The sequence below is a fragment of the Magnetospirillum sp. UT-4 genome (assembly GCF_902729435.1).
In the GTDB taxonomy this organism is placed as follows: domain Bacteria; phylum Pseudomonadota; class Alphaproteobacteria; order Rhodospirillales; family Magnetospirillaceae; genus Magnetospirillum.
Genome location: NZ_LR746523.1, coordinates 1 through 50,237, shown reverse-complemented (window position 1 = coordinate 50,237; position 50,237 = coordinate 1). Strand labels below are relative to the sequence as shown.

Here is a 50,237-nt window from a genome sequence, read left to right as displayed (position 1 = left end):
AGCAGGCTGCGGAAAAACCCCTGTTTTTCTTTCGTCATTCCCGCGAAGGCGGGAATCCATGCCTCAGCACACAATATATTGCGGCCAGAACGCCATATTGCCCCTGCATGGACCCCCGCCTTCGCGGGGGTGACGGATCAGAGGGTGGCAAGCAGAGTATTTCCGCACCCTGTTAAGCCTCAGGTGGACAGGTGGCATACCTGGCCGACATGAAGTTTATGTGACGACATTTTCAGCATCGGTGTATCCTGCCCGGATATCGCGCAGATTGGGACTGAGGGGTCATCATGCGGATATCGTCCTGGGCCGCCCTGCTGGGCAGCGTCGTCGTCGTCTGTATTCTCGCCGTCGGCGCCGTCGGAATGGCGGCCTTGTCGGACCTGAAGGTGGGGGGGCCTCTGTACCAGCGCATCGTGCTGGGCAAGGACCTGGTCGCCGACATCCTGCCGCCGCCGGAATACATCATCGAATCCTACCTGGAAGCGACGCTGGCGCTGAACGACCCGTCGATGGTGGCGGCGCGGCGCGGCCGCATCGCCCAGTTGCGCAAGGAATACGACGACCGCCACGCCTTCTGGCTGGACTCGCCATTGCCGCCGGCCCTGCGCGACAAACTGGTGAAGGATGCCCACGCCCCGGCCCTGGCGTTCTACGCCGAGGTCGAGGCGACGCTGCTGCCCGCTTTGGCCGCCGGCGACATCGAGGCGGCGCGGCGCTCCTACGGCGCGGTCAGTGCCGCCTATGCCGGCCACCGCGCGGTGATCGACGAGATCGTCGCCGATGCCAACGCCATGAACAGCGCCACCGAGGCCGAGGCGGCCGCCGACGATTCGCGCTACGTGCGGCTGGTGTGGATGGTCTCCGCCCTGGCCCTGGCGCTGGTCCTGGGCACCGTGGCCGCCGTGCTGCGCGGCATGATCCGGCCGCTGGCCACCATGACGGCGGTGATGAAGAGGCTGGCCGGCGGCGACCTCGCCGTCGACGTCCCGTCCGCCCACCGCCGCGACGAGATCGGCGAAATGGCCGCCGCCGTGGCGGTGTTCAAGGACAACGCCATCGCCAACGACACCCTGCACCGCCGCCAGGAGGAGACCCGCGCCCAGGCCGAAGCCGACAAGCGCGCCGCCCTCAAAGCCATGGCCGACACCGTCGAGATCGAGACCCGCGCCGCGGTCCAGGCGGTCGCCGAGCGCACCGGCCACATGGCCGCCAATGCCGCCGCCATGGCCAAGGCGGCGCAGTCGGTCAGCGACAACAGCCAGAACGTCGCCGCCGCCGCGTCGCAGGCGCTGGCCAACGCCCAGACGGTGGCCGCCGCGTCGGAGCAATTGTCCGCCTCCATCGGCGAAATCGCCGGGCAGATCGACATCGCCCGCTCGGCCACCGGCGAGGCGGTGGACGCCTCGGCCCGGGCGACCGAAACCATCCAGCGCCTGTCCGGCGCGGTCGGGCGCATCGGCGAGTTCACCGCCCTGATCCAGACCATCGCCGCCCAGACCAACCTGCTGGCCCTGAACGCCACCATCGAGGCGGCGCGGGCCGGCGACGCCGGCAAGGGCTTCGCCGTGGTGGCCGGCGAGGTCAAGGGACTGGCCACCCAGACATCGAAGGCCACCGAGGAGATCTCGGCCCAGATCGCGGAGATCCAGTCCACCACCACCCAGGTGGTGGATGCCGTGCGCGCCATTTCGGGCGCCATCCACGGGGTCGAGACCGTCTCGGCCGCCGTCGCCGCCGCCATCGAGGAGCAGGGCGCGGCCACCGGCGAGATCGCCCGCAACGTGGTGCAGACCTCGGATGCCGCCCGCGAGGTGGCCGAGCGCATCGAGACGGTCTCGAGCGAGGCGTCCAGCACCGGCCGCCAGGCCGAGGAAGTCAACGCCGATTCCACCCTGGTCGCCACCAGCGTGACCGAACTCGGCCAGGCCATCATCCGTGTGGTGCGCACCGCGACTACGGATGTGGATCGCCGCGATTCGCCGCGCGGCCCGAGGACATGAACATCGCCGGCTGGGATTTCCACGGACTGAAGACCAAGCCCAGGCGCTTCCCCTGCCACGTCAGCGGCGTTGACGCCGGAAATGGCGGTCCGCCTGGGTCGCTTCTGCGGCAACGGCCCCGGCCTTTGGCTGCGGATGCAGCAGGCGCACGATCTGTGGAAGGCCGAGGAGAACCTGAAGGACCAGCTCGGCTCCATCCCGTGCCACGCCGCCATGTGACCGCCATCGCGGCGGCGACCACCCCCTAACCACACTGGTTGATTCCTTTCCACCACTTCAGCGAAGATGGCGGTGCCCCCCGGGACGGAGTGCCCCTTGACCTCGTTGCCCATCATCCTGGTCATCGACGACGAGAAGCAGTCGCAGGAGGCGCTGCGGCGGGTGCTGGGCGACGAGTTCCGCGTGCTCACCGCCTCCAGCGCCGCCGAGGCCGAGGACCTGCTGGGCCAGGAGATGGTCCATGCCATCCTGTGCGACCAGCGCATGCCGGGCACCCAGGGGGTCGATTTCCTGAAGACGGTGCGCGAGCGCTGGCCCGATCCGGTGCGCATGATCATCTCGGCCTATACCGCGTCCGAGGACATCATCGCCGGCATCAACGAGGCCGGCATCTACCGCTACATCACCAAGCCGTGGGAACCCGACGGGCTGATCGCCATCGTGCGCGAGGCGCTGGACGTGTGGCGGCTGCAGCACGCCTCGGCGCAGGCCTCGCTGGACCTCAAGGTGGCCCCGGCCGCCCTCGAATCGGCGGTGGCGAGAAAGACCGGCCAGCTGCGCCAGGCCCACCATTTCGACCGCATCGTCCACGCCCCCGGCTCGCCCCTGGCCGACATCATCGAGCTGGCGCGCAGGGGCGCGGCCTATGACATCTCGGTGCTGCTGACCGGAGAATCGGGCACCGGCAAGGAGCTGCTGGCCCGCGCCATCCACTATTCGTCGCCGCGCGGGTCGCAGCCCTTCGTGGTCGAGAATTGCGGCGCCCTGCCCGACCAGCTGCTGGAATCCGAGCTGTTCGGCTGCAAGAAGGGCGCCTTCACCGGCGCCTACGAGGACCGCATCGGCCTGTTCGAGCAGGCCAATGGCGGCACCATCTTCCTCGACGAGATCGGCGAGACCTCGCCGGCCTTCCAGGTCAAGCTGCTGCGCGTGCTGCAGGAGGGCGAGATCCGGCCGCTGGGGGCGCGCCTCACCCGCAAGGTGGACGTGCGGGTCATCGCCGCCACCAACCGCGCCCTCGAGGACGAGGTGCGCGAGAAGCACTTCCGCCGCGACCTCTATTACCGCCTCGCCGCCTTCCCCATCCACATCCCGCCGCTGCGCGAGCGGCCCATGGACGTCGCCCCCCTGGCCGAGCGGCTGCTGGCCGACACGGCGAAAAGCTTCGGCAAGCGCATCCGCGGCTTCTCGCCCGGGGCGACGGCGCTGCTGGCCGGGCACGACTGGCCGGGCAACGTGCGCGAACTGGCCAACGAGATCCAGCGCATGGTCGCCCTGGCCGACGGCGCCACCATCGAACCCGCGCTGATCAGCCCGCGCCTGCGCGGGCGCGGCGATCTGCCGGCCGATGTGCCGGCCGGCGGGAGAGGCCAGCTCAGGGACCGGGTCGAGGCGCTGGAGGCCGAGGTGATCGCCGACGCGCTGTCGCGCCTGGGCGGCAACATCAGCCGCGTCGCCGCCGAACTGGGCCTGACCCGGGTCGGCCTGCGCTCGAAGATGCGCCGCTACGGGCTGGAGCGGGAGGGATGAGCCCCTCCTCCTCCGAGCATGAGTTCGGCCCCGCCCAGGAAGCCGCCTGGATCGAGGTGGTGCGCAAGATGGAGGAGGTCTATTCCGACCTCATCCAGTACGAGGTCGAGCTGGAGGAGAAGAATTCGGCGCTGGAGGAGGCGCAGCGCTTCATCACCTCGGTGCTGTCCTCGATCTCGGACATCCTGGTGGTGTGCGACCCCAGGGGCCGCATCCAGCAGGTCAACCTGGCCTTCCTCAAGCTCACCGACTTCCCCGAGATCGACCTGCTCGGCCATCCCCTGGGCGACGTCCTGGCCGAGGAGGTCGGGCGCCTGTGCCACTGGATCGAGGCGGGCAGCGCCAGCGACCGCGAAGTGCGCTTCCGCCATGCCGGCGGCGGCGCCACCGAACCGGTGGCCCTGACCTGCGCCACCTTGTTCGACCATCGCGGCCTGCCCGCCGGCATGGTGCTGACCGGGCGCCCGGTGGGCGAGCTCCGCCGCGCCTACGAGGCGCTGAAGCAGGCCCAGGCCCAGCTGGTGCAGCAGGAGAAGATGGCCTCGCTGGGCCGCCTGATCGCCGGCGTCGCCCACGAGCTCAACAACCCCATCAGCTTCATCGTCGGCAATGTCCATGTGCTGGAGCGCTACCGCGACCGCCTGGAGACCTACCTGGCGGCGGTTCATGCCGGCTCCCCCGATACCGGCGCCCTGCGCGCGTCGCTGCGCATCGACGCCCTGATGGCCGATCTGCCGGGGCTGGTCGACGGAACACGCGAGGGCGCCGGCCGGGTCGCCGACATCGTCAAATCCCTGAAGCGGCTGTCCTTCTCGGCCCCCGGCGAGGCCGCCACCGTCGAGCTGGCGGCGGTGGTCGCCAACGCCCTGCAATGGACCGCCAAGGGACGCGCCACCGCCGCCGCCATCGTCGCCGATATCCCGGCGGGGCTGGCCGTGCGCGGCCAGGCCGGACAGATCCATCAGGTCCTGGCCAACCTGATCGAGAACGCGCTGGACGCCGTCGAGGAGGTCTCCGACCCGCGCGTCGCGGTGACCGGGTGGAACGACGGGATGCAGACCATGCTGGCCGTCGCCGACAACGGCCCCGGCATCCCCGAGGCCAACCTGCTCAAGGTCTTCGACCCCTTCTTCACCACCAAACCGGTCAACCGCGGCACCGGCCTGGGCCTGTGGATCAGCTACGGCATCGCGCGCGACCACGGCGGCGACCTGGCCGCCGCCAACCGCCCCGAAGGCGGCGCCGTGTTCACCCTGGCACTGCCGGCGGGATAGGCGATACCGTCGCCCTCGGCCGCCACAGACAGATTGCCCTCGCCCGTCTGCGGGACATTTGCGAAATCCGGGCCAGGGACGCCTCATCCTGAGGAGACCGCGCCAGCGGTCGCCTCGAAGGACGAGGGCGTCCTCGGGCATAGTTTCGCAAAGGTCCCGCAGGCGGGCGAGGGGGACGCGACGAAAGTGGGACCGGCGCTCGCCTCGCCCGCCCCAGCGCACAAAACCCTATCCCGCAGTATGGGCTTTGTCCGCCAGGGCGCAGAAACCCTCATGCTTATGCACATTGGCGACCTTTGCCCGACATCGGCATGATGTAAGCATGGGGCGTTGGCCCAAAAGGAGGCTGACCATGAGCATGTTCTTCAAGCAGATTCTGGTGGCCATCGGCCCGGGCGCGGTCAATGCCATGCTGGGGTTCCTGGCCTTCGGCTGAGGCGGTCGGCTACATCCGCTCCAGGACGTCCTGCTTGCGCCGCTCGTAATCCTCGGCGGTGATCAGGCCTTCGTCCAGCGCCGATTTCAGCTGGCGCAGCCGTTCCAGGCCGGACACTTCGCCCGCCGCCCCGGCATCGGTGCGGCGTCGGCGCTCGGCGACGAAGCGCCCATAGGCCATGTCCTCGTGCAGGATATGGCGAACCAGCCATTCCGAGACGAATTCCGAGAGTTCACGGACCAGCACGCGGCGCTCGTCGTCGGCGAAGCGGTTGATGATGTTGTCCAGCGCCACGAAGATGTTGCCGTGGTTGCGCTGGTGGTCGCGCAGTCCGGGATAGCCGATGGAGCGCAGGTACCGCTCCTCGTTGGCGAAGTGCTCGTAGGTGTAGTCGATGATGGCGTCGATGGTGGCCTGGGAATCGATGGCCGGGTCCTCGGCGCTGCGCCACAGCAGAAGCGCAAGGTCGAACAGCCGCCGGTGCTGTCCGTCCATTTCGGAATTGCCGACACTGAGGTCGGCGGTCCATTGGCGAGGCACGTGTCCTTCCCGCGCTAAAACTTCGACCATCCCAGCCGACCCCATCCCTATGGATTATACCTCACCTTTGGGCGGATGCGGAGATGTTCCGACGGGTCGAGCAGGGCAATCGGGTGGCGGGAAATGGGGCCGCCAACGGGTCATCACCCCCGAGAGGGGCACTGACGTGCTTCCGCCGCCTGTCGATCATCGACAGCCGTTCGTGGCGCTGAACTCTATGAAATACGCACCGGGCGAGGTGCCCAAGACTCGGCGCCCTGCCACAACGGACCGGAAGGGCGGGCTTCAGATCAAGATATCCAGATAGGTCCCGCGCCGGGCGTTGCGGTCGAGCTGGTCGAGGGGAAAGTCGGCCGGCAGCACCCGCTGTCCCGGCGGCCCGCCGATGGCGCCGCGATGGGGGGCGTGCCTGGCGCTGCCCGCAGTGTCGGGCGTGCCCAGTCCGCCCAGCGCCTGGCGGATGATGTCGAGGCCGGCCGGTCTGGCGCCGGTGGCGGAGATGCGGGTGTCGTCAGCCATGGCCGGAATCCTAGCACGACCGCGATTCCCGGGCCAAGGGGGAGGGTGCTTCAAACCCTCAGGCAAATCACCGAAGTGGAAAAATTCTAATTCGTATTGACGCGGGCAACTGGTAGGACCATATTACCGGCAGCTAATACACCACGGAGCCAACCATGCCTGAGATCGTCGTCAACGGAGAAACCATCCCGGTCAGCGAGGCCGGCTGGCTCGAGGACACCAAGACCTGGAACGAGGACATCGCCAAGGCCATCGCCGAGCGCGAAAGCGTCCAGATGTCCCAGGCGCACTGGGATGTCGTCCGCGAGGCCCGCGCCTACTACGAGGAATACGGGATCTGCGCCGAGCCGCGCGTCTTCGCCAAGTTGATGAAGGAAAAGTACGGAGCGGAGCGCTCCAGCCAGCAATACATCTACGAGCTGTTTCCTTATGGCCTGATCAAGCAGGGCAACAAGATCGCCGGCCTTCCCCGGCCCAAGGGCTGTTCGTGATTGTGGTCGGGGGCATTTTTACTTGCCCCCGATTCCCGCTTCGGGCTTAATGGCCGGCATGGACAGCCCCATCGCCCAGCCGGCAGCCGCCCTGGCACGACCGCGCGACCTCGCCAGCCATTTCATGGAATGCGGGGCGCTGAACACCAATCTGTCGCTGGCCCCGGGTGAGCGCCTGGTGATCACCGACGACCTGCTGGACGGCACCGTCGGCGACATGGCCGCCATGTCCATGGCCGCCATCGTCGCCCGCGACGCCATGGTCGCCCGCGCCGCCATCCTGCCGCTGGGCATCGCCGCCAGCAAGGTCAAGAACAAGGACCGCGCCAAGTACGAGCGCCTGTTCGCGCTGATCGAGGAAACCGCCTTCGATTCCGGCGCCCGCGAATCGGCCGAGGCGCTGATCCATGCCAGCTTCCGCGAAAACCAGATCAAGGAACTGGCGGCCGAGCTGGGCGGCACCGTCGGCCCCGCCCGCCAGCGCTACCGTGCCTTTCTGGAAGTGGTCAAGCTGCTGGCCGAACGCAAGATTTCCGAGCCGCTGTTCCTCGAGGAGTTCCTCGACTTCACCCGCGCCGTGGCCGGCAAGCTGGATTTCGGCATCTACGCCCTGTGCATCGACCGCATGTTCGTCTCGGAACGCATCCCGGTGATGGTCAAGGTCTCGCTGCTGCGCGAGATCTGCAAGTATCCGCCGCTGGTGCGCAAGGAGCTGATCACCAACCTGCTGTCCTCGCCCAAGGTCGAGCCCGAGCTGATCCGCTTCGCCCGGCAGGAGGTGGCCGGCATGCTGACCCGCGACCAGTTGACCGAGATCTTCCTGTTCACCACCTTGAAGCTGGCCTGGGCGGCGCAGCGTCAGGGTCCGGCGACCCGACTCCACAGCTGATACCGCCATGAAAGCCGTTCTCTGCCCCGCCTTCGGCGCTCCGCTGGAGGTGGCCGACATCGATACCCCGCGTCCCGGACCCGGCCAGGTCCGCATCCAGGTCGCGGCGGCCGGCGTCAACTTCGCCGATTCCCTGCTGATCGCCGGCACGTACCAGGAAAAGCTGGCGCCGCCGCTGGTGCCGGGCCTCGAGCTGGCCGGTACGGTGGCCGAACTGGGCGATGGCGTCGCCGGACTGGCGGTCGGCGACCGGGTGATGGCCACGGTGTCGGGCGGCGCCTTCGCCGAGCAGGCGGTGGCCGACCTCACCGACGTGCACCGGCTGCCCGACGGGCTGGATTTCGTCACCGCCGCCGGCTTCCCGGTGGCCTACGGCACCTCGCACATGGCGCTGACCGCCAAGGCCGGCCTGAAGGCGGGCGAGACCCTGCTGGTGCATGGCGCCGCCGGCGGCGTCGGCCTGACCGCGGTCGAGGTCGGCGCCGCAATGGGCGCCACCGTCATCGCCACCGCCGGCGGGCCGGACAAGGTCAAGGTGGCGCTGGACCACGGCGCCCATCACGGCATCGACTACAAGTCCGAAGATATCCGCGAGCGGGTCAAGGCGCTGACCGGCGGGCGCGGCGCCGACGTGGTCTACGACCCGGTGGGCGGCTCGGTGTTCGATGCCTCCTTGCGCTGCATCGCCCCCGATGGCCGCATCCTGGTGATCGGCTTCGCCTCGGGCACGGTGCCGCAGATTCCGGCCAACATCCTGCTGGTCAAGAACGTCACGATCATCGGCTATTGGTGGGGCGCCTACCGCAAGCTCGACCCCGCCCGCGTCCGCGCCAGCATGGCCGAGGCGCTGGCCTGGTGGGCCGACGGCCGTCTGAGGCCCCACGTCTCCGCCACCCTGCCCCTGGCCGAGGCGGCCCGGGCGCTGGCGATGCTCAAGGACCGCAGCGCCACCGGAAAGGTGGTGCTGACGGTGGGGTGAGCTTTCCCACGCTCCCCTCCCCTTGATGGGGAGGGGTTGGGGGTGGGGTGAAGCCGCATAAACCAGCATCGACGCGGTTCCCCCCCACCCAACCCTCCCCCGCGTGCGAAGCACGCATTGTCGGAAGGCGGGCTTCGCCCGCAAGGGGGGAGGGAGTTTTTTCTCTACGCCGCCCGCACGTCCTTGATGAAGCCATCGACCTGGGTCGCCAGGTCGGTGGCGACGCCCTTCAGGTGGTCGGCGGCGCTGGTGACCTGGTCGGCCATCAGCTTGGTTTCCTCGGCGGCGCCGGCCACCGAGGCGACGTTCTCGGCGGCGGTGCCGGTGCCGGCGGCGGCCTGTTCGGCGGCGCGGGCGATCTCGCCGGTGGCGGCGCCCTGTTCCTCCACCGCCGCGGCGATGGCCGACGACACCTCGTTGATCTGCTCGATGGTGCCGGCGATGGCCTGGATGGCGTCCACCGCCGAGCGGGTCTCGGCCTGGATGGCGGCGACCTGGGTGGTGATCTCCTCGGTCGCCTTGCCGGTCTGGTTGGCCAGGCTCTTGACCTCGTTGGCGACCACGGCGAAGCCCTTGCCGGCGTCGCCGGCTCGCGCCGCCTCGATGGTGGCGTTCAGCGCCAGCAGGTTGGTCTGGCTGGCGATCTGGCTGATCAGGTTGACCACCTCGCCGATGCGGCCGGCCGCCTCGGCCAGGCTGCGCACCATGCGGTCGGTGTCGGCCGCCTGCCGCACCGCCGCGCTGGAGATGCCGGCGGCGTGCGACACCTGACGGCTGATCTCCTGCACCGAGGCCGAGAGTTCCTGGGCCGCCGCCGAGACCGCCTCGACGTTGCCGCTGACCTGGCCGGTCATGGCGGTGACGGTGCCGGCCTGGTTCATGGTCTGCTGGGCGTTGGCCGACAGGGTCTGGGAATTGCCGAGCAGGCTGTCGGCGGACAGGCCGATCAACTCGACGATGCCCTGCACCCGGTCCTGCAGGCTGCCCGCCACCCGCGCGAGGTCGGCGCGGCGGCGCTCCTCGGCCTGGGCGTCCAGCTCGCTCTTCTCCAGCGCGGCGTAGGCCAGCTTGGCCTTCATGGCGCGCAGCAGGGCGGTGGTGCGGCGGAACTCGCCCACCGGCTCGTCGGGGATGGCGGCGGCGAAGTCGCCGCGGGCGATGGTGTCGAAGCTGGCCTCGAGCCGGCCCAACGGCCCGCTCAGGCGCCGCGCCGCCTGTGCCGCCAGCACCACGCCGGCCAGCAATGCCGCCCCCATCAGCGCCCAGCCGGCGCCGTGAATGCCGAATTCCGCCAGGACGCCGCCGGCCGCCATCAGCGCCAGCGGCAGCGTCATCGCCATCACCATGGCGCCGGTCACGCTGCCGAACCAGTCGCCGAGGCGGGCGCCCAATCCGGTGCCGACCGCCCGGCCCTCGCGGATGGCCAGGCCGCCCGCCTTGCCCTCGCGGAACAGGGCATAGGCGCGCTCGGCCGCCGCCACCTGCTCGCGCGACGGCTTGCTGCGGATGGAGATGTAGCCGGCGACCTGGCCGTTCTCCACATAGGGGGTGACGTTGGCCCGCACCCAGTAATGGTCGCCGTTCTTCGCCCGGTTCTTGACGAAGCCTTCCCACGGCTTGCCCGCCTTGATGGTGGCCCACAGGTCGGCGAAGGCCTCCTTGGGCATGTGGGGGTGGCGCACCAGATTGTGGGCGGCGCCCATCAGCTCGTCCTCGGCGAAGCCGCTGATCTGCTGGAAAGCCTTGTTGACGAAACTGATCCGGCCCCCCGTATCGGTGCGCGAAACCAGTAATGTGTCGTCCTCGAGCACGATTTCGCGATTGGTGATCGGACCGTTGTCCCGCATGATGTTTTCGCCTTTGTCTAGGGTCCCCATACCTTATGGGTAATTGGATAGCCCGAAGGACAGGATCAATCCAGCGCCAAGAATAAAGTTTAGCGGCGCGCTGCGATATATCGCCATAGGTCCCGCGTCCCGGCCGGCACGATTGACAGAGGCGGTCTCCTGGGCCATGACCAAGTATATCGTGAGAGGGGAGGAGGAAGCCATGACCGCCGTCCGGACCGTCGCCACCACGCCGTTCGAGGGCCAGAAGCCCGGCACCTCGGGCCTGCGCAAGAAGGTCAGGGTGTTCCGCCAGCCCCACTACCTGGAGAACTTCGTCCAGGCCATCTTCGACTCCATCGGCGAGGTCGCGGGCAAGACCCTGGTGCTGGGCGGCGACGGCCGCTTCCACAATCGCGCCGCCTGCCAGACCATCCTCAAGATGGCCGCCGCCGCCGGCTTCGCCAAGGTGATGGTGGGGCAGGGCGGCATCCTGTCGACCCCGGCCGCCTCGTGCGTCATCCGCAAGTACCGGACCTTCGGCGGCATCATCCTGTCGGCCAGCCACAATCCCGGCGGCGAGGACGAGGATTTCGGCATCAAGTACAACATTCCGGCCGGCGGCCCGGCGCCGGAGGCGGTGACCGAGGCGATCTTCGCCCGCACCGCCGCGATCCGCGACTACCGTATCCTCGAGGCCGCCGACATCGACCTCGACGCGGTGGGCACCAGGCAGCTGGGACCGATGGCGGTGGAGGTGTTCGATCCGGTCGCCGACTATGCCGAGCTGATGGACCGCCTGTTCGACTTCGCCGCCATCCGCGCCCTGTTCGCCGGCGGTTTCCGCATGAAGTTCGACGCCATGCACGCGGTCACCGGACCCTATGCCACCGCCATCCTGGAGGGGATGCTGGGGGCGCCGGCCGGCACCGTGATGAACGGCATCCCGCGTGAGGATTTCGGCGGCGGCCATCCCGACCCCAACCTGGTCCATGCCCACGAGCTGGTGGAGATCCTGTTCGGCGAGGGCGCCCCCGATTTCGGCGCCGCCTCGGACGGCGACGGCGACCGCAACATGGTGCTGGGGCGGAATTTCTACGTCACCCCCTCGGACAGCCTGGCGGTGCTGGCCGCCAACGCCACCCTGTGCCCCGGCTACGCGGGCGGCCTGAAGGGCATCGCCCGCTCGATGCCGACCTCGGCCGCCGCCGATCGGGTGGCGGAGGCGCTGGGCATCCCGGCGTTCGAGACCCCGACGGGCTGGAAGTTCTTCGGCACCCTGCTCGACGCCGGCCTGGCCACCCTGTGCGGCGAGGAAAGCTTCGGCACCGGCTCGGACCACGTGCGCGAGAAGGACGGGCTGTGGGCGGTGCTGATGTGGCTGAACGTGCTGGCGGCGCGCCGCGAGCCGGTGGCCGACATCGTCCGCGCGCACTGGGCCAAATTCGGCCGCAACGTCTATTCCCGCCACGATTACGAAGGCATCGACTCGGCCGCCGCCAACGGCCTGATGGACCATCTGCGCGGCCTCGACCTGAAGGGCAAGCGGCTGGGCGCCTACACCGTCGCCTTCAGCGACGACTTCGCCTACACCGACCCGGTGGACGGCAGCGTCTCGACGAAGCAGGGCATCCGCATCGTCTTCGAGGACGGCTCGCGCGTGGTCTTCCGCCTGTCCGGCACCGGCACCGAGGGGGCGACGCTGCGCGTCTATATCGAACAGTACGAGCCCGATCCGGCCAGGCATCACCTTGACCCGCAGGACGCCCTGGCCGACCTGATCGCCATCGCCCGCGAGGTGGCGCAGATCGAGGCCCGCACCGGGCGGGCGGAGCCGACGGTGATTACCTGAGGTTTGCCTATCCGTAGCCTCATCCTGAGCCTGCGCGGCAGGCGTCTCGAAGGATGGGGCGGGCCAAGACCAGCGTGCCGCGGGCCTCGTCCTTCGAGACGGCCCTGAAGGGCCTCCTCAGGATGAGGCCCGAACCCGAACTGTTCGTACAAGGACCCGTCATGACCCACACCTTCCACCCCACCATCCTGCGCGAATACGACATCCGCGGCATCGTCGGCGAGACGCTGTCCGCCACCGATGCCTTCGCCATCGGCAAGGCCTTCGGCACCAGGGTGCGCCGGGCCGGCGGCTCGGTGGTGTGCGTCGGCTGGGACGGCCGGCTGTCCTCGCCCGAGCTGGCGGCGGCGCTGGTCGATGGCCTGACCGCCACCGGCTGCACCGTGCGCAAGGTCGGGCGCGGCCCCACCCCCATGCTCTATTTCGCCACCAAGGTGCGCGAGGCGGACGGCGGCATCATGGTGACCGGCAGCCACAACCCGCCCAGCCACAACGGCTTCAAGCTGGTGTTCCGCGGCAAGCCGTTCTTCGGCCCCGACATCGCCGATCTGGGCCGCATCGCCGCCGCCGGCGATTTCGAGCAGGGCGAGGGCCGCTTCCTCGACGACGACATCCGCGAGGAATACGCCGACCGCCTGGCCCTGGACTACGACGGCAAGCGGCCGCTGCGGGTGGTGTGGGATTGCGGCAACGGCGCCGCCGGCGAGATCGTGGCCCTGCTGACCGGGCGCCTGCCCGGCACCCACACGGTGCTGTTCGGCGACATCGACGGCACCTTTCCCAACCACCACCCCGACCCCACCGAGCCGCACAACCTCAGGCATCTGCAGGACGAGGTGCTGCTGGGCCACGCCGATGTGGGCGTGGCGTTCGACGGCGACGGCGACCGCATCGGCATCATCGACAACGAGGGCTCCATCCTGTGGGGCGACCAGATCCTGGTGATCCTGGCCGAGGATCTGCTGAAGTCGCACCCCGGCGCCTCGATCATCGCCGACGTCAAGGCGTCCAAGGTGTTCTTCGACGAGGTGGCGCGCATGGGCGGCCATCCCATCATGGGCCGTACCGGGCATTCGCTGATCAAGACCCAGATGGCCGAGACCGGCGCCCCGCTGGCCGGCGAGATGAGCGGCCACATCTTCTTCGCCGACCGCTATTTCGGCTTCGACGACGCGCTCTATGCCGCCATCCGGCTGCTCGGCATCGTCGGGCGCTGGGAGAAGATGACCCTGGCGCGGCGCAAGGAGAAGCTGCCGCACATGGTCAACACCCCCGAGATGCGCTTCGACTGCGCCGAGGAGCGCAAGTTCCAGGTGGTGGCCGAGGTCAAGGCCCGTCTGGTCGCCGCCGGGGCCAGGGTCAACACCATCGACGGCGTGCGGGTGGACACCGATGACGGCTGGTGGCTGCTGCGCGCCTCCAACACCCAGGCGGTGCTGGTGGCCCGCTGCGAGGCGGTCAGCTCGGAAGGCCTGAAGCGCCTGCGCAAGGCGCTGGAAGGGCACCTGTCCGCCTGCGGCGTGGCGCTGGGGTGACATTGCCCCGCCGTCCCCGCCTTGCGCGGGGACGACGCCTCAGGACATCATCCTCAATAGGTCTTGTCGTCGCCCCACATGTCCTTGGTGAAGCGGACCACGCGGTTGCGGCCGCCTTCCTTGGCCTGGTAGAGGGCGACGTCGGCGTACTTGACCGCCTGCCAGAAGGTGTCGCTGTCGTTGGGGAAGTCGGCGACGCCGATGGAGATGGTCTTCTTCAGGGTGACGGTGCCGGCGTGGATCTCGAGGGCTTCCACCGCCGAGCGGATCTTCTCGGACACCTGGTCGGCGGCGGCCGGGGCGGTGTCGAGCAGGATCACCAGGAACTCCTCACCGCCGTAGCGGATCACCAGATCCGAGGAGCGCACGCACTGGCGCAGCACCTTGGCCAGGGCCTTGATGACGGAATCGCCGGCATCGTGGCCGTAGGTGTCGTTGACCATCTTGAAGTAGTCGAGGTCGAGCATCAGGATCGCCAGGTCGGTCTTGCGCCGGGCCGAATTGGCGACCATGGTCTCGACGTATTCTTCCAGGAAGCGGCGGTTGTTCAGCCCGGTCATGGGATCGCGCAGGCTGGATTCGCGCAGGGTCTCCATCAGCTTCTTGGTCTCGAGCACCGGCGCGGCCTCGCGCAGGTAGACGCTGATGAAGGGGATGCGCGCCTCCAGCTGGGCTTCCTCGCCCGGCTTGGCCACCAGCTGCAGCACGTTGCCGACCGCCCCCGACTGGATGATCGGCAGGCAGATGTGCTTACGCTCGCCGGCTTCGTGCGGCGGCTGGAAGGCATAGCAGATGCCGGGATTGACGATGCCGTCGACCAGATGGCCGGTGCGCTTGGCGCGGCAGGCCTCGGAGCGCACCAGGATCTGCGGGTCGCACCAGCGGCACGAGGCCTCGACCTCGCCATCGACGAACAGCGGCACCATCTGGTTCTTGTTGGCCACCACCTCGTACAGCGAATACTCGGAAATCCCGAATTCGGCTTCCAGGGCGCGGCTCATGCGGTGGTGGATCTCCGCCTTGGTCTCGTCCTCCTCGATGGCCTGCTTGAAGTGGGCGGCCCGGGTCAGGCCATCGACCATGTCGATGGTGGCGTCCAGCTGGTTCTCGTCGGGCGAGGGGGTGCGGTTGGTCAGGCGCGCCACGTTGCCGCCGATGCGCGTCAGCCCCTCGTCGAGGAAGCGCAGCAGGCGGTTCATGTCCTTGGCGATCTGGCCCAGCTCGTCGTTGGTGATCTGCTCGACCTCGCCGCGGAAGTCGCCCTTCAGCGCCCGCTGCACCACGTGCTCGACGTTGTGGGCGGTCTGCGAGATGGGCAGGATCATGCGGCGGATGAAGACGAAGGCGAAGCCCGAGAACAGCACCACGATGGCGATCATCCCGGCCACCGTCAGGATCGCCTTGTGCTTCAGGCTGCCAATGGAGACCATCATGGTCACCGCGCCCAGCACGTTGCCATCGGCCACCTGGTGGCATTCCAGGCAGTTGGGCGAGCCGCGGTCGCTGGCGACGAAGGGGATGGTGCCGCGGATCAGGGTGTCGTCGGCGGTCTCGATGATGTCGTAGCGGGGCCGTCCCTCCTTCAGCACCTGCAGCTCGATGTCGTCCGAGGCGGTCTCGCGGTTCAGGCCCTCGCCGAACTGCTGCACCACCAGCGGCGAGCGCACCACCTTGGCCGAGGACAGGCCCTGCACCTCCATCAGGCGCTTGAGGAAGCTCTCGCGCTTGTCGATGACGCCGTTGATCATCGATTCGGTCAGGTGCACCCGCACGATCTCGGCGGCGGTGCGGATGTGCTCGGATGACGAGGCGATGGAGAAGCTGCGGAAGGCGTACAGGCTGAGCGCCACCAGGATGGCGATCAGACAGGCGGCGATGGCGACGAAGAACATCGTCACCTTGGAATGCAGGTTCATCTCAGGCCAGCTCCCCCTAAAGCCCGCCGGTTCCAGCCGGCGCGTCCCCATTTGCGTCCGCGCACAGCATAATCGCTGCCGAACGTCCAAACAACGACGTTGGCGGCCCGATGACATCCACGTGACCATGGGCGGCGGATACCGGGGATTTCCACACACGGCTTGCGGTGATTCGCGGCGCCGGCCTAGAATGCGCAAGTGAAACCCGTTCGCATTTTCGGTGCATGCCCTTCCATGACCTCCGCCCTCCAGCATCCGCATCCGACCACCGCCCTTCGCCTCGGCAGCCTGAGGAAGGGGGCGACGGCCGAAATCGTCGGCCTGGACGACAGCGCGGTGGCCAGCGCCTTGCAGCCGGGTGAACTGGAGCGCCGGCTGATCGAAATGGGGCTGGTGGAAGGCGCGCACGTCGAGGTGCTGCACGAAGGATTCCCCAAGCGCGACCCCATCGCCGTGCGGGTCAACGACCACACCGTGGCGCTGCGACGGGCCGAGGCCGACGCGGTGCTGGTGCTGGTCCTGACCACCGAACGGCGGCCGCGCTGATGGCCGCCGACGACGAGGCGCCCCGCGTCGCCCTGGTGGGCAATCCCAACAGCGGCAAGACGGCGGTATTCAACGCCATCACCGGCAGCCGCCAGAAGGTCGCCAACTACGCCGGCGTCACCGTCGAGAAGAAGGAAGGCGTGTTCGTCAGCCCGGCCGGGACGCGGGTGCGGGTGATCGACCTGCCCGGCACCTATTCCCTGCGCGCCCGCTCGCCGGACGAGGCGGTGACCCGCGACGTGGTGCTGGGCCGCATGGACGGCGAGGAGGTGCCCGACGCCATCGTCTTCGTCGCCGACGCCACCAACCTGCGCCTCAACCTGCGCCTGGCGCTGGAGCTGAAGAGTCTGGGCCGGCCCATCATCCTGGCGCTCAACATGATGGATGCCGCCGAGAAGCAGGGCCTGGACATCGACGCCGCCGAACTGTCGGCCGAGCTGGGCATGGCGGTGGTGACCACGGTGGCGGTGCGGAAGGGCGGCGTCGAATCGCTGCTGGACCAGATCGACCGCACCATCCAGGTGGCTGAGACCGAAGGCTGGAGCCACGTGCCCCACCAATGCGGCTGGAGCGAGCCGGGCTCGCGCGAGCTGCGCGACTACACCCGCGAGGTGGAGCGCATCCTGGCCCGCGCCGTCCGCTCGCCGGCCAAGCCCCATCTCGCCACCCGCCGGCTCGACACGGTGCTGCTGCACCCCGTCGCCGGGCTGGCCATCCTGTTCGCCATCCTGTTCCTGATGTTCCAGGCGGTGTTCACCTGGGCCGAGCTGCCCATGGAGCTGATCGATACCGGCCTGGCGGCGCTGTCGGCCTGGCTCACCGGAGCCATGCCCGACGGTCCGCTGCGCAGCCTGCTGGTGGACGGCGTCATCGCCGGCGTCGGCAGCGTGGTGATCTTCCTGCCGCAGATCCTGGTGCTGTTCTTCTTCATCCAGCTGCTCGAGGATTCGGGCTACATGGCCCGCGCCGCCTTCCTGCTGGACAAGCTGATGGGCGGGGTCGGCCTGCACGGCCGGGCCTTCATCCCGCTGCTGTCCAGCTTCGCCTGCGCGGTGCCCGGCATCATGGCGGCGCGCACCATCGAGAACCGCGCCGACCGCATCGCCACCATCATGATCGCGCCGCTGATGACCTGTTCGGCGCGGCTGCCGGTCTACACCCTGATCATCGCCGCCTTCGTCCCCGACCGGGCCGTGCTGGGCGGCTGGGTCGGGCTGCAGGGGCTGGTGATGTTCGCCCTCTACGCCGCCGGCATCCTGTCGGGGCTGCTGGTCGCCTTCGTCATCAAGCATTCGGTGCTGAAGGGAGTGCGCGAGCCGCTGCTGATGCAGCTGCCGGCCTACCGCCTGCCGCGGCCGCGCAACGTGGCGCTGGGGCTGTACGACCGCGGCAAGGCGTTCCTGCTGCGCGCCGGCACCACCATCTTCGCGCTGATGGTGCTGGTGTGGTTCCTCGGCAGCTTCCCGGCGCCGCCGCCCGAGGCCACCGAGCCGGCCATCCGCTATTCGGTGGCCGGCGCCATCGGCCACGCGCTGGAGCCCTTGCTGGCCCCCATCGGCTTCAACTGGCAGATCGCCCTGGCGCTGGTGCCGGGCATGGCGGCGCGCGAGGTGGCGGTCGGCGTGCTGGGCACCATCTACGCCCTGTCCGAGGCGGGCGACGCCCTGCAGGGCTCGCTGGCGGCGGTGCTGGCCCAGTCGTGGAGCCTGCCCACCGCGCTGTCGCTGCTGGCCTGGTACGTCTTCGCGCCGCAATGCCTGGCCACCCTGGGGGTGGTGCGGCGCGAGCTCAATTCGCGCTTCTGGCCATTGGTGATGTTCGTCTTCCTCACCGCCCTGGCCTACGGCGCCGCCTTCGCCACCTTCCGGGTGGCCTCGGCGCTGGTGGGGAGCTGACCGGTGCAGGAGGCGGTGGTCGCCATCGTCGTCCTCGCCGCCGCCGCCCTTCTGGCGGCCAAGGTGGTGGCGGCCCTTCGCCGGCGCCGCGGCGGCAAGTGCGGCGGCTGCGGCAAGTGCGGGTGATGCCTCGTCGCGCGCAATGACCGTCGTCCCCGCGCAGGCGGGGACCCAGGGGGTGCACCGACGCCCTGTCCGCGATTCCCGGGTTCCCGCCGGCCGGTGACGGCCCTGTACTACGGCAGCCGATAAGCGGTCAGCTTGCCGTCCATCATCATCGGCACCAGCAGCAGCTTGGCCTCGGGCACCGTCCCGAGATCGGCCGAGCCCTGGCCCAGGGTCAGCAGCTTGGTCGGCTTGCCCTGGCGGCTGACGGCGAAGACGCCGCCGTTCATCCAGTCGCTGACCAGCCAGCCGCCCTTGCCGTCCGGCTCCAGCCCGTCGAGATTGCCGAAGGCCGGGGAGAGGTCGCGGATCATGCCGTCGGCGAAGCTCACCGCCTTCAGCGCCCCCGGCTTCGAGGTGGCGAAGCCCTGGCCGGTCATCGGCCCCCAGGCGGCGACCAGCAGGCGCCCCGCCTCGACCTTCAGGCCGTTGGGGTTCTCCAGTTGGGGATCGGCCAGCCACTTGGCGAACTTGCCCGCCGACAGCCGCCAGATGGCGCTGTCCAGCATGTCGGAGACGTAGACCGTGCCCTTGTCGTCGACCGCCACGTCGTTGAGGAACTTGGCTCCCGGGGCGGCGTAGGTCTTGGTGACCTTGCCGGTGGCGGCGTCGATCACCACCAGCCGGTCGAGGTCCGAGACGTAGAGCCGGCCCTTGTACAGGGCCATGCCCTTGGGCGCGTCCAGGCCGGTCACCCATTTCTCGACCACCACCTTGCCCTCGGCGCTGAGGGTGGAGATGTAGCCGTTGCCGTCCCTGGCATCGGGCGAGCCGTTGATGTTGGAGACGTAGATGACCTTGCGCCCGGAATCCCACAGCGCCGATTCCGGCATCGCCAGGCCGTCGGTCTCCCACACCTTGGCCGGCTCGGCGGCGGCGGCGCCGGCGGCGAGGACGAGAGCGAGGGCGGCGAAAAGAGTCTGCCTCATGATTGTCTCCAAGGGTTGCATCCCGTTGATGACGCAGCATCCCAAGCCGGCGCCGCCAAGGCAACCCGGGAAAGACCCTATCCGACGCGGCCAAGGCCCCGTTTCGAGGCTTGCCTGCTCGCGCCGGCTTGTTCAGACTGCGCCCATGCAGCCCAAGGGTCCCATCCAGCGCCAGACCCCGCCCGGCGACGACCGCGAGCGGCTCGTCTGCGGCGATTGCGGCTTCGTGCTGTACGAGAACCCCAAGATCATCGTCGGAGCCGTCTGCACCTGGGGCGAGCGCTACCTGCTGTGCCGCCGCGCCATCGAGCCGCGCCTGGGCTTCTGGACCATGCCCGCCGGCTACATGGAACTGCACGAGACCACCGAGCAGGGCGCCCTGCGCGAGGTGTGGGAGGAGGCCCGCGCCCAGGCCGAAATCGACGGCTTGCTGGCCATCTATTCCATCCCCGAGATCAGCCAGGTCCACATCATCTACCGCGCCCGCATGACCACGCCCGATCACGGTCCCGGGCCGGAGAGCCAGGACGTGGCGCTGTTCGACTGGGCCGACATTCCCTGGGACGACCTGGCCTATCCCAACGTCCGCTGGTCGCTGGAATACGAGCGCGACACAAGGGGCCGTTCCGGCTTCGCCCCGCGCGGACGCCCCATCCCCTGACCGATCCGATGACTGTGAAGGAGAAACCGGTGCCCCTGCACCTGCGAGCCATCATCCCGGCCGTCCTTATCCTGGCCTGGGCCGGGCCGGCTTTGGCCGAGGACGCCACCCGCATCCTGGATGCCGGCCACTGGGAGGCCTACGCCTTCAGCGAAGGCGGCGGCAAGGTGTGCTATGCGGCGGCGCGGGCGACCCGCACCCAGGGCGGCACCAAGGACCGCAAGGGCACCGCCATGGCGGTCACCCACCGCCCCCGCAGCCCCGGCGAGGTCAGCATCATCGGCGCCTACGGCTTCAAGACGGGATCCGAGGCCGAAATCGCCATCGGCGGCATGAAGCATGCCTTCTTCACCAAGGGAACCGTCGCCTGGGCCAAGGAGCCCCGTGCCGATGCGGCCATCCTGGCGGCCATGGTCAAGGGCCGCGAGGTGGTGGTGCGCGCCACCCCGGGCAAGGGCCAGTCGGTCACCGATACCATCCCGCTCACCGGCTTCGCCGAGGCCCTGGCGGCCATCGACAAGGCCTGCGGCGTCAAGCGCTGACCGCCCCCAAGGCGATCCTGTTGGTCTATGCCATTCCACTGGCACAGTTACGCACAAGTGATGCATATTAATTCCAACATTGGCGCGGAGGGCGGCAATGGCGGAAGCGGTCGGAGGCGAGACGGAAACCGTCTCGGTCCAGGGAAAAAGCGAAACCGGAATCCATTGTCGCTCCATGGTCGGCATGGCCATGCGCGGCTTCCTGGAGCTGGTGGAGATGGCCGCCGGCGGCAAGCCGATCGGGGTCGAGCAGGTGCGGCGGCTGGCCGACAGCTACCTCAATGCCGGCGAATCCATGACCACCTTCTACGCCAAGGGCGAGGCCCGCTGCGAGCAGATCTTCGCCCTCGCCGCCATCGAACGCCAGCGCCGCGACCAGCTGGGCCGGCTGATCGCCGAAGGCTTCGCCCACCTGCTGGACCAGCCCGGCTCAGGTATCGAGCGCAAGCATCTGGGGCAGTTCTTCACCGCCATCCGGCTGATGCTGGGCGACGAGCTGCATGACCAGCTGAAGGCGCGCTGCAAACTGATCGCCGAGACCCACCGCGGCCCCGACAACCTGATCGACTGGCCTGCCTTCCATGCCGACCCGCGCGCCGAGACGGTGCTGGACCAGGTCCTGGTCGCCATCGCCCGCAGCTTCCGCCGCTTCGATCCGCGCATGGATTGGTTCTTGATCCTGATGCACTCGTCGCCGTCTTCGGTCTCGACCTCGTCCAACGCCTTCGTCCCCAAGCGCCCCGAGGACAAGGCCAGCCGCACCTTCAGCGAGTTGCAGGCAGTGCGCCTGTTCGAGGCGCTGTTCGCCCGCGTCCGCCCCGACACCTTCGACGAGGAACGCACCGCCCGCTTCGTCGAACGCTTCGGCTCCGACCCGCAATCGGTGTTCGGCCCGTTCTTCGTGGCCCTGACCGGCCTGGGCAACCGGGTCGGACGGTAAAACGCCCTCGCCCGCCCGCGGGAGAGGGAGGGAGAGGGCGCGCACCGGCAGGTGCGCTTCGCGACAGCGAAAGCCCTTGCGGTTCCAGGTCGTAGGCGCGTGGACACGCGCCGCCCTCACCCCGGCTCGCTGACGCTCGCCCCCTCTCCCGCAGGCGGGCGAGGGGATTTGTGTCCCGCCATCCACCGCGCGATCCGGGCCAGGCTGGCCGGCTTGTGGCGGCGGCGCCACTCCTCCAGCCGCCAGACGCCGGGCGCGGCCACCACCCCCGGCCGGCACAGGAAGGCGTGGGCGGTCGCCTTGGTTCCGTCCGCCAGGGTCAGGGCGATGGGCAGCAGGTCGTATTCCGGCCCCTCGTAATGGACCAGCCGCGCCACCACCCGGTCGTCCAGCCCGGGCGCCAGCAGGCCTTCGACCGCTCCGGGCGGGTACGGCACCAACATGGGATAGGTGCGCCCGGCGATGGGCAGCCGCCGCCAGCCGCGCGCCACCGCCGGCCTCGGATCGTCGAGCCGGCGCCCGCACACCAGCGTGCACAGGTCCTCGTCCAGCAGGGTGCCGAAGAAGAAGAGATCCATGGCCGCTACGCCACCGCGTCCACCAGCCGCGCCCCGCGCGAGGCCATGAAATAGAGCCCGGCATGGTGGGTGACGGCCTTGGGATGGGCGGCGGTCTCGGGCAGGCCCAGCGACACCGCCAGCGCGCGGGGCAGGTCGTAGGTGGCGCAGCCCGGCTCGAACACCGCCACCTCGGCCAGGCTCGGCATCAGGCCGTGGTTGCGCGCCGACAGCAGGGTGAGGACGAAATCCATCACGCAGATGTCGGTGCAGATGCCCACCACCAGCACCGATTCCAGGCCGAAGCCGTTGACCCAGTCGGCCACCGCGTTGCGCCCGGTGTTCACGTCCATGGCGCCGACGAAGCCGTTGATGCAGTCCTTGCGCACCAGGGTGGCGGTGGCCTCGGCTTCCAGCCAGGCCAACTCGGGGACCAGCTGCTCCTCGCCGCTGCCGATCTCGCAATGGGGCGGATAGGGCGGCTCGGGCTTGCCCGGGACGTGGCTGTCGAGGAAGGCCAGCACCGGCCGGCCGGCGGCGATGAAGGCCCGCGCCAGCGCGTCGGTCTCGCGCACCATGCGCGCCACCTGCTGGTCGGGGGCAGGCGGCGCCAGGGCGCCGGCGCCGACGGTGGCGAAACCGTTGACGATATCGACGATCACCAGCCCGGTGGGACGGGCGGCGGCATCGAAGGAGTCGAACCGCAACGGCAAGGCGTCGCGGAGCATGGCGGCGGCGTCGGACAAATTTGCCCCCTCTCTGTGGCGAAAGGCGGCGGAAGCGGCGTCAGCTTAACCCGTAACCGCCCCCGGAATCCAGCCGCAGGCGGCCAGCGCCGCGATCATGTGCGAAGGCGGCGGCGCCTCGGCCAGAATCGGGGGCTTGCCGGCCGACAGAGGCGGGATGCCCAGCCGGCGCGAATGCAGGTGCAGCGGCACCGTGGTCTCGGGGTCGGGACCGTAATAGCGGTCGCCGCGCACCGGGCAGCCCAGCGCCTTCATATGCACGCGGATCTGGTGGGTGCGCCCGGTGCGCGGCACGCATTCGATCCAGGCCAGGCCGTCGCCCCGGCCCAACACCCGCCACTCGGTCACCGCCGCCTGCCCGGCCGGATCGCAGACGATGCGCCAGCCGCCCTTGCCGGTCAGCTTGAGCAGCGGCAGATCGACCACCCCGGACTCGCCCTCGGGCCCGCCGGTCACCACCGCCCAATAGGCCTTGTCGATGCGCCCCTGCATGAACAGCTTGCCCAGCCGCCGAATGGCCTTGTCGTGGCGGCCCAGCGCCAGGCAGCCCGAGGTGTCGCGGTCGAGCCGGTGGGCCAGCCGGGGCGGCTGCGCCCAGCCGAAGCGCAGGGCATCCAGGTACAATTCCAGGTGGTCGGGCGAATTCGGCCCCGCATGGACCGGCAACCCGGCCGGCTTGTCCAAGACGATGACGTCCTGGTCCTTGTAGAGGATACGGTCGAGCATCTGTTCGGGCGTCATCGGCGGGCCCCCGCCCCGCCGCTCCCCCGGCCAAGCCAGGGGAGGGAGAATTTGGCTGTCCTCCCTCCCCCTTGACGGGGGAGGGTCGGGGTGGGGGTGATTCCGCGACGGTGCCCGGCGCCTGAGGGCATCTTCATAACAGGAAGATCGTCGCCAGCCCGAGGAAGGCGAAGAAGCCCAGGGTGTCGGTGAAGACGGTGAGGAAGATGGAGCTGGCCACCGCCGGGTCCACCCCCAGGCGTTCCAGGGTGAGCGGGATCACCGAGCCCATCAGGCCGGCGATCAGGAGGTTGAACACCAGCGCCGCCGCGATGACCATGCCCAGCGCCGGCTCGCCGAACCAGATCCACGCCACCGGGCCGATCAGGGCGGCGATGGCGATGCCGTTGAAGATGCCGACCAGCACCTCCTTGCCGATCACCCGGAAGGCGTTGTCGAAGGCCAGTTCCTTGGTGGCCAGGCTGCGCACCGCCACCGCCAGGGTCTGGGTGCCGGCATTGCCGCCGAGGCCGGCGACGATGGGCATCAGCACCGCCAGGGCGACGATCTTTTCCAGCGTCGCCTCGAACAGGCCGATCACCGCCGAGGCCGCCACCGCGGTGACGGTGTTGATCAGCAGCCACGGGATGCGGGCGCGCACGGTGTCCTTGACGGCGCGGTAGAGGTCGGTGTCGGACACGCCGGCGAGGCGGAGCATGTCGTCGGCCGCCTCCTCGTCGATGACGTCGACCACGTCGTCGATGGTGATGGTGCCGACCAGCCGGCCGGCGCCGTCGACCACCGGCGCCGACATCAGGTCGTGCTGGCGGAACAGGAAGGCCACCTCCTCCTGGTCGGCGGCGGCCGGGACGGTGGTGCCCTCGTCGTCCATCACCTCGTTGAGGCGCTGCTGGCGGCGGGCGCGGACCAGGCGGTCGAGGCCGATCTTGCCGATGGGACGGTGGCGCGGATCGACCACGTAGAGGTCGTGGAAGGCGTCGGGCACGGAGGTGGCGGTGCGCAGGAAGTCGAAGGCCTCGCCCACCGTCCAGTAGGCCGGCACCGCCACCAGCTCGCGCTGCATCATGCGGCCGGCGGTGTATTCGGGATAGGACAGGCCGTGCAGCACCACCGCCCCCAGCTCGGCCGGCAGCGCGTCCATGACGCGGGCCCGCTCCTCGTCGCTGAGCTGCGACACCAGCCACACGGCGTCGTCGGAATCCAGCTCGGCGACGGCCGCCGCCAGATCGGCGAAGCCCAGCGCCGCGATCACCTCGTCGCGCACGCTTTCGTCCAGCTCGGTCAGGATTTCGGGGTCGAAATCGGGGCGCAGGGCCTCGACCAGCCGCACCCGGTCCTCGGGCTCCAGGCGTTCCAGCAGATCGGCGGCGTCGGAATAGTGCAGCGGCTCGGCCAGGGCGCGGGCGTGCTCGGCCCGCCCCTCGCGCAGGGCGTCCTCGACCTTGCGGACGTGCTCGGGATCGATGCCGTAAAGGTCGTCCTCGATCTCGATCCGGGTCTGGGGCTGGGGCTGCGCCTCTTCCTCCACGCTATCCTCGCAAATTGGCGCTCGACTGGGCGTCCACCGCCGCCAGGGCGGTCATGTTGACGATGTTGCGCACGGTGGCCGAGGGCGTGAGGATGTGCGCCGGCATCGCCGCCCCCATCAGGATCGGCCCGATGGACAGCCCCTCGCCCAGCACCTTCAACAGATTGAACGAGATGTTGGCGGCGTCCAGGCTGGGCATCACCATCAGGTTGGCGGCCCCCTTCAGGCGGGAATTGGGGAAGACGCGCTCGCGGATGTCCTGGGACAGCGCCGCGTCGCCGTGCATCTCGCCCTCGACCTCGAGATAGGGGGCGCGCTGATGCAGGATGGCGAGGGCTTCGCGCATCCTCTGTGCCGAGGCGGTCTGGCGCGACCCGAAACTGGAATGGGACAGCAGCGCCACCTTGGGCTCGATGCCGAAGCGGCGGACCTCCTCGGCGGCCAGCAGGGTGGCCTCGACGATCTGCTCCGGGGTCGGCTCGGGGGTGACGTAGGTGTCGCACAGGAAATAGGTGCCCGAGGGCATCACCAGCAGGTTCATGGCCGCCGGCTGCCGGACCCCGTCCTTCAGCCCCAGGATGGCGGTGATGTGCGACAGGTGCTTGTCGTAGCGGCCGATGGTGCCGCAGATCATGGCGTCGGCCTCGCCGCGGCGGACCATGAGGGAGCCGATTACGGTGTTGCGGGTGCGCACCACGGTGCGGGCATATTCCGGGCTGACGCCCGAGCGCTCCATCAGCCCGTGGTAGAGCTTCCAGTAATCGTTGAAGCGAGGGTCGTCCTCGGGGTCGCACAGCTCGAAATCCTCGCCCACGCGGATGCGCAGGTCGAGGTCGCGGATGCGCTTGTTCACCACCTCGCGCCGGCCGATCACCACCGGCTCGGCCAGGCCCTCATCGACCACCGTCTGCACCGCCATCAGCACCCGCCGGCCCTCGCCCTCGGTGTAGACGACGCGGCGGCGGTCCTGCCGGGCGCGGTCGAACACCGGCTTCATCACCAGGCCGGAGCGGAAGACGAACTGCGACAGGGTCTCGAGATAGGCGTCGAAGTCGATGATCGGGCGCCGTGCCACCCCGGTCTCCATGGCGGCCTTGGCCACCGCCGGGGCGATCTTCAGGATCAGGCGCGAATCGAACGGCTTGGGGATCAGGTATTCGGGGCCGAAGGACAGCATGGCCTCGCCATAGGCGGCGCGCACCCGCTCGTCCGATTCGGCCATGGCCAGCTCGGCCAGGGCGTAGGTGGCGGCCAGCTTCATCGGCTCGTTGATCTGGGTGGCGCCGACGTCCAGGGCGCCGCGGAAGATGTAGGGGAACACCAGGACGTTGTTGACCTGGTTGGGATAGTCCGAGCGCCCGGTGGCGATGATGGCGTCGGGACGCACCGACTTGACCTCGTCGGGCAGGATTTCCGGGGTCGGATTGGCCAGGGCGAAGACGATGGGGTGGTCGGCCATCCTGGCCACCATCTCGGGGGTCAGCACGCGGGGCGCCGACAGCCCCAGGAAGATGTCGGCGCCGCCGATCACCTCGTCCAGGGTGCGGGCCTCGGTCTCCTGGGCGAAGACCTCCTTGTAGGGGTCCATCAGCTCGTTGCGGCCCTGGTAGACCACGCCCTTGATGTCGGTGACCCAGATGTTCTCGCGCTTGACGCCCAGCGACACCAGCAGATTGAGGCAGGCCAGGGCGGCGGCGCCGGCGCCCGAGGCGACCAGCTTGACGCTGGCGATATCCTTCCGGGCGATGCGCAGGGCGTTGACCATGGCGGCGCCGACCACGATGGCGGTGCCGTGCTGGTCGTCGTGCATGACCGGGATCGACAGCCGCTCCTTCAGCTTGCGCTCGACCTCGAAGCACTCGGGGGCCTTGATGTCTTCCAGGTTGATGGCGCCGAAGGTGGGCTCCAGCGCCGCGATGATGTCCACCAGCCGCTGCGGATCGAGCTCGGCGATCTCCATGTCGAAGACGTCGATGCCGGCGAACTTCTTGAACAGGACGCCCTTGCCCTCCATCACCGGCTTGGCCGCCAGCGGGCCGATGGCACCCAGGCCGAGCACGGCGGTGCCGTTGGTGACCACCGCCACCAGATTGCCGCGCGCGGTGACCTCGGCCGCCGCGCCGGGATCGGCGACGATGGCCTCGCAGGCGGCGGCGACGCCGGGGCTGTAGGCCAGCGCCAGGTCGCGCTGGTTGCCCAGCGGCTTGGTGGCGGTGACGCTGATCTTTCCCGGCACGGGAAGCCGGTGGTATTCGAGAGCGGCGTTGCGCAGCTCGTCCGACATGCTCATGCGCGCGACCTCGGGCGGTGGTCTGTATGGATGGCCCGCCCAGGCAAGGGGCGGGTCCTCTCGCATACGCCCTTCCGGCCGGAAGAACAAGGGCCGAAGCCACCCGGCGCGCCCCGCTTTCGGAAATCCGAAAGCCCGCCTCCCGCCCATGGCAGGGCTGCGGTCCTGCCCCCTTTCCAGCGCGCGGCAAAAGACATAGCATGATCCTCGGGGATTGCGGACGGTACGAGGAATGGCATGCGGCTGCTGATCGCCTTGGCGATGGTAGGCCTGCTGGCGCTGGCGGCACCGGCGGGACTCGCGGCGGAGCCGTTGCGCCTGTCCACCGGCATGGTCGAGCCATGGACCCGGGCCGACGGCACCGGCTTCCACCAGGTTCTGGTGCGCGAGGTGTTCGCCCGCCTGGGGCTGGAGGCCGAGGTCGAGGTCAACCCCGCCTCGGCACGGGCCTTCGTGCTGGCCAATGACGGCGTCACCGACGGACTGGCCGGCCGGGTGGCCGGGATCGAGGATGAATACCCCAACCTGATCCGGGTCCCCGAGCGGATGTTCGTCAACGACTTCGTCGCCTGCGCGGCGCAGCCCGAGTCCACCCCCGCCAGCTGGGCCGCACTGGCGCCCAGGGCGGTGGCCCACATCCTCGGCTGGCAGGTGTTCGAGCACAACCTGCCGACGGTGCGCGAGCTGACCCGGACCAAGGACACCCAGCAGCTGCTCAACCTGCTGAAGGCCGGCCGCACCGAGGTGATCCTGCACGAGCGCTGGCAGATCCTGTCCCAGGCCAAGGCCGCCGGCATTGCCCTCCATGTGCAGGAACCGCCGCTGACGCGGGTGCCCATGTACATCTACCTGCATCGCCGCCACGCCGACCAGGTGGACAAGGTCGCCGCCACCCTGCGCACGATGAAGGCCGACGGCAGTTACGAGGCCATCGCCGAGACCGTGTTCGGCGGCCTGGGCTCCGCCGTCACCGGGCTGAAATGAGCATGGGCGCCGGCGGCTCGCGCATTTCGCTGGCGCATCAGATGATCCTGCGGCTGGGGCTGGCCGGGGTGGTGATCGTGCTGGCGGTCACCGGCGCATTGCTGGCGCTGGACTACCAACTCGCCCGCGCGCGGGCCGGCGAGCGCCTGGTCCAGGTCGAGAAAAGCTACCTTCCCGGGATCGCCGAGAACGTCTGGCTGGATGACCGCGAGCGCCTGGGCCTGCTGGTCATGGGCATCGACAGCCTGCCGGCGGTCTCGCTGGTCGAGGTGCGCGACCCGGGCGGAGCGCCGCTGGCCACCGCCGGCGCCACGCCCGCCGTCGATGCCCTCGAGCGGGTCTATCCGCTGGTCCGGACCTATCTCGGCCAGCAGCGCGACATCGGCACGCTGCGCGTCGTCATCGGCCGCGACGAGCTGACGCGGCCGGTGCTGCAGCGGGCCTGGATGGTGCTGCTGGCCAGCCTGGTGCTGGTCGGCGGGCTGCTGACGGTGCTGTTCCACCTGGTGGCGCCGCTGGTGACCCGGCCGCTGGAGGAGATGGCGGCCTATGCCCGCTCGCTGGCCGCCGCCGACCTCACCAATCCGCCGGCCTTGGAGCGCGGCCGCGGCGGCGGCGACGACGAGTTCGCCGACCTCGCCATCGCCTTCGGCGAAATGCGCCGCGCCATCCGCCTCTCGTACCAGGCGCTGCAGGACAGCGAGGCCCGTCACCGCATGCTGTTCACCGCCTCGCCGGTGTCGCTGTGGGAGGAGGACTTCTCGGCGGTGAAGACCATGCTGGACCAGGCCCGCCCGATCATCGGCGCCGACCTCGACGCCTATCTGGCCGCCAATCCCGCCTTCGCCGACGCCGCCGCGGCCCGGGTGCGGGTCATCGACGTCAATACCGCCACCCTGGCGCTGCACCGCGCCCCCGACCGCGAGGCCCTGCTGGGCGCGCTGGACCGCACCTTCACCCCCGGCTCGCGGGACGCGTTCCGGCGCCAGCTGCTGGCCATCTGGCACGGCGAACGGGAATTGTCGGTGGAGGGCGAGGTGCGCGCCCTGGATGGCGAACGGCGCGACGTGGTGGTGCACTGGGTGGTGCCCGAGGGCCACGGCGCGACCCTGGACCGCGTCATCGTGGCGCTGGAGGACATCACCGACCGCCGTGCCATGGAGCAGTCGCTGGCCATGGCCGTCAAGGAGCTGCAACAGTCCAACCGCGAGCTGGAGCGCTTCCACTTCGCCGCCTTCCACGACCTGCAGGAGCCGGTGCGCGGCATCGTCAGCTTCGCCCAGCTGCTGCGCCGCCACCTGCACGGCACCATCGACGCCGAGACCGAGGAGTTCCTGCGCTATCTGGTCGCCGCCGCCGAGCGCATGCAGGGCCAGGTGGAGGGCCTGCAGGGTTATGCCCGCGCCGGCACCGATGCCCGCCCGCTGATGCCGGTGGACATGGAGGCGCTGCTGGCCGAGGTGCGCGCGGCCCTGGCCGACATCATCCTCCGCTCCCATGCAGAGGTCGAATCCGGCCCGCTGCCGGCGGTGCGGGGCGATCGCGAGCAGCTGGCCGACCTGCTGCGCCAGCTGCTGGGCAACGCCCTCAAGTTCGCCCGGCCGGGCGCGCCGCCCCGGGTGCGGGTGACGGCACGTGATGACGGCGACACGGTGCTCTTCGTCGTCGAGGATGACGGCATCGGCGTCGATCCCGTCTTCAAGGACGAGATCTTCCAGATGTTCAAGCGTCTGCACGGCCCCGACCGCTATCCCGGCGCCGGCATCGGCCTGGCCATCTGCCGGCGCATCGTCGCCCGCCATGGCGGCCGCATCTGGGTGGAGCCGCGGCCGGAGGGCGGCAGCCGCTTCTGCTTCACCCTGCCCGCCGCAGACGCAGAAAACCCCGGCGACGCAGGCGCGCCCCGGGGTTTCTGAGGGTTTCACAATGCCTAGGCATTGGTGCGACCGGGGAGACTCGAACTCCCACGACTTTCGTCACACGCACCTCAAGCGTGCGCGTCTACCAGTTCCGCCACGGTCGCTTAGCCGGTAGAGCCTCGCCGGACCGCCCGATTTGGGGCTTGCCAACGAGGAGACAGCGGAATACCAAATCGTCCCCGGCGAATCAAGCGGACTTTCCCCCACGGCCATGTCTCCCCCCATCGAGTGGCGCATCAGCGACGGATTGGTGGACTACGCCGAGGCCGTGGCGGTCATGGAGGCGCGGGTCGCCGCCATCCGCGCCGGCACCGCGCCGGAATGCGTATGGCTGCTGGAACACCCGCCGCTCTATACCGCCGGTACCAGCGCCAGGCCCGAGGACCTGCTCGATCCCGGGCGCTTCCCGGTGTTCCAGAGCGGGCGCGGCGGCCAGTACACCTATCACGGCCCCGGCCAGCGGGTGGCCTATGTCATGCTGGACCTCAAGCGCCGCGGCGCCGACGTGCGCGCCTACGTCCACGCTCTCGAGGAGTGGCTGATCCGCACCCTGGCCGGCTTCTGCCTGAGCGCCGGCCGGCGCGACGGGCGCGTCGGCATCTGGGTCGAGCGTGGAGGGGGGCGCGAGGACAAGGTGGCCGCCATCGGCGTGCGGGTGCGCCACTGGGTCACCTTCCACGGCATCGCCCTGAACGTCGAGCCCGACCTGTCCCATTTCCAGGGCATCGTCCCCTGCGGCATCAGCCAACACGGAATCACCTCGCTGTGGGATTTGGGCCTGACCCCGACCATGGCGGAGGTCGATTCCGCCCTGATGGCCGCCTGGCAAGAGGTCTTCGCCGATCCCGGCTGAACGGGGTACCTCCTCCGCACCGGCGGCGCGGCGCGGCGTGGCGTGGGATGATCGGCCGTCGTGCCCAGACGGAGCCCGTTGACGTGCAGGTGGAGCGAACCCGCGACATGTTGCGGCTGTGCGAACGCGTGGCCGTCGAGCACCTGGCCTGGCTGCTGCGCGTCCATACCGCGCTGATGCTGCCCGGCGAGGACCCCGTCCCCGCCGAACCCGACGCCCCCTGCCTCGCCACCTGCGGCGAGGATGGCGAACTGGCGGCCCTGGTACGGCTGCGCGCCGCCATGCAGGCGACGGCCGGCGAGGTCACCACCGCCGCCCGCCGCGACGGCCGCCTCGATCCCGAGCGCTACCGCCGCTTCATGGCCGCCGTCGATGCCTATGGCCGCGAGGCGCGCCGGGTCGAAACCCATTTCCGCCGCCTGCTGGCCGAGACCGACCCGCTGACCGGCCTGCACAACCGCCAGGGCATGATGCGCGACCTGAAGCGCGAATGGATGCGCGCCCTGCGCACCGACCGCCCGGTCTGCCTCGCTTTGGCCGACCTCGACCACTTCAAGCGGATCAACGACACCTGGGGCCATCTCAGCGGCGACCGCGTCCTGTGCGCCGCCGCCCGCTTCTTCCAGCGCCGGCTGCGGCCCTACGACATGGTCTACCGCTACGGCGGCGAGGAATTCCTGTTCTGCCTGCCCGACACCGATGCCGACAAGGCCGCCCACGTGCTCGACCGCCTGCGCCGCGCCCTGGCCCGGCTGCCGGTGACGGTGGAGAACGGAGAGCGGGTGCCGGTCACCTGCTCCATCGGCGTCGCCCTGATGGTCCCCGGCCGCACCGTCCACGAAGCCATCGGCGCCGCCGACCGCGCCCTCTACGCCGCCAAGGACGAGGGCCGCAACCGGGTGGCCAAGGCACCACCGGAAACTCCCGCCGTGGCAGGTGCGCGTTCGCGCTGAGGCGGCTACACTGCCGGCATGCGCCTGCCGGTCCTGATCCTCGCCCTCGTGTTCGCCGCCCTCCGTCCCGCCGCCGGGTCGGCGTTGCCCGACGCGCTCGCCCCGCTGGCCGCCGCCGTGGCGCCGGGGGCGCCGCTGGCCCCCGGCGACGGGCTGGAGCTGGCCCGCCGCCACCTGGCGGCGGTGCCCACCGACGTCGAAGCATGGCGCTATGCCGGCCTGCAGCTGCTGGCGCTGGATCGCGCCGCCGAGGCCGAGGATGCCTTCGCCCGCGCCGGCGATGCGGTCGGACGCGCCGCCGCGCTGATCCGCCAGGACCGCCTGGAGGCCGCCCGCCGGGTGGTCGAGGGAAACGCCATCGCCGCCGCCACCGCCATGGAACTGGCGGGACGGGTCGGACTGGCGCGCGGAATCCTGGCCGCCGCCCTGGCCGAGCGCCCCGGCGACGTCGCGCTGCTGGCCCGCCTGGGGGCGCTTGAGCTGGCCGACCGCCGGCCGCTGGCCGCCCTGGCGCCCTTGACCCGGGGGGCCGAGCTGGCACCGCCGGGGGCGCCGGTGCGCCGCCTCGAGGTCGAGGCTCTGCTGGCCGCCGGCCTGCCGGTCCGCGCCCATGCCCAGGCCGAGGTGGCCCGCCGGGCCGGCCTGGACGGCGACGAGGGGCTGCTGCTGGTCGACTTGGCCGCGCTGCAGGCCTTTGGCGACCACCGCGCCGCCATCGGGCTTGCCGAGGACCATCTGGGCCGCCGCGCCGCCTCGGCGCCGGTGCTGCGGGCGCTGGCGACGTCGCTGGACCACATCGGCGGCCGCTCGCGCGCCGAGGATGCCCGCCGCAAGGCCGATGGCCTGGCGCCGGCGCCCGCACCGGCCGCCGCCGATGCGCCGCTGGCCGAGGCCGGGCGGCTGGAGGCGGCGGGAGATGCCGGCGGCGCGCGGACCGTGCTGGGCCAGGCGGCGGCGGGCCTGCCCGGCACGCTGGCCGGCCAGCGTTCCCGCCTGCTGCTCGCCCGCGCCCGCCTGGCCGACACAATCGGCGCCGCCCTCGACGACATCGAGGCGGCGCGGCCGGGCGCCGCCCTCGCCGACCTCGCCGCCGCCCGCCATGCCGCCTTCGCCAAGGCCGGGCGCTGGCCCGAGGCCGCCGCCGAGGCATGGTCGCGCGCCCGCCTGCGCCCCGACGAGCGCGCCGCCGCCGAAGCCCTGCTCGCCCCCGAGACCGGCCGCCGCCTGGGCTGGGCCCTGGTGTTCGGCCATCTGGAGGAGCTGGTGGCGCGCAATCCCGACGATGCCGACCGCCGCCTGTTCGCGCTGGAGGCCAATGCCGCTCCGCCCGGCAGCAGCGTCATGGCGCTGGTCCATGCCCACGCCCTCGACCGCCTGCTGCCGCCCGAGGACCCCCGCTCGGCCTCCGGCCACCGGCTGCGGCGGCAGGTGCTCGACCGGCTCCAGCGCATCGGCGCGGTGGCCGAGTTCGACCCCGCCGCCGGGCGGCTGGCGCTGGACGGGGCCGGCGGATCGCGGCTCGAGGTGGTGGTGCGGACCGGCAGCGGACGCCTGACCCGGATCGCCACCCCCGGCCGCTGGATCGAGGCGCGGTGGGACGCCACCGGAACCCGCCTGCAGGGCATCGCCAATTCGTTCGGCGACCGTCTGGAGCTGCGGTGGCGCGGCGACCGCCTTGCCGGCCTCGCCGCCGAGGGCCGCTGGCAGTTCCAGGCCGAGCTGCGCCCCGACGGCACCGTCGCCCGCCTGGAGGCCCCCGACCCCCAGCGCGCCCTGCGCGCCTACAACGCCGCCGTGGCCCTGGTCGAGGCATGGCCCGCCACCGACGTGGACGGCGCCCGCGGGCTGAATTTCGGGGAGTGAGGGCGGCCCCTCGCCCGCCTGCGGGCGAGGGGACTCCGTCTGCCTCGCATGACGAAGAGGGAGGCGGGACTTCGCGTCGCGTCAACCGGCGGTAAAGGTTTTGCCGCTACGATCGTGGCCAGTCCCCGCCATCAGAAGGATAGGCGTCATGCTGGCCTCCCCCCACCCCGTCACCGACATCGAGATCGCCACCCGCCTGCTCGCCGCCGGCCGGCGCAGCGAGGCCTACGGGCTGGCCGTCGCCGTGCTGCACCGGGTCGGCGACCAGGGCAGCGACGAGGCCCGCCGGTACTGGACCCGCGCCAGCGAACTGGCCGAAGCGGCCTGGGCCGGCGATCTGCGGCCGGTCTAACCCCCCTCAGCCGGTCGCCTTGGACGTCTGGGTCGCCAGCGACTTCACCTCGCCCGCCACCACCGCGAAGCCCTTGCCGGCCTCGCCCGCCCGCGCCGCCTCGATGGTGGCATTCAGGGCCAGCAGGTTGGTCTGGCTGGCGACCACCTCGTTGACGCGGCGGGCCGCGTCGGCGGCACCCGAGGCGATCTCGGACGAGCGGGTGATCTGGCGGGTGGTCTGGCGGGCGATCTCGCCTTCCGCCGCGGCCAGTTCTTCGGCGGCAGCCGCCACAGTCGCCGACTGGCGGCCGGTCTCCTGCGCCACCGCGGCCATGGCCTGGGCGGCGTCGCGCAGGGCATGGGCGGAATCGGTGACCACCCGCAGCACCCCCTGGACGGCGTCGTCGAAGACCTGGGTCAGCGTCTCGCGGGCGATCTGGCGGCGGTTGCGCGCCTCCTGCGCCTCGCGTTCGGCCGCGGCGAGGCGCTCGCGTTCGAGGGCGCCGATCTCGTCGCTCTGGCGAAGCTCGGGGACGGCCACGTCGAGACGGCCGGGTCGAGCAGCGGGTCGTAGGCGGTCATGTAGGGCTGGCCCAGGATCTCCACCTCGCCGCGGAACAACGGCTGCTTGCGGACGAACACCGACTCGTAGGCGGGTCCCTTCGCCAGCTGGGTGCCGACGGCGCGGCTGCCATCGGCCTTCATCACGTTGGTGGAGACCCGGGTGTCGCGCATGAAGATGGTGGCGGTGCCGCCGACCAGCGTCTTGACCTTGTCCACCACCTCGGAATCGCCGTTGACCGCATGATCGCACACCAGCAGGCGATCGCCGTCGATGCGGAAGGTGGCGCCCCAGCCAAGGGGCCGCCACCTACAAAGGTCATAGGACACCACTCCGAATGGCGATCATCAAGCCCCTATGAAACATGGGTGTATTGCCAGCCTTGCGCGGCCCGGCCGGGCCGCACTCATCCGCCGCAGACGCAGCGGGCGTAATTGTAGATCCTCAGCACGTCGCCCTGGGGGCCGGCGCCCTTGGGCAGGCGGGATTCGTCGCCGCTCTTCGGGCTGGAGCGCTGCGCTCCGGCGCCGTGGACGTCGAGCAGGGTGAGGTTGGCCGAGCCGGCTCCGCCGCCCATGGCGCCCATCCCCGGTGGTGGCCCCATGCCGGGCGGTGGCCCCATCCCCGGCGGTGGCCCCATCCCCGGCCGTGGCCCCATGCCGCCGCCCCCCATGCCGCCGCCCCCCATGTGGCCGCCGGCGCGGCCGAAGGCGATGTAGACGGCGAAGGTGCCGGGGCCGTCATTGTGGCTGGTCGAGCTCCAGTGATAGGGCCAGTCGCGCCGGCCGGCATCGTCGCGGATCTCGCTGATGGCGAACACCGGCGCCAGCGCCGCCGTGCCGGTGACGTCGGGGGCGCGGGTGTAATCGACGATGCTGTGCAGTTCCTTGGCGTCGGGCAGCCGCCAATCCCTGCGCCCGCCCAACTCGAGGCCGGAACAGAAGGCCAGCGCCTCGCGCCAGTCCAGGCGGCCGTCACGCTTGGCCGTCCAGCCCAGGCGGTCGCGGAACGCGCCGCTGTCGGCCTGCGCCCAGGTCAGGCCGGTGGCGCGGTCGGCCACCGTGCCGTCGCCGTTGTCGTGGAAGTCGTTGCGGCCATAGGCGGGATTGGCGCGCACGTAGCGGGCATACCATTGCCGCCGCGCCGGGCCGCCGTCCTGGGGATAGCCCTTGATGCGGCCATCGGCGAAGTTGACCCCGAAGAAGCCGCGGTCGCGCCCCATCACCGTGCCGACATAGGCGGTCGAGGAGACGTACTGGGCATCGATGTAGCGGTGCTCGCGCGGGTATTCGAAGGCGAAGGCGCGGGTGTCGAGATAGGGGCGGGCATCGGCCGGCACGCTGCTGGACGAGGGCGGCGCCCGCCCGGTGGCACCGCTGAAGTCGATCAGCGAATACAATTCCTTGATGGTCGGCACCCGCCAGTCGGCATGGCCGCCGGTTCGGGCGGCGGCGGCATCGGCCGGGGCCTCGGCCCAGGTGGTGCGGCGGAACTGCTTCTGCCAGGACAGGCCGGTGACCAGGTCGTCGATGGTGCCGTCGCCGTTGTCGCGGTAGCGCGGCGCCGCTCCCGGGTGCTGCGCGTCCTGGCCGAAGAACGGCTGGCCGGGCGCCGGGCAGCGAATGGTGCCGCGCTCGTCGTAGCAGGCGGTCTGGTTGGTGTCGACGACGGGATAGGGCCGGGTCTCGGCCACCGCCGGCGATGCCAGCAGCAAGGGGCCAAGGCCCCACAGGAACCAACGGACCATGGCGTCTCCCCCGGACTATGCTCCGGGAGGGATCATACCCTGTCCTCCGACCTAGTCGAATATGCCTTCCAGCATGCCCTTGCGGCGGCGCTCGATCCTCGGCGCCTCGCCCTCGCCGACGCCCCGGCCCAGGGCCTGGTTCTCGCGCAGGCGCTGGGCCTCGCGGGCGGCGTCCAGCTGCTCCGAGGTCCCCAGCGGCTCGGCCTTGCGCCAGAACACCAGCTTGTCGGTGAACGACTTGTCGGTATCGGCCAGGTTCTGGGTTTCCTTGTTCACCAGCATGCGGATGTCGGGCTGGATCTGCTCCGCCCCGGCGCGCTTCAGCAGCGCCACGTCGCCCTGGGTGCGGCCCTGGGCCGAGACCGGCGAGACGCTGCGCGCATTGCCGGCCAGCGCCTTGCGCGCCTGGTCGCGGGTGTTGCCTTCCTGCGGGCGGACGGCGCCGGGAGCGGGCGGGCGCAGGCTGAAATCGGGGGGCATGGACAGCGGCGCGCGCTCGACCACCTGGAATTCGTCGGGCGGCGCCTTGTCGTAGCCGAGGGCGCGGCGCGCCTCGGAGCAGCCGGACAGGGTCGCGGCGGCGAGCAGGACGGCGAAGGCGGCGCGAAGGCCGGAGCGGCGGCGGTTTTCGAGGTTCACGGTCATAACCCTAATTCTTACCTAAGTCGCGGCGCGGGAACAAGGCATCCAGCACCAGCAGCACGGCGCCGACGGTAATTGCCGAATCCGCCAAATTGAAGGCAGGCCAGTGCCAGCCGGCCACATGGACGTCGAGGAAGTCGGCCACCGCGCCCCAGCGGATGCGGTCGACGACGTTGCCCAGCGCGCCGCCGATGATGGCGCCCAGGGCATAGCCGACCAGCCGGGTCTCGGCCTTGTGCAGCCACAGCACCAATCCGCCCGAGATGACCAGCGACAGCACCGACAGCACCAGCGCGTTCCAGGGTCCGTCGGTGTTGAAGATGCCGAACGAGACGCCGCGGTTCCACGCCATCACCAGGTCGAACACCGGCAGCACCTCGATGCGCACCGGGCTGAAGAACGGCGTCTCGGCCACGCCCTCGGGGCGCATCACCGTCTCGACGATCCACCACTTGGTCGCCTGGTCGAGGATCATCACGATGGCGGCGAGGATCAGGCCGGGACGCAGCATGGACGGGACCTCAGGCTTCGCTGACCGGCACCATCGGGCCGGGATTGTCGGGGAAGCGGCGCCCGGACAGCAGGGTCCGGGCGGTCTCGACGTCACGCGCGATCTGCGCCTTGAGGTCGTCGATGCCGGCGAACCTGGCCTCGGGGCGGATGTGTTCGACCAGGGCGACGCGCAGGTGGCGGCCATACAGGTCCTCGCCGTGGTCGAGCAGGTGGACCTCGAGCAATTCGTCGGTCTTGTCGAAGGTGGGGCGGCGGCCGAAATTGGCCACCCCGTCGCGCCACATGGTGGCCCCGCCCAGATCGATGCCGGCCCGCACCGCATAGACCCCGGTGGCCGGGCGCTGGTACTCGCCCAGATGCAGGTTGGCGGTGGGGAAGCCGATGGTGCGCCCGCGGGCGTCGCCGTGCTCGACCCGGCCCTCGATCTCCCAGTAATGGCCCAGCAGCTTGGCCGCCTCGGCCGGCTTGGCCTCGACCAGGTACTCGCGCACCCGGGTCGACGAGAACGTCTCGCCCGAGGCGGTCATGGCCGGCGGCACCGAGGTGAAACCGAACGCCCCCTCGTCCGACAGCTTCTGCAGCAGCGCCCCGGTGCCCTGGCGGCCCTTGCCGAACACGTAGTCGTAGCCGACCACCACGTGACGCGCCCCCAGGCAGCCGAGCAGAATGTCGCCGACGAATTCCAGCGCGGTGATGCCGGCGAAGGCGGCGTCGAAATGCTGCATGAACAAGAGGTCGATGCCCAGCGCCTCGAGCAGGCGGGCCTTGACCCGGAACGGGGTCAGGCGGAACGGCGGCTGGCCGGGATTGAAGAAGGCCCGGGGATGCGGCTCGAAGGTCATCACCGCCAGCGGCGCCCCCAGCGTGCCGGCGACGGCGCGGGCGGTGCCGATCACCGCCTGGTGACCGCGATGCACCCCGTCGAAATTGCCGAGCGCCACCACGCATCCCTTCAGGTCGGGGGGCAGTTCGCCGCAATGACGGATCAGGCGCATGGGGGGCAAGGGACACGGACCGGCATGGATACGGGACGGTAAGGGGTAGTCCATCGGCGGGCGGAGTGCAAGGGCGGGCTGGCGCGGGCCGGAGAATGCCGACGATGCGAAGGCTCTGGGAAACCACGCGCGGACCTAGCCGGCCACCACCGAAACCACGATTGTGCCGGCGGCGCCGGATTCGCATGTCAAGGCGTGAGGTTCGGCACCTCAGGTGGGCAAAGCGCCGGGCCGGCAGAAGGCTTCCGGGGTAATCGGCGGTCCGGGGGTGATGTCGGTCCCTGCGGGAATGACGAATTCGCTAACGCCCACATTGTCGGGGCTGTCAAGGCTCCAGTCGTATGTGTAACCCATGCCGGTGAATGGATAGTTCACCCGCACGGCATTGGCCGCCAGGTTGCGGACGATGAATACCTGATGCACCGACGGCAACGGAGCGGCGGCCGGCGCGGGCGGCGGCCTGGTGCAGGCCGTGGTGGTAATGTCGTGGCCGCTGAGACAGGGGCGGAATACCTTGTCGGCCGGCAGGGTGATTTCATAAAGCCGCTCGTCGGGATCGACCGCCGGATGCAGTCCCAAAATCCGGTGCAATGCCCGCGCCGGCGAGGGCTTGCCCACGCACTTCCGTCTCAGGTCCTCGGACACCGCCACCCAGATATAACCATTCGCCGTTCCCTTTTCCGGGGGCCGGGCCTTCAGGGCGACGAACGTGGTGGTCTTGGTGGCGTCGAGCGCCACAAGAGGCGCAGGCTCGGACCGCGGCGCCAGGATCTGAGCCTGGGCAAAGGCCGCCATGTCGTCGCGTTGTTGCGGCGGGAAAACCATCCGCCAGGCGCTCAACCCCAGCGGCAGGCCGCCATCGGCCAGGGGCAGGGCGGCAGCGAAGCACAGGCAGACGATGGACAGGTCCCAGTTAATGGACTGGACGAACCGACGCCAAAGCCGAAGCGGCAAGAGCGTCGATCGCTGCCGTGGCCGTTCCTGTGGGTTCGGCGTGCCGGTGGTCATGTCAGGCTCCGTCCAGGGCCTTCATGAGGTCGATATTGGTCAGCCATCCCAGGACCGGTTCACTCGAATTGCCCGATGCGGTGACGATGATGTCCTGGGCGCCAGCGGTTCGCTTCAGCGCCGCCTTGGCGTCCCTGAGCGAGGCGGTCGCCGGCACGAAGGCGACCTGGGTGATCTGCGCCTGGCTCTCCCCGTCCTCCAGCAATTGGGCGAACGTTTTGCTGAGATCGCCTTCCGAGCGTACGATGAAATCATTCAAAGTCGCGCGGTGCAGGATGTAGCGGCACACCTGGTTCTCTGTCCAGAAAATCATCCTGGTGATGCCGCTATCCTTAAATATCTTGAGCAATTCACCTGCCGTCTTCTTCGAGATTGCGTCATCATTTGCAGCCAATACCATCGGCTTGATTATATTTCCGGCGGGGATCATCTCTTTTGTGACGCTGGTGTTCGCCGTCTTGGTGTTCTGGCTCATGGACAGGTCCAGACTGGCGCTGGTGCGGTCCAGGCTTTGCGACGAGAAATAGAACGCGAGGACGGTTCCCATCCAGCCGGCGACCACCGGCAGGATGGCGGTGAATGTGTTCTTGCCGACCTCGATAACCTCTGGTTTGGCGTCGGTCGCGGCAAGCCCGACCAAGGTGGCGACGAGCAGAAAGATGGTCAGGAACGACGCGACGGCGACCAGTCGCGCCAAATGAGCCCGACCAAGGCTCCCCTTGTCGGTCGCGGTCTGTTGGACTTCGTTGCTCATCCCCCCCCCCTCAGGCAGCATTTCGCGCCAAGCGGATACCTTTCCCGATCGCCGTCCCAGGAACCGGGATGCGCGGTATAGGGGAATATTTACACCAATTGCGACATATTGCGCAAGCCATGCGGTGCGGCGTTCGGGCTGCGCTTAGCCTGCGGTCGACCAATCGCTCAGTGCTGTTCCCGCGTCGCGGTGAACGTCACCTCGGGGAAGTCCTGCTGGGCGCGGCCCAACTGCCAGGAATTGCGCGCCAGGTAGACCGGGGCGCCGTCGCGGTCCTCGGCCATGTTGGATTTGTGGGCGGCGGCGAAGCGTTCCAGCAGGGCCGGTTCGGCCGCCACCCAGCGGGCGGTGACGAAGCCGCCGTCCTCGAAGCCGGCCTTGATGTTGTATTCGCTTTCGATGCGGGTGGTCAGCACGTCGAACTGCAGCGGCCCGACCACGCCGACGATCCAGGTGCCGCCGTCCACCGGCTTGAACACCTGTGACACCCCCTCCTCGGCCAGATCGTCGAGGGCCTTCTTCAGCTGCTTGGCCTTCATCGGGTCGTCCAGGCGCACCCGGCGCAGCACTTCCGGCGCGAAGGTGGGGATGCCGAGGAAGTTCATGTCCTCGGATTCGCTCAAGGTGTCGCCGATGCGCAACTGGCCGTGATTGGGGATGCCCATGATGTCGCCGGGGAAGGCCTCTTCCGCCAGCTCTCGGGTCTGGGCCAGGAAGAACACCGGGTTGACCAGCGCCATCACCTTGCCCGAGCGCACGTGCTTCAGCTTCATGCCGCGGCGGAAGCGGCCCGAGCAGATGCGGAAGAAGGCGATGCGGTCGCGGTGGTTGGGGTCCATGTTGGCCTGGACCTTGAACACGAAGCCGGCCACCTTCTCCTCGTGCGGGGCGACCTCGCGCAGGTCGGTCTTGCGGGCCAGCGGCGGCGGCGCCAGCCGGCCGAGGCCGCGCAGCAGTTCCGCCACCCCGAAGGTGCGCAGCGCCGAGCCGAAGAACACCGGCGTCAGGTGGCCGGCGCGGTAGCTTTCCAGGTCGAATTCGGGATAGCCGCCCTGCACCAGCTCGACCTCTTCCCGCAGCCGCTGGGCAGCGGCCGTGCCCACCGCCTCGTCCAGGCGGGGATCGTCCAGCGCCACGTCGAGGGCGTGCTCGGTGATGTGGTCGCCGCGGCCCGGGTCGAACAGGATGGCGCGCTTGTGCACCAGGTCGTAGACGCCCTTGAGATCGCGGCCCATGCCGATGGGCCAGGTCACCGGGCAGACGTCGAGGGCCAGGGTCTTCTCGACCTCGTCCAGCAGCTCGATGGGTTCCTTGCCCTCGCGATCGACCTTGTTGACGAAGGTGACGATGGGCATGTCGCGCAGGCGGCAGACCTCGAACAGCTTCAGGGTCTGGGTCTCGATGCCCTTGGCGACGTCCAGCACCATCACCGCGGAATCCACCGCCGTCAGGGTGCGGTAGGTGTCCTCGGAGAAGTCCTCGTGGCCGGGCGTGTCCAACAGGTTGTAGCTCAGGCCCTCGTGCTCGAAGCTCATCACCGAGGCCGACACCGAGATGCCGCGCTCCTTCTCGATGGCCATCCAGTCCGAGCGGGTGCGCCGCTGCTCGCCGCGGGCGCGCACCGCGCCGGCCATCTGGATGGCGCCGCCGAACAGCAGCAGCTTCTCGGTCAGCGTGGTCTTGCCGGCGTCGGGATGGGATATGATGGCGAAGGTGCGCCGAAGTGCGGTTTCTTGCGCGAGCGTGCTCATGGCGGCGGTTGTCCCCGGATCGCCGCCATAAATCAAGCACTTTGACGGAGGATGGAGATGCTGACCCTGACCCTGCCCCGCGATCTCGACGACCGTCTGGCGGCGGCGGCCCGCCGGCTGGGGCGCAGCCCCGAGGATTGCGCCCTGTCGGCCATCCGCGCCTTCGTCGCCGATTGCGAGGAGGCCACCCGCACCGCCCAGCGGCTGGGCGGCGACCCGGTGGTACGCCCGCCGGAGGATTTCTGGGAATAACCCTGGATTGCGATATGTCATTTGCCTTAGGATGAATAACAACTTTCGTCATAGGTTGTTTGAATTGTTCCAGCTTTCAATTTCCCGCACCCTTCTGGTCATCTACGCCGCCATCGCCGTCATCTCGTTCGTGGCGGTGGGGCTGGTCGCCGGCTGGGTGAAGGAGCGTTCCATGAACACCCTGGCGGCCGCGGAATCGCGCCGCAACGCCGAGCTGGTGTTCCAGAACCTCTATTCGGTCATGCGCAAGGGCTGGACCAAGGACGAGATCACCGAGCTGGTGGCGCGCATGAACGCCGCCGTGCCCGACATGCGGGTCGCCGTCTACCGCAGCCGCCAGGTGGCCGAAGCCTTCGGCGACGTCGAGGCCGACCGCATCGCCCGCGACTCCGATCCGGTGATCGCCCGCGCCATGGCTTCGGGCGGCGAGGAACTGGTGCTGATGGGCGACACCCTGCGCTACGTCTATCCGGTGGTGGTGGGGGCCGACTGCATCGAGTGCCATGCCGGCACCCGGGTCGGCTCGGTCAACGGGGTGATCGACATCCGCTTCCCGGTGGATCGCCTGAAGGTGCCCCTGGAATTCACCCTCTCCACCGTCACCTATGCCTTCAGCGCGGTGATCTTCCTGCTGTTCGTGCTGGTGCTGCTGAAGGTCAGGCTGCTGATCGCGCGGCCCATCATCGACCTCGCCCACCACATCGAGGGCATCATGCACAGCGGCGACCTTGGTAGCCGGGTCGGCAACAAGCCGTTCCACTGGCTGCACGAGGTGCGCTCGCTGGCCCACAACTTCAACCGCCTGATGGGCGAGTTGGAGACCAGCCGCAACGCCCTGATCGAGCAATCGGTCACCGATCCGCTGACCGGCCTGGCCAACCGCCGCCGCTTCGCCGACGTGCTGGGCCACGAATTCGAGCGGGCGCGCCGCCACGGCCACGAACTGGCGCTGATCATGGTCGATCTGGACGGGTTCAAGCCGGTCAACGACAAGTACGGCCACGCCGTCGGCGACGCCGTGCTGAAGCGGGTCGCCGAAATCATCGCGGGCCATGTCCGCGTCACCGACCTGGCGGTACGGGCGGGCGGCGACGAATTCGTCGTGCTGGCCCCCGAAACCACCGCCGAAGGGGCGCGGGCGCTGGCGGAAAAGCTGGCGGAGGCGATCCGGAACGCCCGCATCGAGGCCGAGGGAGCGACGGTGTCGGTGGGAGCCAGCATCGGCGTCGCCTGCTTCCCCGTCGATGGGGTCGAGCCCGGCGACCTGTTCGCCACCGCCGACGCCGCCATGTACGCCGACAAGCGCGCCCGCAAGGCGGCGGCGGGCTGAGGGAGCTGCGGTCTTACCGCTCGCGACGCAGGGTGAAGCGGACGTGGGCGCCCTTGGCATTGGTGGCGAAGCCGAACAGCTTGCCCGGGTCGGTCAGCACGCCCTCGAAGACGAAGGCGCCCTGGCCGGCGGTCATGGCCACGGTGCAGCCGGTCACCTTGTCCACCCTGCCGTCGATGCGAGTGCTCTCGTACCAGCCGAAATCGCCGGCGGCGCTGCCCTTGCGGTCCAGACTCCACAGGATGGCGCCGTCCTTGCGGGTGAATTCCCACCGGCTCTGCGGCGACACCCAGCGCCCCAGCAGCCATTCGCCGTTATTGGCCAGCGCGGTGTCGCAGGGCGCCTCGGGCAGCGGCTCGGGCGGGCCGGCCTTGGGGAATTGGGGCAGATCCTGCGCCGCGGCGGGAAGGGCCAGCAGCAGCAGGCAGGAGGCGAGCAGGACGGCGCGGCGCATGGGCTCTCTCATCGGCTGGAACGCTTGAGGGGGATGTAGCCGCGGTCTTCCATGCACAGCCCGGCGAGGCCGTCCAGCTGCTTCTTGGCCTTGGCGCGGTCGTAATCGCGGAACGGGCTGGAGGACTCGTCCTCGCGGTAGCCCACCTGGCTTTCGGCCCAGCGGCGGCAGCTGCTCCAGTCGCGGCTCCACTGCTCCTTGGGCAGGTCCGGGTTCTGCCACGGCACCGAGGCGGCGGCGCAGCCGGCCAGGGCGAGAAGCGAAACGGCGAGAACGGAAACGCGGGCGGGCACGGGCATCCTCCGGACGGCGGGCGGCCATTCCGCCACAGCCGCCGCCATCTTGCAACACCAAGGGGCGTTGTGGCGTTGCCCGGCGCGGACTATAGTGCACTGCACCATGACCCTTCAGCCTAGGAGAAACGGAATGAGCGGAGAATCCCTGCACGGTTCCTATTACGAGGATCTCGAGGTCGGCCAGTCGGCCATCTTCGCCAAGACCGTGACCGAGGCCGACATCGTCGCCTTCGCCGGCATCTCGGGTGATCTCAACCCGGTCCACATCAACGAGGAATTCGCCAGCCAGACCATGTTCAAGGGCCGCATCGCCCACGGCATGCTGTCGGCCGCCTTCATCTCCACCGTGTTCGGCACCAAGCTGCCCGGCCCGGGCTGCATCTACGTCTCGCAGCTGCTGAAGTTCAAGGCGCCGGTGCGCATCGGCGACACCGTCACCGCCCGCGTCGAGCTGACCGGCCTGGTGCCGGAAAAGAAGTTCGCCACCTTCAAGACCACCTGCACGGTGGCCGGCAAGGTGGTCCTGGACGGCGAAGCCACCCTGATGGTGCCGAGCAAGGGGTAAGAGTACATGCTCCCCTCCCCTTGATGGGGAGGGGTTGGGGGTGGGGTGAGTTCCGCGACAACGCCGACGCGGCTCCCCCCCCACCCCAGCCCTCCCCACCAGGGGGAGGGACGGAGGGAATCAGTCACGCACCACCCTGAAGCCGACGTCGTAGCTCCAGCTCTTGGCATCCTGGGGGGCGCGGGCGACCGAGCGCGACTGGAAGGGGACGAAGTACCACGAACCGCCCCTGACCACCCGGTTGCGGCAGGCCGGCTCCCAGCACTCGGCGGTCCATTCCCAGACGTTGCCGTTCATGTCGTGAAGGCCCCAGGGATTGGGCGCCATGGTCGCCACCGGCGCCGGGCGGTGGTCGAAGCGCGGATCGCAGCGCTGGCAGACGGCACGGCCCGGCTCCATGGCCTCGCCCCAGGGATAGGCGGTGGTGGTGCCGGCCTTGGCGGCGAATTCCCATTCCGCCTCGGTGGGCAGGCGGTAACGTTTTCCGGTGCGCCGCGACAGCCACGCCGCATAGGCCTCGGCCTCGGCGGCGGTGACGTCGGTCATGGGCATGGCATCCTCGGGCCAGCGCAGCTTCATCTTGACCGGGCAGGCCATGGCCGCCTCGCAGGCCCGCCACTGGCCGACGCTGGCCTCGGTGCGGGCGATGGCGAAGCCCCGCAGCTCGACCATCTCCGGGCAGTCGGGGCAGTCGCGCGGTTCCGCCGCCGCCGGCAGCGCCAGCAGCAGGACGATCAGCGCCGGATACACTCTGTTACCGAACAGGCGGGGCACGGACATCATGGGGTTACCCGAGGGGCGTCTAATGAAGCCATGAAGGAATACAGGAACAGGAGGATGCCATGAAGACCCTGACCAAGACCATGGCCGCCATGTTTGCCCTGGCTCTGGTCGCCGGCTGCACCGCCGCCGCCCAGGACCCCGCCCCGACAGCGACCGGCCCCGGCTTCGGCCCCGGCTGGCGCCACGAGCAGATGGTCCAGGCCCGCGCCAAGGGCGAGCTGCCCCCCGGCCCGATGATGCCCGGCGCGATGATGGGACGTGGTTTCGGCCCCGGCCCCGGCGCCGCCCAGGGCCGTCTCGGCCCGCCGCTGAACGCCGACGGCACCATCGACACCGCCCAGTTGCCGCCGTGGTGCCCGATGCGCCAGGCCGCGCAGCCGGACGCCGCCAAGTAGGCGCTTACAGGCCCCCCGCAAGGGGGGCCTTCCGTTGCGGGGGGCGCCGCGATAGGATCGGGCCGACCACGTGCCGGAGCCCACCATGCCGCCGCCGTACCGCCTTGTCGTCCTGGTCCTGGCCCTGTGCGCCGCCCTTGCCCAGCCGGTGCGGGCCAAGGACGACCTGACCATCGGCATCACCCAGTACCCGGCGACCTTCCATCCCAACATCGAATCGATGCTGGCCAAGACCTACATCCTGGACATGGCGACGCGGCCCTTCACCGCCTTCGACGCCGAGTGGAAGCTGGTCTGCATGCTGTGCGAGCGCCTGCCCACCATCGAGAACGGGCTGGCGGTGGCGGAGAAGACGCCCGAGGGCAAGCCCGGGGTGGCGCTGTCCTTCACCATCAAGGCCGGCGCCAAGTGGGGCGACGGCAAGCCGGTGACCACCGAGGACGTGATGTTCACCTGGCAGGTGGGCAAGCATCCCCTGTCCGGCGTCGCCGATGCCGAGCTGTACCGCCGCATCCTGCGGGTCGAGATCAAGGACGAGCGCAATTTCGTCCTCCACCTCGACCGCCTGACCTTCGACTACAACGCCATCAACGACTTCCGAATCGTCCCCGCCCATATCGAGGCGCCGCGCTTCTTCGACGCCCCGGGCGAGTACCGCAACCGCACCGCCTACGACCAGGACAGTGCCAATCCCGGCCTCTACAACGGTCCCTACCGCATCGCCTCGGCGGTCCAGGGCAGCCACGTGGTGCTGGTGCCCAACGCCCATTGGAACGGCGCCAAACCGGCCTTCGCCCGCATCGTGGTGAAGACCGTCGAGAACACCGCGGCGCTGGAGGCCAACCTGCTGTCGGGCGGCGTCGACATGATCGCCGGCGAGTTGGGCCTGCCGCTGGAGCAGGCCATCGCTTTCGAAAAGCGCGAGGGCCAGAAGAAAGGCAACGGGCGCTTCACCGTGCTGTACAAGCCGGGGCTGGTCTACGAACACCTGGACGTCAACCTGGCCTCTCCGGTGCTCGCCGACCAGCGGGTGCGCCAGGCGCTGATGTGGGGCATGGACCGCGAGGCGATCTCGAAGCAGCTGTTCGCCGGCCGCCAGCCGGTGGCCCATTCGGCGGTCAATCCGCTGGACGGCGTCCACGCCGCCGACGTTCCCCGCTACAGCTTCGACGCCGCCAAGGCGGCCGCCCTGCTGGACCAGGCCGGATGGCGCATGAACGGCGGCGGGCGGCGCAACGCCCAGGGCGAGGCGCTGGTGCTGGAGATCGCCACCACCGCCGGCAACCGCTCGCGCGAGCTGGTGTCGCAGGTGCTGCAGGGCCAGTGGCGGCGCCTCGGCATCGACGTGCGGCTGAAATCCGAGCCGCCCCGGGTGTTCTTCGGCGACACGGTGACGCGCCGCCGCTTCCCCCACCTCGCCTTGTTCGCCTGGTACTCGGCGCCCGAGAGCGTCCCGCGCAGCACCCTGCACTCGACCATGATCCCGCGCGAGGACAACAACTTCTCGGGCCAGAACTACACCGGCTACGGCAATCCCCGCATGGACGAGCTGCTCGACGCCATCGAGGTCGAGCTGGACCGCAAGAAGCGCACCGCCCTGTGGCGCGAGCTGCAGCTCCTTTACGCCCGCGACCTGCCGGCCCTGCCGCTGTTCTTCAAGGCCGACGCCCACATCCTGCCCAAGGCGCTGAAGGGCGTGGTCCCCACCGGCCACCAGGACCCCACCACCCTGTGGGTGGAGACCTGGCGGTGGGAGTGAGTGGCGACGCCCCGTTCGGGCCTCATCCTGAGGAGCGCCCCGCAGGGGCGCATCTCGAAGGACGAGGCCCGTCGCACTCTCCTTGGCCCGCCCCATCCTTCGAGAGGCCTGCTTCGCAGGCTCCTCAGGATGAGGCTACGGACGAAGGGGCGTCGAGGGAACCACCCCCATGACCCACCGCATCGCCTCGCGCCTGGTCCAGTCGGCCCTCGTCCTGCTGGTCATGAGCTTCGTCGTCTACGCCCTGATGGGGCTGATGCCGGGCGATCCGGTGGACCTGATGGTGGCCGCCGATCCCAACCTGTCGGCCGCCGACGCGGCGCGGCTGAAGGCGCTCTACGGCCTCGACCGGCCGTGGACCGAGCGCTACCTGGCCTGGCTGGGCCAGGCGGTGCGCGGCGAGCTGGGCTGGTCGAGGCTTTATGCCAAACCGGTGGCGGCGGCGCTGGCGCCCGCTTTGGTCAATACCCTGATCCTGATGGGGACCGCCATGGCGGTGGCGCTGATGGTGGCCATCCCGCTGGGCATCGCCGCCTCGCGCCGGCCCGGCTCGGCCTTCGACCACGTGGTCAACCTGCTGGCCTTCGCCTCGGTGTCGCTGCCCACCTTCTGGCTGGGGCTGATGCTGATGGTGGTGTTCGCCGTCACCCTGGGCTGGCTGCCGGCCGGCGGCATGGAGGAGGTCGGCGCCATTGAAGGGATGTGGGGCGGCCTGGGCGACCGGCTGCGCCACATGGTGCTGCCGGTGACGACCCTGGCGGTGGCCGGCATGGGCCAGTACGTCCGCCACGCCCGCGCCGCCATGCTGGGCGAGGCCCGCCAGGATTATGTCCGCACCGCTTTGGCCAAGGGCTGCAGCCCGGGCCGGGTGGTGTGGCGCCACCAGCTGCGCAACGCCGCAGCACCCGTGGTGACCATCATCGCCTTGGACCTGGGCAGCCTGTTCTCGGGGGCGCTGATCGCCGAGACGGTGTTCGCCTGGCCGGGCATGGGCCGCCTGATCTACGAGGCGGTGATGGGCAACGATTTCAATCTGGCGCTGACCGGGCTGCTGCTGGCCACCGCCATGACCCTGATGGGGTCGATGCTGGCCGACCTCGCCTATGGCTGGCTCGATCCCCGCACGGTGAAACAATGAGGACCGACGGCGCCACCCTGTTCGGTGCCGGCCTGCTGGGCCTGCTGGCGCTGGCGGCGCTGGCCGGCCCCGCCGTCACGCCCGACCCCGAGCTGATGGACCTGGCCGCCATCCATGCCGGCCCCGGCCCGGGCCACCCGCTGGGCACCGACGAGCTGGGCCGCGACACCCTGTCCCGCCTGCTGGCCGGCGGCCGCGTCTCGCTGGCGGTGGCGGCGGCGACGGCGGTGCTGGCGGCCCTGATCGGCACCGCCATCGGCCTGCTGGCCGGCTATCACGGCGGCCGGCCGGATGCGGTGCTGATGCGCCTGACCGATGGGGTGATGGCGCTGCCACTGCTGCCGCTGCTGATCGTGCTGGCCGCCATCGATCCGGCCAAGCTGGGCCTGTCGCCCGAGGCCACCGGGTCGGAGGCCTTTGCCGTCCTGCGCATCGTCGTCATCATCGCGCTGGTCGGCTGGACCACGGTGGCGCGGCTGGTGCGGGCCCAGGCGCTGTCGCTGAAGGCCCGCGACCACGTCCGCGCCGCGGTGGCGCTGGGGGCCGGGCCGGGCCGCATCATGATCCGCCACATCCTGCCCAACCTGGCCTCGCCGGTGGTGGTGGCGACCACCCTGTCGGTGGGCAACATCATCCTGATCGAAAGCGCGCTGTCCTTCCTCGGCCTGGGCGTGCGGCCGCCGCTGGCCTCCTGGGGCAACATGCTGACCGGCGCCATGAACGCGGTGTGGAGCGCCCCCGACCAGGCGCTGTGGCCGGGCCTGGCCATTTTCCTGACCGTGCTGGCCTTCAACCTGGTCGGCGACGGCCTGCAGCGGGCGATCGATCCGAAGTCCTAGAGC

Annotated in this window: 49 protein-coding genes, 1 tRNA gene and 1 pseudogene; 28 read left to right on the top strand and 23 right to left on the bottom strand. The window is 69.9% G+C overall.

Features of this window, described 5'->3' with window-relative positions; all coding sequences use genetic code 11:
- Nucleotides 1-287: 287 nt before the first annotated feature.
- The 4 genes from MTBUT4_RS17545 to MTBUT4_RS17530 all read left to right on the top strand — a co-directional run bounded on the left by MTBUT4_RS17545 (nt 288) and on the right by MTBUT4_RS17530 (nt 5,023).
- Entirely contained in the window at nt 288-2,000 is a 1,713-nt protein-coding gene (locus MTBUT4_RS17545) for a methyl-accepting chemotaxis protein (RefSeq protein ID WP_173980999.1), read from the top strand.
- Nucleotides 2,001-2,081: 81 nt separating this feature from the next.
- Nucleotides 2,082-2,219: a hypothetical protein gene (locus tag MTBUT4_RS17540; RefSeq protein WP_173980998.1), complete on the top strand. Its 138-nt coding sequence runs from the start codon at nt 2,082-2,084 to the stop codon at nt 2,217-2,219.
- A gap of 96 nt (nt 2,220-2,315) precedes the next feature.
- The gene (locus MTBUT4_RS17535; RefSeq protein ID WP_217424202.1) at nt 2,316-3,749 is read left to right on the top strand and encodes a sigma-54 dependent transcriptional regulator; all 1,434 of its coding nucleotides are present in this window, start codon (nt 2,316-2,318) and stop codon (nt 3,747-3,749) included.
- A complete protein-coding gene (locus MTBUT4_RS17530; protein ID WP_173980996.1) occupies nt 3,746-5,023 on the top strand; it encodes a sensor histidine kinase in 1,278 nt (425 codons plus the stop codon). Before MTBUT4_RS17535 ends, MTBUT4_RS17530 begins: the two co-directional genes overlap by 4 nt.
- A 445-nt stretch (nt 5,024-5,468) precedes the next feature.
- On the opposite strand, the gene MTBUT4_RS17525 is transcribed toward MTBUT4_RS17530, so the two are convergent.
- Both MTBUT4_RS17525 and MTBUT4_RS17520 read right to left on the bottom strand, forming a co-directional pair.
- On the bottom strand, nt 5,469-5,999 hold the full coding sequence (locus MTBUT4_RS17525; protein WP_173980995.1) for a bacteriohemerythrin: 531 nt from the start codon (nt 5,997-5,999) through the stop codon (nt 5,469-5,471).
- 285 nt (nt 6,000-6,284) lie between these two features.
- Nucleotides 6,285-6,518, bottom strand: coding sequence for a hypothetical protein (locus MTBUT4_RS17520; protein ID WP_173980994.1), 234 nt, complete (start codon nt 6,516-6,518; stop codon nt 6,285-6,287).
- A 155-nt stretch (nt 6,519-6,673) separates the two neighbouring features.
- On the opposite strand from MTBUT4_RS17520, the gene MTBUT4_RS17515 reads away from it, so the two are divergent.
- The 3 genes from MTBUT4_RS17515 to MTBUT4_RS17505 are packed head-to-tail and all read left to right on the top strand — an operon-like array spanning nt 6,674 to nt 8,877.
- On the top strand, nt 6,674-7,009 hold the full coding sequence (locus MTBUT4_RS17515; protein WP_173980993.1) for a TusE/DsrC/DsvC family sulfur relay protein: 336 nt from the start codon (nt 6,674-6,676) through the stop codon (nt 7,007-7,009).
- 58 nt (nt 7,010-7,067) lie between these two features.
- The gene (locus MTBUT4_RS17510) at nt 7,068-7,898 is read left to right on the top strand and encodes a hypothetical protein (RefSeq protein ID WP_254434915.1); all 831 of its coding nucleotides are present in this window, start codon (nt 7,068-7,070) and stop codon (nt 7,896-7,898) included.
- A 7-nt stretch (nt 7,899-7,905) separates the two neighbouring features.
- A complete protein-coding gene (locus tag MTBUT4_RS17505; protein ID WP_173980991.1) occupies nt 7,906-8,877 on the top strand; it encodes an NADPH:quinone oxidoreductase family protein in 972 nt (323 codons plus the stop codon).
- Between the two features lie 164 nt (nt 8,878-9,041).
- Here the strand turns inward: MTBUT4_RS17505 and MTBUT4_RS17500 are convergent, their stop codons facing one another.
- Entirely contained in the window at nt 9,042-10,724 is a 1,683-nt protein-coding gene (locus tag MTBUT4_RS17500; RefSeq protein ID WP_173980990.1) for a methyl-accepting chemotaxis protein, read from the bottom strand.
- 202 nt (nt 10,725-10,926) lie between these two features.
- Between MTBUT4_RS17500 and MTBUT4_RS17495 the strand changes: the two genes are divergently transcribed.
- Together MTBUT4_RS17495 and pgmG are read left to right on the top strand one after the other, a co-directional pair.
- Nucleotides 10,927-12,555, top strand: a complete 1,629-nt coding sequence (locus tag MTBUT4_RS17495) for an alpha-D-glucose phosphate-specific phosphoglucomutase (RefSeq protein WP_173980989.1) — start codon at nt 10,927-10,929, stop codon at nt 12,553-12,555.
- Nucleotides 12,556-12,716: 161 nt separating this feature from the next.
- Nucleotides 12,717-14,090, top strand: a complete 1,374-nt coding sequence (pgmG, locus tag MTBUT4_RS17490) for a phosphoglucomutase/phosphomannomutase PgmG (protein ID WP_173980988.1) — start codon at nt 12,717-12,719, stop codon at nt 14,088-14,090.
- 53 nt (nt 14,091-14,143) lie between these two features.
- Here the strand turns inward: pgmG and MTBUT4_RS17485 are convergent, their stop codons facing one another.
- The gene (locus MTBUT4_RS17485; protein WP_173980987.1) at nt 14,144-16,006 is read right to left on the bottom strand and encodes a diguanylate cyclase; all 1,863 of its coding nucleotides are present in this window, start codon (nt 16,004-16,006) and stop codon (nt 14,144-14,146) included.
- A 234-nt stretch (nt 16,007-16,240) separates the two neighbouring features.
- Here MTBUT4_RS17485 and MTBUT4_RS17480 point away from each other — a divergent pair, with 234 nt between their 5' ends.
- Genes MTBUT4_RS17480 through MTBUT4_RS19635 form a run of 3 tightly spaced genes read left to right on the top strand, consistent with a single transcriptional unit; the run spans nt 16,241 to nt 18,573 of the window.
- A complete protein-coding gene (locus MTBUT4_RS17480; protein WP_173980986.1) occupies nt 16,241-16,552 on the top strand; it encodes a FeoA family protein in 312 nt (103 codons plus the stop codon).
- Nucleotides 16,552-18,447, top strand: a complete 1,896-nt coding sequence (gene feoB / locus MTBUT4_RS17475; protein ID WP_173980985.1) for a ferrous iron transport protein B — start codon at nt 16,552-16,554, stop codon at nt 18,445-18,447. The genes MTBUT4_RS17480 and feoB overlap by 1 nt, the downstream gene beginning before the upstream one ends.
- A 3-nt stretch (nt 18,448-18,450) precedes the next feature.
- Nucleotides 18,451-18,573: a FeoB-associated Cys-rich membrane protein gene (locus tag MTBUT4_RS19635; protein ID WP_254434914.1), complete on the top strand. Its 123-nt coding sequence runs from the start codon at nt 18,451-18,453 to the stop codon at nt 18,571-18,573.
- A 110-nt stretch (nt 18,574-18,683) separates the two neighbouring features.
- On the opposite strand, the gene MTBUT4_RS17470 is transcribed toward MTBUT4_RS19635, so the two are convergent.
- Nucleotides 18,684-19,541: an SMP-30/gluconolactonase/LRE family protein gene (locus tag MTBUT4_RS17470; RefSeq protein ID WP_173980984.1), complete on the bottom strand. Its 858-nt coding sequence runs from the start codon at nt 19,539-19,541 to the stop codon at nt 18,684-18,686.
- A gap of 145 nt (nt 19,542-19,686) precedes the next feature.
- Between MTBUT4_RS17470 and MTBUT4_RS17465 the strand changes: the two genes are divergently transcribed.
- The 3 genes from MTBUT4_RS17465 to MTBUT4_RS17455 all read left to right on the top strand — a co-directional run bounded on the left by MTBUT4_RS17465 (nt 19,687) and on the right by MTBUT4_RS17455 (nt 21,684).
- Nucleotides 19,687-20,202, top strand: a complete 516-nt coding sequence (locus tag MTBUT4_RS17465; protein WP_173980983.1) for an NUDIX hydrolase — start codon at nt 19,687-19,689, stop codon at nt 20,200-20,202.
- A gap of 29 nt (nt 20,203-20,231) precedes the next feature.
- Nucleotides 20,232-20,744 carry an invasion associated locus B family protein gene (locus MTBUT4_RS17460; RefSeq protein WP_173980982.1) on the top strand — a complete coding sequence of 171 codons (513 nt, stop codon included), beginning with the start codon at nt 20,232-20,234 and terminating at the stop codon, nt 20,742-20,744.
- A 97-nt stretch (nt 20,745-20,841) separates the two neighbouring features.
- Nucleotides 20,842-21,684: a hypothetical protein gene (locus tag MTBUT4_RS17455; protein ID WP_173980981.1), complete on the top strand. Its 843-nt coding sequence runs from the start codon at nt 20,842-20,844 to the stop codon at nt 21,682-21,684.
- Between the two features lie 116 nt (nt 21,685-21,800).
- Here the strand turns inward: MTBUT4_RS17455 and MTBUT4_RS17450 are convergent, their stop codons facing one another.
- The 5 genes from MTBUT4_RS17450 to MTBUT4_RS17430 all read right to left on the bottom strand — a co-directional run bounded on the left by MTBUT4_RS17450 (nt 21,801) and on the right by MTBUT4_RS17430 (nt 27,540).
- The gene (locus MTBUT4_RS17450; protein ID WP_173980980.1) at nt 21,801-22,262 is read right to left on the bottom strand and encodes a gamma-glutamylcyclotransferase family protein; all 462 of its coding nucleotides are present in this window, start codon (nt 22,260-22,262) and stop codon (nt 21,801-21,803) included.
- Between the two features lie 5 nt (nt 22,263-22,267).
- A complete protein-coding gene (locus tag MTBUT4_RS17445; RefSeq protein ID WP_254434913.1) occupies nt 22,268-22,987 on the bottom strand; it encodes an isochorismatase family protein in 720 nt (239 codons plus the stop codon).
- A gap of 45 nt (nt 22,988-23,032) precedes the next feature.
- Nucleotides 23,033-23,728 (bottom strand): RluA family pseudouridine synthase, encoded by a 696-nt coding sequence (locus tag MTBUT4_RS17440; RefSeq protein ID WP_173980979.1) that lies wholly within the window; start codon nt 23,726-23,728, stop codon nt 23,033-23,035.
- 133 nt (nt 23,729-23,861) lie between these two features.
- Nucleotides 23,862-25,256: a magnesium transporter gene (mgtE, locus tag MTBUT4_RS17435; protein ID WP_254434912.1), complete on the bottom strand. Its 1,395-nt coding sequence runs from the start codon at nt 25,254-25,256 to the stop codon at nt 23,862-23,864.
- Between the two features lies 1 nt (nt 25,257).
- Nucleotides 25,258-27,540 carry an NADP-dependent malic enzyme gene (locus MTBUT4_RS17430; protein WP_173981045.1) on the bottom strand — a complete coding sequence of 761 codons (2,283 nt, stop codon included), beginning with the start codon at nt 27,538-27,540 and terminating at the stop codon, nt 25,258-25,260.
- A 243-nt stretch (nt 27,541-27,783) separates the two neighbouring features.
- Here MTBUT4_RS17430 and MTBUT4_RS17425 point away from each other — a divergent pair, with 243 nt between their 5' ends.
- Both MTBUT4_RS17425 and MTBUT4_RS17420 read left to right on the top strand, forming a co-directional pair.
- Nucleotides 27,784-28,530, top strand: a complete 747-nt coding sequence (locus tag MTBUT4_RS17425; protein ID WP_173980978.1) for an ABC transporter substrate-binding protein — start codon at nt 27,784-27,786, stop codon at nt 28,528-28,530.
- A gap of 2 nt (nt 28,531-28,532) precedes the next feature.
- Nucleotides 28,533-30,446, top strand: coding sequence for an ATP-binding protein (locus MTBUT4_RS17420; protein WP_254434911.1), 1,914 nt, complete (start codon nt 28,533-28,535; stop codon nt 30,444-30,446).
- A 22-nt stretch (nt 30,447-30,468) separates the two neighbouring features.
- Here the strand turns inward: MTBUT4_RS17420 and MTBUT4_RS17415 are convergent.
- Nucleotides 30,469-30,553: transfer RNA gene (locus MTBUT4_RS17415), tRNA-Leu, on the bottom strand.
- 119 nt (nt 30,554-30,672) lie between these two features.
- On the opposite strand from MTBUT4_RS17415, the pseudogene lipB reads away from it, so the two are divergent.
- The 4 genes and pseudogenes from lipB (at nt 30,673) to MTBUT4_RS17395 (ending at nt 34,470) form a co-directional block, all read left to right on the top strand.
- Nucleotides 30,673-31,384 (top strand): annotated as a pseudogene (gene lipB / locus MTBUT4_RS17410) (lipoyl(octanoyl) transferase LipB).
- Between the two features lies 1 nt (nt 31,385).
- A complete protein-coding gene (locus MTBUT4_RS17405; protein WP_173980975.1) occupies nt 31,386-32,255 on the top strand; it encodes a diguanylate cyclase in 870 nt (289 codons plus the stop codon).
- A gap of 18 nt (nt 32,256-32,273) precedes the next feature.
- On the top strand, nt 32,274-34,118 hold the full coding sequence (locus tag MTBUT4_RS17400; RefSeq protein WP_173980974.1) for a hypothetical protein: 1,845 nt from the start codon (nt 32,274-32,276) through the stop codon (nt 34,116-34,118).
- A gap of 148 nt (nt 34,119-34,266) precedes the next feature.
- Nucleotides 34,267-34,470 carry a hypothetical protein gene (locus MTBUT4_RS17395; RefSeq protein WP_173980973.1) on the top strand — a complete coding sequence of 68 codons (204 nt, stop codon included), beginning with the start codon at nt 34,267-34,269 and terminating at the stop codon, nt 34,468-34,470.
- Nucleotides 34,471-34,476: 6 nt separating this feature from the next.
- On the opposite strand, the gene MTBUT4_RS17390 is transcribed toward MTBUT4_RS17395, so the two are convergent.
- The 9 genes from MTBUT4_RS17390 to MTBUT4_RS17350 form a co-directional block, all read right to left on the bottom strand.
- Complete coding sequence (locus MTBUT4_RS17390; protein ID WP_173981044.1) at nt 34,477-34,785, bottom strand: methyl-accepting chemotaxis protein; 309 nt, start codon at nt 34,783-34,785, stop codon at nt 34,477-34,479.
- A gap of 83 nt (nt 34,786-34,868) precedes the next feature.
- Nucleotides 34,869-35,345, bottom strand: a complete 477-nt coding sequence (locus MTBUT4_RS17385; protein WP_173980972.1) for a cache domain-containing protein — start codon at nt 35,343-35,345, stop codon at nt 34,869-34,871.
- Nucleotides 35,346-35,419: 74 nt separating this feature from the next.
- Nucleotides 35,420-36,760, bottom strand: a complete 1,341-nt coding sequence (locus tag MTBUT4_RS17380) for a DUF1566 domain-containing protein (protein WP_173980971.1) — start codon at nt 36,758-36,760, stop codon at nt 35,420-35,422.
- Between the two features lie 51 nt (nt 36,761-36,811).
- A complete protein-coding gene (locus MTBUT4_RS17375) occupies nt 36,812-37,405 on the bottom strand; it encodes a DUF3035 domain-containing protein (RefSeq protein WP_173980970.1) in 594 nt (197 codons plus the stop codon).
- A gap of 4 nt (nt 37,406-37,409) precedes the next feature.
- Nucleotides 37,410-37,913, bottom strand: coding sequence for a signal peptidase II (lspA, locus tag MTBUT4_RS17370; protein ID WP_173980969.1), 504 nt, complete (start codon nt 37,911-37,913; stop codon nt 37,410-37,412).
- A 10-nt stretch (nt 37,914-37,923) separates the two neighbouring features.
- The gene (locus MTBUT4_RS17365; protein WP_173980968.1) at nt 37,924-38,910 is read right to left on the bottom strand and encodes a bifunctional riboflavin kinase/FAD synthetase; all 987 of its coding nucleotides are present in this window, start codon (nt 38,908-38,910) and stop codon (nt 37,924-37,926) included.
- 210 nt (nt 38,911-39,120) lie between these two features.
- Complete coding sequence (locus MTBUT4_RS17360) at nt 39,121-39,918, bottom strand: hypothetical protein (protein ID WP_173980967.1); 798 nt, start codon at nt 39,916-39,918, stop codon at nt 39,121-39,123.
- A gap of 1 nt (nt 39,919) precedes the next feature.
- Entirely contained in the window at nt 39,920-40,672 is a 753-nt protein-coding gene (locus MTBUT4_RS17355) for a hypothetical protein (RefSeq protein WP_173980966.1), read from the bottom strand.
- Between the two features lie 167 nt (nt 40,673-40,839).
- A complete protein-coding gene (locus MTBUT4_RS17350; protein ID WP_173980965.1) occupies nt 40,840-42,423 on the bottom strand; it encodes a peptide chain release factor 3 in 1,584 nt (527 codons plus the stop codon).
- Nucleotides 42,424-42,480: 57 nt separating this feature from the next.
- On the opposite strand from MTBUT4_RS17350, the gene MTBUT4_RS17345 reads away from it, so the two are divergent.
- Nucleotides 42,481-42,675: a hypothetical protein gene (locus tag MTBUT4_RS17345; protein WP_173980964.1), complete on the top strand. Its 195-nt coding sequence runs from the start codon at nt 42,481-42,483 to the stop codon at nt 42,673-42,675.
- Nucleotides 42,676-42,739: 64 nt separating this feature from the next.
- Entirely contained in the window at nt 42,740-44,005 is a 1,266-nt protein-coding gene (locus tag MTBUT4_RS17340) for a GGDEF domain-containing protein (RefSeq protein WP_173980963.1), read from the top strand.
- A 13-nt stretch (nt 44,006-44,018) separates the two neighbouring features.
- On the opposite strand, the gene MTBUT4_RS17335 is transcribed toward MTBUT4_RS17340, so the two are convergent.
- On the bottom strand, nt 44,019-44,459 hold the full coding sequence (locus tag MTBUT4_RS17335) for a hypothetical protein (RefSeq protein ID WP_173980962.1): 441 nt from the start codon (nt 44,457-44,459) through the stop codon (nt 44,019-44,021).
- 8 nt (nt 44,460-44,467) lie between these two features.
- The gene (locus tag MTBUT4_RS17330) at nt 44,468-44,752 is read right to left on the bottom strand and encodes a hypothetical protein (protein ID WP_254434910.1); all 285 of its coding nucleotides are present in this window, start codon (nt 44,750-44,752) and stop codon (nt 44,468-44,470) included.
- Between the two features lie 133 nt (nt 44,753-44,885).
- Between MTBUT4_RS17330 and MTBUT4_RS17325 the strand changes: the two genes are divergently transcribed.
- Nucleotides 44,886-45,320, top strand: coding sequence for a MaoC family dehydratase (locus MTBUT4_RS17325; protein ID WP_173980960.1), 435 nt, complete (start codon nt 44,886-44,888; stop codon nt 45,318-45,320).
- 120 nt (nt 45,321-45,440) lie between these two features.
- Here MTBUT4_RS17325 and MTBUT4_RS17320 read toward each other — a convergent pair whose 3' ends face one another.
- Nucleotides 45,441-46,103, bottom strand: a complete 663-nt coding sequence (locus MTBUT4_RS17320) for an SUMF1/EgtB/PvdO family nonheme iron enzyme (RefSeq protein WP_254434909.1) — start codon at nt 46,101-46,103, stop codon at nt 45,441-45,443.
- Between the two features lie 59 nt (nt 46,104-46,162).
- Here MTBUT4_RS17320 and MTBUT4_RS17315 point away from each other — a divergent pair, with 59 nt between their 5' ends.
- From MTBUT4_RS17315 to MTBUT4_RS17300, 4 genes are all read left to right on the top strand, one after another.
- Nucleotides 46,163-46,498 (top strand): hypothetical protein, encoded by a 336-nt coding sequence (locus MTBUT4_RS17315; protein WP_173980959.1) that lies wholly within the window; start codon nt 46,163-46,165, stop codon nt 46,496-46,498.
- Nucleotides 46,499-46,583: 85 nt separating this feature from the next.
- Nucleotides 46,584-48,257, top strand: coding sequence for a peptide ABC transporter substrate-binding protein (locus tag MTBUT4_RS17310; RefSeq protein ID WP_173980958.1), 1,674 nt, complete (start codon nt 46,584-46,586; stop codon nt 48,255-48,257).
- A gap of 169 nt (nt 48,258-48,426) precedes the next feature.
- A complete protein-coding gene (locus tag MTBUT4_RS17305) occupies nt 48,427-49,395 on the top strand; it encodes an ABC transporter permease (protein ID WP_173980957.1) in 969 nt (322 codons plus the stop codon).
- The gene (locus MTBUT4_RS17300; RefSeq protein WP_173980956.1) at nt 49,392-50,234 is read left to right on the top strand and encodes an ABC transporter permease; all 843 of its coding nucleotides are present in this window, start codon (nt 49,392-49,394) and stop codon (nt 50,232-50,234) included. The genes MTBUT4_RS17305 and MTBUT4_RS17300 overlap by 4 nt, the downstream gene beginning before the upstream one ends.
- Nucleotides 50,235-50,237: the final 3 nt, after the last annotated feature.

Excerpts from the sequence above, each read along its gene's own strand:
- MTBUT4_RS17480 (WP_173980986.1), top strand. The coding sequence starts at position 16,241 with ATGACCTCCGCCCTCCAGCATCCGCATCCGACCACCGCCCTTCGCCTC.
- MTBUT4_RS17500 (WP_173980990.1), bottom strand. The coding sequence starts at position 10,724 with ATGCGGGACAACGGTCCGATCACCAATCGCGAAATCGTGCTCGAGGAC.
- MTBUT4_RS17395 (WP_173980973.1), top strand. The coding sequence starts at position 34,267 with ATGCTGGCCTCCCCCCACCCCGTCACCGACATCGAGATCGCCACCCGC.
- MTBUT4_RS17350 (WP_173980965.1), bottom strand. The coding sequence starts at position 42,423 with ATGAGCACGCTCGCGCAAGAAACCGCACTTCGGCGCACCTTCGCCATC.
- MTBUT4_RS17305 (WP_173980957.1), top strand. The coding sequence starts at position 48,427 with ATGACCCACCGCATCGCCTCGCGCCTGGTCCAGTCGGCCCTCGTCCTG.
- pgmG (WP_173980988.1), top strand. The coding sequence starts at position 12,717 with ATGACCCACACCTTCCACCCCACCATCCTGCGCGAATACGACATCCGC.
- MTBUT4_RS17440 (WP_173980979.1), bottom strand. The coding sequence starts at position 23,728 with ATGACGCCCGAACAGATGCTCGACCGTATCCTCTACAAGGACCAGGAC.
- MTBUT4_RS17335 (WP_173980962.1), bottom strand. The coding sequence starts at position 44,459 with ATGCGCCGCGCCGTCCTGCTCGCCTCCTGCCTGCTGCTGCTGGCCCTT.
- MTBUT4_RS17520 (WP_173980994.1), bottom strand. The coding sequence starts at position 6,518 with ATGGCTGACGACACCCGCATCTCCGCCACCGGCGCCAGACCGGCCGGC.
- MTBUT4_RS17425 (WP_173980978.1), top strand. The coding sequence starts at position 27,784 with ATGCGGCTGCTGATCGCCTTGGCGATGGTAGGCCTGCTGGCGCTGGCG.
- MTBUT4_RS17380 (WP_173980971.1), bottom strand. The coding sequence starts at position 36,760 with ATGGTCCGTTGGTTCCTGTGGGGCCTTGGCCCCTTGCTGCTGGCATCG.
- MTBUT4_RS17310 (WP_173980958.1), top strand. The coding sequence starts at position 46,584 with ATGCCGCCGCCGTACCGCCTTGTCGTCCTGGTCCTGGCCCTGTGCGCC.
- MTBUT4_RS17320 (WP_254434909.1), bottom strand. The coding sequence starts at position 46,103 with ATGATGTCCGTGCCCCGCCTGTTCGGTAACAGAGTGTATCCGGCGCTG.
- MTBUT4_RS17345 (WP_173980964.1), top strand. The coding sequence starts at position 42,481 with ATGCTGACCCTGACCCTGCCCCGCGATCTCGACGACCGTCTGGCGGCG.
- MTBUT4_RS17510 (WP_254434915.1), top strand. The coding sequence starts at position 7,068 with ATGGACAGCCCCATCGCCCAGCCGGCAGCCGCCCTGGCACGACCGCGC.
- MTBUT4_RS17400 (WP_173980974.1), top strand. The coding sequence starts at position 32,274 with ATGCGCCTGCCGGTCCTGATCCTCGCCCTCGTGTTCGCCGCCCTCCGT.
- MTBUT4_RS17530 (WP_173980996.1), top strand. The coding sequence starts at position 3,746 with ATGAGCCCCTCCTCCTCCGAGCATGAGTTCGGCCCCGCCCAGGAAGCC.
- MTBUT4_RS17540 (WP_173980998.1), top strand. The coding sequence starts at position 2,082 with ATGGCGGTCCGCCTGGGTCGCTTCTGCGGCAACGGCCCCGGCCTTTGG.
- MTBUT4_RS17430 (WP_173981045.1), bottom strand. The coding sequence starts at position 27,540 with ATGTCGGACGAGCTGCGCAACGCCGCTCTCGAATACCACCGGCTTCCC.
- MTBUT4_RS17375 (WP_173980970.1), bottom strand. The coding sequence starts at position 37,405 with ATGACCGTGAACCTCGAAAACCGCCGCCGCTCCGGCCTTCGCGCCGCC.
- MTBUT4_RS17470 (WP_173980984.1), bottom strand. The coding sequence starts at position 19,541 with ATGAGGCAGACTCTTTTCGCCGCCCTCGCTCTCGTCCTCGCCGCCGGC.
- MTBUT4_RS17300 (WP_173980956.1), top strand. The coding sequence starts at position 49,392 with ATGAGGACCGACGGCGCCACCCTGTTCGGTGCCGGCCTGCTGGGCCTG.
- MTBUT4_RS17360 (WP_173980967.1), bottom strand. The coding sequence starts at position 39,918 with ATGACCACCGGCACGCCGAACCCACAGGAACGGCCACGGCAGCGATCG.
- MTBUT4_RS17390 (WP_173981044.1), bottom strand. The coding sequence starts at position 34,785 with ATGGCCGCGGTGGCGCAGGAGACCGGCCGCCAGTCGGCGACTGTGGCG.
- MTBUT4_RS17450 (WP_173980980.1), bottom strand. The coding sequence starts at position 22,262 with ATGGATCTCTTCTTCTTCGGCACCCTGCTGGACGAGGACCTGTGCACG.
- MTBUT4_RS17545 (WP_173980999.1), top strand. The coding sequence starts at position 288 with ATGCGGATATCGTCCTGGGCCGCCCTGCTGGGCAGCGTCGTCGTCGTC.
- MTBUT4_RS17365 (WP_173980968.1), bottom strand. The coding sequence starts at position 38,910 with ATGCGCCTGATCCGTCATTGCGGCGAACTGCCCCCCGACCTGAAGGGA.
- MTBUT4_RS17315 (WP_173980959.1), top strand. The coding sequence starts at position 46,163 with ATGAAGACCCTGACCAAGACCATGGCCGCCATGTTTGCCCTGGCTCTG.
- MTBUT4_RS17495 (WP_173980989.1), top strand. The coding sequence starts at position 10,927 with ATGACCGCCGTCCGGACCGTCGCCACCACGCCGTTCGAGGGCCAGAAG.
- MTBUT4_RS17515 (WP_173980993.1), top strand. The coding sequence starts at position 6,674 with ATGCCTGAGATCGTCGTCAACGGAGAAACCATCCCGGTCAGCGAGGCC.
- MTBUT4_RS17455 (WP_173980981.1), top strand. The coding sequence starts at position 20,842 with ATGGCGGAAGCGGTCGGAGGCGAGACGGAAACCGTCTCGGTCCAGGGA.
- MTBUT4_RS17355 (WP_173980966.1), bottom strand. The coding sequence starts at position 40,672 with ATGAGCAACGAAGTCCAACAGACCGCGACCGACAAGGGGAGCCTTGGT.
- MTBUT4_RS17325 (WP_173980960.1), top strand. The coding sequence starts at position 44,886 with ATGAGCGGAGAATCCCTGCACGGTTCCTATTACGAGGATCTCGAGGTC.
- MTBUT4_RS17420 (WP_254434911.1), top strand. The coding sequence starts at position 28,533 with ATGGGCGCCGGCGGCTCGCGCATTTCGCTGGCGCATCAGATGATCCTG.
- lspA (WP_173980969.1), bottom strand. The coding sequence starts at position 37,913 with ATGCTGCGTCCCGGCCTGATCCTCGCCGCCATCGTGATGATCCTCGAC.
- MTBUT4_RS17485 (WP_173980987.1), bottom strand. The coding sequence starts at position 16,006 with ATGAACCTGCATTCCAAGGTGACGATGTTCTTCGTCGCCATCGCCGCC.
- MTBUT4_RS17505 (WP_173980991.1), top strand. The coding sequence starts at position 7,906 with ATGAAAGCCGTTCTCTGCCCCGCCTTCGGCGCTCCGCTGGAGGTGGCC.
- feoB (WP_173980985.1), top strand. The coding sequence starts at position 16,552 with ATGGCCGCCGACGACGAGGCGCCCCGCGTCGCCCTGGTGGGCAATCCC.
- MTBUT4_RS17465 (WP_173980983.1), top strand. The coding sequence starts at position 19,687 with ATGCAGCCCAAGGGTCCCATCCAGCGCCAGACCCCGCCCGGCGACGAC.